We start from the raw sequence: 54,375 nt of genomic DNA on the forward strand, positions 1-54,375 counted from the left end.
CAGTACTGCTCGAAGGACTTCGAGGCCGTCTGCCGCCGGCTCGGCGTCACCCGCTCCCGGGCAGCGGTGGGCACCAGCGCCGACAACGCCGCGGCCGAGGCCTTCAACGCCACGCTCAAGCGAGAGACCCTGCAAGGCGCCCACCACTGGCCTGACACCCGCACCGCCCGCCTGGCGGTGTTCCGATGGATCACCCGCTACAACACCCGCCGCAGGCATTCGCGCCTCGGCCACACCTCACCGATCGACTACGAGAAAACCACAGGTAGCCTGACCGCTGCCGCCTGAAACCCGTGTCCACATTCCGGGGGGAAGGCCCGTGGACGGCATCTCCCACTACTGGGCCGACCGCCGCACCACCCTCCTGCGGCTGGCCAGGTTGGTCGGCAAGGGTGAGTTCGCCGAGCTGGGCGACGGCGCCGCCGCGCCGGCCGGTACCGGTGCCTACGCCCTGGATCAGTCCTGGCACATCGGCTGGCTGTTCGCCGCGGCGCTGATCGCCTGCTTGGGGGTGGGCTGAGATGGGCGAGCGGATCGAGTTCCGGCCGGACGGCCCGCACAGCGACGACTACACCACCGACCTGGCCCGCGCGTTCGCCGAAGCGGTGCGCGTGCTCAACCACGCCACCATGCGGGCGGGACTGCACTACCCGTCCACCGTCTACGACATGACCGGCAACCTGGCCACCGGAACCGCCGGACTGGGCCAACTGGTGTCCCAGATCGGCGCGTTCCTCAAGCGGGAGGCCACCGCCGGCAACCTGGCCGACACGTCGGGAACCGACCCGCGGCTGACGGTGCGGGACGCCGCACTGGCCATCCAGGACGCCGAGTGCGCCGCTGCGGCACTGGCTGACGCGCTGCGAGACATCCAGTCCGCCGTGTCCGGCCTGTACGTGCCCGACCCTGACGAGCCGGAAAAGACGAGCGGCGAGACCGGTAAGGACGGTGCGTGGTGATGCGCCGCCGGACCATGGCCATGTTCTTCGACCCCGCCGGCACCCGCTACGGCGTCCCTACCTGGCCGTGGCGGATGGCCCCGCCGCACCTGTTGACCCGTCGTCAGCTCGCCGCCTGCGGGCTGCGTCCGGGTGGCCAGCCGATCGCCGGTCAGGTGCTGTGGCGGTCGCGCCGGTACAACGCCCCCGGCGGGGTTCGCGCCGCCTACCTGTATGACGTGCGGCTGGCGCTGCCCAAGCGGATCGCCAGTCCCGCCCAGCGCGCCGCGCTGGCCAAGGCCCTCACCGTCCGCCGGACGTGCCCCGAGTGCGGCACTGACGCCGGTTACGTCCTGTCCCGCCATCTGGGCGTCTGCCTGGAGTGCGCCGACGCATGGGAGATCGCGTCATGACCCCCTTCAACTCGACCCCGCCCCCGTCCTTCGGTGCCCTGCCCGGTGCCGACCACGACGCGCAGGCCCGCAAGCTGTCGGGCAACGAGTTCACCGCCGTGTGCGTGGTGGCCGCGTTGGTCGGCGCGCTGGGATTGCTGGGGTTCATCAACAGCTTCGCCGCGGTGATGCGCGCGGCCGAACCGTCCTTCGGTCGGCTGGCGTGGACGGTGCCGGTCGGCATTGACCTGGGCATTGCGATCTTCGCCGCGCTGGACATCGTGCTTGCCCGGCTGGACATGCGGGTTCGGTGGCTGCGGTTCATCGTCTGGGCGCTGACCGCCGCGACGGTCTACCTCAACGTGGCCGGCGAGGACACGGTGTTCGGTCAGGTGGCGCACGCCCTGTTGCCCTGCCTGTGGGTGGCCGCTGTCGAGATCGCCGCACATGTGGTCAAGGTCCGCGCCGGCATCGCCGCCGGCACCCGGATGGACCGCATCCGGGCATCGCGGTGGCTGCTGGCACCGGTCCGGACGGCCGCGCTGTGGCGCCGCATGGTGCTGTGGGAGGTCCGTTCCTACCCGACCGCCCTGGACCGCGAACGTGCCCGGCTGCTGGTCCTGACCGACCTGCAAGACAACTACGGCGCGGTGGCGTGGCGGTGGAAAGCACCCCGCCGGGTGCGCGCCCTGTACCGACTCGGCGAGCTCGCCCCTGCTCCCAGCGACGCCCCGACCGCCGGTGAGCCGACCGCGCTGGCCGACACCGACCGGCCAGCGATCGAGGCCGGAACGCCGGAACTGGCGGACACACCAGCCGACACAGCGCCCGACAACGGAGCGGACACCGCCCCGAACACGATGACCGACACCGCGCCGGACAGCACCCCGGACAACGGCGACCGCACGGTGTCCGCCATCAAGCGGTCTCGACCGTCCGCCCGTAGGACCGGCGGTAAGTCCGCCAAGCGCAGTGACCGGCTGGCGGACAAGGCGCGTGCACTGCTGACCGCCAACCCGGACATGACCGGCGCCGAGTTGGGCCGCCGTCTCAAGGTCTCCGAACGCACCGGCGCCCGTCTGCGCGCCCGTGTCCTGACCACCACCAACCCCACCCACGAGCCCGCCGCGGCTGCCGCTGGAGGTGACGCCTGATGACCACCAATGAGCCCATGGGCGAAGTCATCAACCTGCCCGTTCGCCCCGACCCCGCCCCGACCACCGCCGCGCCGACCGATGCGGACGGTGGCGCCCGCCCGCCGTTCCCGACCGCCCCGGCGACCAGCGACCCGGACGGCCCCGGCCGCGACGTCGGCGAAGTGCTGGAGGGCAAGGTTCTGGTCGACCAGCCCGACACCGACCGGCCGGACATCCGGAAGCGGATGCTGGCCGACACCGGGCAGCGCCGGCCGATCATCGCCCCATGGCTGCGCGACCGCAACGAGGCCCGCGCGACGGTGCGGTGGGCGGTCGGCTACGCCGGCCACGTGACCGGCTACCACGCCGCCCGCTTCCCGCTGTACGGGCTGCGGCTGGCGCTGCGCTCGCCGCGTGGACTGTGGCGCGTGGTGGTGGGCACGTGGCGATGGACGTGCGACGCCGAAGCGATGCCGCTGCGGATGCATGCCGCCGACCGCAAGGACGCTGACACCTACTTGAAGCTGCTGCGTGAGCGTGACGACCGCGTGAGGTGGCGCCGCATCATGGCCGGCGCCGGACTGGCCGGCACTGGGCTGGCCGCCATGTCGGTGTCCGCCGCGGGCGGGATCACGCAGGCGACCGTGTTCGCCGCGGTGGTGGCGGTACTGGGCTGGATCGGCACCCCGTCCGACAAGCGCATCCTCGACACCGCGGTTGTCTCGACCAAGGCGCCCAAGCTCACATCCGAGATCGTTGTTCGGGCGCTGGCGTCGCTCGGTATCGCCGAGATCAACAAGGCGGTCGGCAAGGGTGGTGGCGGGATCACCTTCCCCGCGCCGATCACCCGCGACGGCCCCGGCTGGCGCGCCGACGTTGACCTTCCGTACGGCGTCACGGTCACCGACATCATGGAACGCCGTGACCGGCTGGCGTCCGGCCTGCGCCGCCCGCTGGGCTGCGTGTGGCCCGAACCGGCGCACGATCAGCACGCCGGCCGGCTCGTGCTGTGGGTGGGCGATCAGGACATGAATCAGGTCAAGCCGCCCGTGTGGCCGCTGGCCAAGACCGGTACCGCCGACCTGTTCAAGGCGATCCCGTTCGGCACCGATCAGCGTGGCCGCCCGGTGACGCTCACCCTGATGTACGCGAACATGCTGATCGGCGCCATGCCCGGCGCCGGCAAGACGTTCGCCCTCAAGGTGCCGCTGTTGGCCGCCGCCCTCGACCCGACCGCGCAGCTTCGGGTGTTCGAGCTCAAGGGCACTGGTGATCTGGACTTCTCCGAAAAGGTCGCCCACCACTACGGGTCCGGCCCGGACGACACCACCATCGGCGAGTGCCTCGCCTCGCTGCGGGAGGTCTACAAGGAGCTTGAGAAGCGCGCCAAGACGCTCGCCGGCCTGCCCAAGGACCTGCGCCCGGAGAACAAGGTCACTCCGCAACTGGCCGCCCGCAAGTCCCTGGGACTCCACCCGCTGGTGTTCGTGGTGGACGAGTGCCAAGAGCTGTTCTCGCACCCCGAGTACGGCGCCGAAGCCGGCACGCTGGCCACCGCCATCATCAAGCGTGGCCGCGCCCTGGGCGTGATCCTGCTCCTGGCCACCCAGCGCCCCGACAAGGACAGCCTGCCGACCGGCGTATCGGCGAACGTGGGCATCCGGTTCTGCCTGCGGGTCATGGGCCAGCTCGAAAACGACATGATCCTGGGCACATCGATGTACAAGAACGGCATCCGCGCCACCACGTTCACCAAGCAGGACAAGGGCATCGGCTACCTGGTGGGCGAGGCCGACGAACCGCAGATCACCCGCGGCTACTACCTCGACGGCCCCACCGCCGACCGCATCGCCGACCGCGCCCGCGCCGCCCGCAAGGCCGCCAGCACCCTGACCGGCTACGCCGCCGGCGAGGACACCACCCCCACCGATGACGGCACGTCCCTGCTCGCCGACATCGCCGCCGTCCTGCGCCCCGGCGAGGACAAGGTGTGGTCGGAAACCATCGTGACCCGGCTCGCCGAACTGCGGCCCGGTCTCTACACCGGGTGGACGCCGGCCCAACTCGCCGACGCACTCAAGCCGTACGGAATCACGACCGCCCAGGTTTGGGGACAGGACGAAAACGGCAAGGGCGCCAACCGCCGCGGCATCGCCTGCGAGCACATCACGGCCGCCCTTGAGGCCACCCGTACCGACGCCAAATAACCCCGCCGGGTGCCGCTAGGTCTAGCACCCGCCCCCGCTAGACCTAGCGGCCCCGCTAGCGCCCCAACCCCACACCTACCAGCGATCAAGCACCTAGCGCCCCCACCTGCACGCACGCCCAAACCGGCCCGGAGGGCACCCATGACACCCCTGCTCACCGCCGCTAGCGACACCACCACCAACCCCGCCGCTCTGCTGGCGCTGGCCGCGCTCGCCGGCATCGCCTACGTGATCCACTGCGTGATCTGGCCGTTTGGGTCATGCCGTAAGTGCGACGGCGCCGGCCGGTTCCGCTCGCCCTCCGGCCGCGCGTGGCGCTACTGCAACCGCTGCGGCGGCAACGGCGCCCGCATCCGCACCGGCCGCCGCATCTGGACCTACCTCAAGCACACCCACGACCGCGACCGCCGCACCCGCTGACAACCCAGAGGAAGCAGGGAGCGGCCCGGCGCACAGCCACCAAGCACGCCGCCGGACCGCTCTTGCTCCAACCGATCAGGCCCGTAGGCCATGAAGGGAGCAGTCCCCACGATGGCACATCACCCGCTATCCGTCCCGCCACAGTCCGGCACCGGCCCGCGTATCGGGTCGCTGTGTTCGGGCTACGGCGGGTTGGACCTGGCCGCCGCCGCGGTGCTGGGCGGGCACCCGGTATGGGTGGCCGACCCCGACCCCGGCGCAGCCGCCACCCTGGCCCACCACTGGCCGGACGTGGCGAACCTGGGCGACATCACCGCGACCGACTTCACGACCGTGCCCGCCGTGGAGGTGCTGTGCGCGGGCTTCCCCTGCCAGGACATCAGCAACGCCGGCCCGCGTGCCGGGATCGAAGGGAGCCGTTCGAGTGTCTGGCGAGACGTCGCGCGAGCCGTTCGCGATCTTCGACCCGGCTACGTCGTGCTGGAGAACGTCGCAGCTCTCCTTGCTCGGGGAATGGGAACCGTACTCGCAGACCTGGCCGCGCTCGGGTACGACGCGGCGTGGACGTGCCTACGCGCGTCCGACGTCGGCGCCCCGCACCGCCGCGAACGGGTCTTCATCCTCGCCCGGCCCGCTGTTGCCGACGCTCCGCACGACCGACACCAACGGCCCCGGCGCGCACGGGACGGGCGGCCCGGACCTGCGCACGGTGGTGGCGTTGCTGCCCACCCCGGCGTCCCGGGACCACAAGGGACCGGCCGCCCGGCGCAGCGGCATTCCGCAACTGCCGAACGTGGTGTTGGCGTTGCTGCCCACCCCCAGGGCGAGCGACGGGACCAAGGGCGGCCCGAACCAACGGGGGTCGTTGGGGGACTTGATGCTGCCGTCTGCGGTGGCGCGTCTGTCGAGTGGGGACGGTACGCGCCCGCCATCGCCCGATGGGAACGAGTGTGCGGACGGCCAACTCCTGATCCCACTGAACCCGCCCCCCGTGGCGGACGGCGCCTGAGCCCCCTATTCGCCGAATGGCTGATGGGCCTGCCCGCCGGATGGGTCACCGCCGTGCCTGGCCTGACCCGCAACCAACAGTTGCGGCTGCTCGGCAACGGCGTGGTACCCGCCCAAGGTGTTGCTGCGCTGACCGTGCTGTTGACGGAGGCGAACGACCTGACGGGAGTGGCGGCATGACCAACGCCCCTGGTCTGATGACGGCTGCGCTCACGCACGCTGAGCGGGGTTGGTGCGTCTTCCCGTTGCGGCCCGGCGACAAGCGGCCAGCGCTGCGTGCCGACTGGGAGCGCCGCGCGACCGCTGCCGACAAGGCGCGTATCCGGCGGTGCTGGGAACACGCCGCTTACAACGTCGGGATTGCGTGCGGCCCGTCCGGGCTGATCGTGGTTGACCTGGACGTGCCGAAGGCGGGGGAGCGCCCGCCGGCCGAGTGGGCGCGTGAGCCCGGCATCTGGGACGGCGCCGACGTGTTCGCGACGTTGTGCGAGCGGCACGGCCAGCCGTTCCCGTTCGACACGTACACGGTGCTGACCGGCCGCGGTGGGATGCATCTGTACTTCACGGAACCGGCCGGCCTGGAGCTTCGCAACAGCGCCGGCCGGTTGGGCTGGCTGATCGACACCCGCGCCCGCGGTGGCTACGTGGTGGCCGCGGGGAGCATCGTGGCCGGCCGTGTCTACACGGTCGTGAACGATGCCGACCCCGCCCCACTGCCGGGATGGCTGGCCGCCCTACTCACCGCGTCGAGCCGACCGGCCTACGGCGCGGTGAGGATGCCGGAGATACCGCAGGACCACGCCGCGGGCTACGCCGGTTCGGCGCTGCGTGGCGAGGTTCAGCGCGTTCTCGACGCGACGCCGGGCAACCGCAATCACACCCTGAACCAAGCGGCGTTCGCGCTGGGCCAGCTCGCCGCCGCGGGGATGCTGCCTGAACCGCTGGTGTTCGACTGCCTGTTCGCGGCTGGCCAGCACATCGGACTGTCGGCGCGCGAGTGCGAGGCGACTATCCGAAGTGGGCTCATGTCGGGCGCTCGCCGGCCGCGGATGGGGGCGGCATGACCAGCGCTGACCAGATCCTTGCCGCGGCGGGCGCCGATCAGCAGTTGGCCGCCCTGCACGCCCAGCCCTGGGACGACCCCGTACCACTGGGCGCGCGCCGGCGCACCCTGCCGACGTTCCCAACCGATGCGTTGCCCGGATGGGTCGGCGCCATGGTGGCCGCGGTCGCCGAGGAAACCCAGACCCCGCCCGATCTGGCCGCGTGCGTGGCGCTGGCTGCGCTCTCGACGGCCGCGGGCGGTCGGGCGCTGGTCAACGTGCGGGGTTCATGGACGGAGCCGGTGAACATCTTCACCGTGGTGGCGATGCCGCCCGGCTCACGCAAGTCGCCGGTGTTCCGGGCGATGACGCAACCGTTGCTCGCCGCCGAGAAAGACCTGATCGAACGCGTCAAGCCGCACATCATCGAGGCCGAGTTGACGCTTCGGGTGGCGCGCGCCGCCGCCGAGAAAACCGCCGCGGTCGCCTCCAACAGCAGCAAGCCTGGTGGCGACCCTGACAAGCTCGCCGAAGCGACCGACGCCGCCATGGTCGCCGAGTCCATCACGGTGCCGACCCAACCAAAACTCGTGGTGGACGACGTGACGCCGGAAACGGCAACGTCGCTGTTGGCCGCCCAAGGTGGCCGGCTGGCGGTGCTATCGGCCGAGGGCGAGATCTTCAACATCATGGCCGGCCGCTACTCCAGCACGCCCAACCTGGGCGTGTTCCTCAAAGGCCACGCCGGCGACATGCTCAGGGTGGACCGGCAAGGCCGGCCAGCCGAACACATCGACCGGCCGGCGCTCACGCTCGGGATCGCCGTTCAACCCGAAGTACTCGCCGAGCTCGCCCGGACGCCTGGATTCCGCGGCAAGGGCTTGCTCGCACGCATCCTGTACGCGATCCCGGACAGCAACATCGGATACCGGGAGGCCGAACCCGACCCGGTTCCCGACCGGATCACCGAGACCTACACGGCCAACCTTGCCCGGCTGGTCAGCGTGATGCACGACTGGGACGACCCCGCCCGGCTGCTACTTGCTCCCGACGCGCGCCCTGTGTTCCTGGCGCACCGACAGCGCACCGAGGAACGCCTACGGCCCAACATCGGCGACCTTGCCCACATTGCCGACTGGGGCAGCAAGTACGACGGCGCCGTTGCCCGCATCGCCGGACTGCTCCACCTTGCCCAGCACATCGAAGACGGGTACCGGCACCCGATCAGCGCCGACACCATCAACGCCGCCATCACCATCGGCGAGTACTACGCCCAACACGCGCTCGCCGTGTTCGACGCCATGGGCGCCGATCCCGACCTAGAGGCCGCCCGGACCATTCACGCATGGATGGAAAAGCACCGGCCCGAACAGTTCACCGTCCGCCAACTCTTCAACGGCATCCGCAGCGCCACCTACCGCAAGGTGGCCGACCTTCGCCCCGGCCTCGAACTACTGGAGGAACACGGCTGGATACGACGCCAACCCGCACCCGAACGCAAAGGCCCCGGCCGCCCCCCGTCTCCCACCTACACCGTTCACCCCTACCTGTTGGCCGGCGCACAGCCACCAAGCACGCCGCCGGCCGGCCAGTGACAACCGATCGACCCCGACGGACCCCAAGAGGAGCTGCATGAAGCAGAGCAACCGCCAGAACGAAAAGCTCACCGTCGCCGAGGTGTGCGCCGAACTGAAGATTGCCCGGTCCACCTTCTACGACTGGCGCGCCAAGGGGCTCGCGCCGAAGTGCACCAGGATTCCGAACGGTGACCTTCGCATCCTCCGCGCCGACCTGGACGAGTGGTGGAACTCCTTGCAGGAGACCGCCGCCTGATGAATAACATCACGTACGACGTTCGTATCTACAAGACCGAGGTTTACCGCGGCAAGAACGTCACGACCTACACCGTCCGATGGAAGACCGGCCCCAAGCCATGGAAGCAGCCCTTCCGCAACAAGGCGCAGGCCGACAGCTTCCAAGCCGAGTTGCGTGCCGCCGCACGCAAGGGTGAGGCGTTCGACATCACGACCGGCCGGCCCGTCGCATGGGGACGCGCGGGCAAGGACGTGTCGTGGTACGCCTTCTGCGTGTCCTACGTGGACATGAAGTGGAAAGGCGCATCGGCGAAGCACCGCGCCAACACGGCGTGGGCGCTGGTCACGGTCATGCCCGCGATGCTGGCCACCGAGCGTGGGAAGCCCGTGGACAAGCGCGTCCGGTCGGCGCTGCGGAGGTGGGCGTTCAACACCAAGAACCGCGGTGAGTGCCCCGAGGACGCCGCCGCGGTGCTCAAGTGGGTGGAGCGCAGCACCAAGCCGGTTTCGGCGCTCGCCGATCCGAAGGTGATGCGTGCCGTCCTGGACACCGCCGCGACCCGGCTGGACGGCAAGCCGGCCGCCCCGTCCACCGTCCAGCGCAACCGCGCGATCTTGCACCACGCCTGCGAGTACGCCGTAGAACTGGGCCTGCTCGACAGCAACCCGGTCAAGACCACCAAGTGGAAGGCGCCCAAGGGATCATCGGAGGTTGACCGTCGATCGGTGGTCAACCATCGTCAGGCCCGGCGCCTGCTGGAGGCCGTAGGCGCCCAGGAACCGAGTGGGCCGCGGTTGGTGGCGTTCTTCGCGGTGATCTACTACGCCGGACTACGCCCCGAGGAAGCCGTCAACCTGCGTCGCGACAACGTGATCTTGCCGCTGCTGGTCCTGAACGAAGAGACCGGCCAGGTGGAGAAACCCGCCGACGGATGGGGCGAACTGCGCTTCTGCACCGCCGCCCCGGAGGTCGGCGCCGAGTGGACCGACGACGGCGCCCGCCGCGAACATCGCCGACTCAAGGGCCGCGGGCAAGGGGAGTGGCGCCGCGTGCCGGTCCCGCCCCCGCTGACCCGCATCTTGCGCCGACACCTGACCGACATCGGCACCGGCCCCGGTGGGCGCCTGTTCTGGGGCGTGCGTGGTGGAGAGCTGCCGACCATCACCTACCGGCGCGCGTGGGACAAGGCCCGTAGAACGACGCTGAGCGAAGCCGAGTACGCTTCCCCGCTCGCCCGCCGCGTGTACGACCTACGGCACGCCTGCGTGTCCACCTGGCTCAACGGTGGCGTCCCGGCCCCCCAGGTCGCCGAGTGGGCCGGCCACAGCGTCGAAGTACTGCTTCGCGTTTACGCCAAGTGCATCGACGGCCAAGACGAGACAGCCAAACGCCGTATCGAGGCTGCGCTTCGCGGCTGAACCCGCGTTAGAAACGCAAACAGACTGGGGGCGCTTCCCAACAGTGGGCAGCGCCCCCAAGCGCGGTGAAGGACTGCGTTCGGTCCTGATCTTTCCCCTTGGTGACGCTTGTTCTAGGCGCTCAGGACTCCTCGGTATCACATGGTCACACGGGGACGGTGGCATTGGGTGATATGACTAGTCGGCTGGGCCAGGTGCCCAGATTGTTAGTTCCATTCCTCGTCATTCACCCGGTGCCACCACCCGGGCTGGGCCCGTCGAGCTCCCCAAACGTGGGATGAGTGCTCTAGTTCTGACCAAAAACTCTCGACTATGTGATCAAGTGTTGACCAGATTTGATCGATGGTATCGTCTATATCTTCCCTGTTGCGAGAAATGTATTCTTGTGCATCATCTAGGGCGCTATCGGTGTGGGTGGCGAGTCGCCGATGAAGGGACTGTCGGGATATCTCGTAAAAGGCAGACAGGGTGTCCCATGACATTGATGCATAACGCATCAATGCACAGTTCAGGGCTTCCAGATGGCGGACGTTGGCGACTGCGTTGCGGGTAGCTGTGGGGTCACTGGCAAGTGGGTGACACGGGTCGGCGATAGCCAGCAGGGTTGATGCTAGGCGTAGCGCCGTGGCGGATCGTGCCAGAACCAAGCTCTGTACACGTTCATCGAGGTCCGACATAGCACCCGATCCTCTCAAGAGTGTCAGCAGGAAGTTGACACTTTTGGAGGGTTCGTCCGAGAGCCTTGATGACGTAGGGGAGCGGCCTCCTTGGCAGAGGAGACCGCTCCGTCGCTCATCGGTCCTGAGGAGACAGATGAAACCCACCAAGGGTAACGCCAGGCAGGCAGATGATCAGAACTCGCATGTGATCGTCTTCACTCTCAGCGTCGAGATCGAGGGCGAGCGATCATGTGTGATGTCCAACGAGTCGGGGCCTGACGAGGGCGCCGGCGCTACCCATTGGCGGAAGTGGAGCAGGGCCGGAGGGGTCATCGTCGGTATCGCGACCGTCACAGGAACAGCTCTCGGCGTCGCTCAGTGGCTTGGCTGGCCCTAGGGAGCTTCGGCACGTATCCGGCACGGCTGGCCGCCGCGCCCCGGTGGCGGCCGGACACAGCCGGACGGGCCAACGAGAACGCCCGACCGCATGTGTGCTGGTCGGGCGCTGGTTGATGCTGATGATCAGGGGTGGGCAGGGGCGGGGTCGAACCGCCGACCTTCCGCTTTTCAGAAGTACCAACCCCGCACCTGGGCCGCGTCTGCCGTGGGTACTGGGCTGCCGGGGTGTGCCGAAGGTTGGTGGCGGCTGTCGACGTTGCCGTCAGTGTTGCCGTCATCCGCACCTGTGTAGTCAGAGGACAAGCCGACCCGGAGCGCAGGGCCGGCCACGGCCCGAGCACCGGAAGCGGCGCGTCAGCATCTTGTCCTCAGCCTGCGACTGCGCGACGCGCTGCGCAGAGTTCCTGCCAGGACGACCTACTCATCTCTGTCCGTCTGGGCCTGGTCACCGGTTCGGGTGTGCGTTCGCGTGAGCGGTCGTGCTGGCCCCTTCCTGGCCCCCTGGCCGGCGCCTCTGGCAGACGCCTCGGCAAGGAAGGCTCTCCGAAGCGGAGAGAACAGCCCACGGCATCTGACGGGGTGATGAACATGCCTGATCGGCGCAGTAGCGGGCAGCAGGGGCACGCGTGGGATGCCCCCGGTGAGACGGACACCCGTCGTGCGCAGGTCTGGGCGCTGGCGCAGACGCTCAGTGCCCACGGCTATGAGGCTGAGATGGCCGAGTCCGAGCCGCTGTTGGTCGTGGCGGTGGCGTCCGGCTCGCCGGTCCAGGTCCGTTGCGCGTACCGGGACGACTGCGGCGGCGAGCCGTGGTTCTGCTTCGTCGGCGGTACGCCCATCGCCCCGGCCGACGACAACCACCTGCAAGACGCCGTGGTCGCGGTCAAGGGCGCGCTGGCCGGACGGGACTGAAATCCGATGGTGACCCCTCACCTGGAACGGCTGGCCGAGGAACTGGCCGATGACGGCTGGCGGAGCCTGCCGTACTACGAACACGACCCGGCGTACCTGCGAGTGTGGCATCCGGACCTGGACTGCTTCGGGCTGTCGGTCGGCGTGCTGCCCTTCCTGGCGACGGCGGCCGGTGAGGCCGTGTGGTGGTACGTGCTGCTGCCACATGTCCGGCTGGCACCCTGCGATGACGTGCCGGGGGCGGTCGGGCAGATCGCGTTGCTGCTGGGGCCGTGGGCGATGGCGGCACGCTCCCAAGAGGCGGCCCGGTGATGGCCGCCCCCGGTAAGGATGCGCTGGGCCGCTTCGTCCCGACAGTGCCCGCCGACCACCTGCGGTCGGTGTGGCTGCTGGCACGCCGGGAGTTCGGCGAGGAGTTCCCCGGCGTGGTGGTGTGGTTCGGGCTGACCTCACGCTAGTGGCGGGCGATGGTCTCGGCGGCCGGCGGCTGGCGCCTGCTGGAATCCGCCCAGCCCGACGACCTGCGCATGCAGATCCGCGGGGCGCTGGGGTTCTGGCCGGTGTCCGCCTCACAGCGCCACAGCAGTATGAGCCAGCGGATTTACGCCCCCCGCCGATAGCGCTGTGCTCAGCGGTCCGGCGTGTCGTCGTGTACCAGCAAGTATCCTCTGTGCATCATAATAGAATGACTTGGCTTCCCCTTGTCTCAACGCTGACCGGAGGGCTGCTAGCGCTTATCGGTAGTTGGCTTGGGCAACTATGGAGTGAGCGCCGCGCGGTCGAGCGCGAGAAACGTGAGCGCGAGCATGAGCGCGAAGTGTGGGCCCGCGGACTCCGCTACGAGGCCCACATTGGATTTCTCAAAGAATTCGACGTCAAGTTTAAAAACATCTTCGAGCACTATAGCAGCGGCGCCAACTCTGAGCCGCCTGAGGACTACCTAACTCCCGTATGGGACAGACTCGAGTTGATGCGATTGGTGTCGGAGAATAGTACCGTGAATATGGCAGAGGAGGCACTCAAAGGGCTACAAGAATATACTTACGAAAGAGGGGGATGGGAGCAGGTTGAATGGTCTCGCGATCGCTATTTGGGCACTATCCGCGAGGAGCTTCGACTCCCTCCAATAAGACTGATGGGCGACTAGTAGGCACATCAAAGGCTGACGCTCACAGCATTACCACGTCCAGAAGGCAAGGGGACCCGGAGCGCAGGGCCGGCCACGGCCCGAGCACCGGAAGCCCCGCGGCAGCGATCGTCCCCAGCCACAGACGGAACTCAACCACCCACGACGATCGTTTCGAACCTCGGTCAACCACGCTCGATCGACCAGCCGTCTCCTGCGTCAAGAGGCAGACAGCTTAGCGATCCTCTCCGTAGCGAGCTCGTCAGCAAGCTGGGCAATCTCATCAATGTCTTGGCGCTGAGGGTCGGTGGTGTAAGTTGCGAGCACGTACCCACGGATGACGGAGCGAATATCCCCAGCACCGACGCTCACCCCCGAGGCCATGAGTTCACTAAGCCTGGTTTCACCCTCATTGGCGGCGGCATAAGGGTCAGTGAAGACGGCGCCACCTGTTACGGTGGCACGCTTCCTACACACGACCACTGCGTCCAGGTTCGATGGCTCCACTCCACCCTTCGTGACACTGGTGGTCATTTCGCCTTTAACGGGCTGGACCGCAGTGACTACGAATCCGGCCTTTGCCAGCGCTCTCGCTAGTGCTACCCATCCAGTAAGGCGCGCTTGATGGAACGTAAAGGCCAGCAGTCCGTTGGACTTAAGCACGCGGTGACACTCTTGCCATACTCGAGTGATAGCAGCCTCAAAGGCATCCGGCGATGCGCTTTGCACTTCATTGCTGCTTCTAGTGGTGATCAACTCTCCTGGCTTATCCTCTGCCAGTGATGTCTTTGAGCACTCCGGAAACGGCTCTAGTTCACGCAGCCAGACGTAGAAGAAGTCTGCCAACTCGGAGTAGTGAACATTATCCATGTACGGAGGGTCTGTGATCACTAGGTCAACGGACTCGTCGGGAAGGTCCGTGTTCGAGGAATCTCCCGTTCGAAGATATATTTGCCGTGACGAAAATCCATCCGACGGACATGCATTGGTGATCGTAGCCTCTACCGGCAGCGAGAGGCCATGAACTCGCTCCACTTTATTGCCGCGGAGGATTTGATCGGCGGGCTCGCTTTTGTATTCATGAGCTCGGATGAGGCGGCTCTTGAACAGGGTCGAAAAGGACCCCGATGAAGCTGGAGTGCCCCACGGATGAGCTTCTAGCGGTGTCCGCTCCGGTTTGAGGACATGATGGCTAAACATATGTCGGACCGCTCCCGTTCCTTCTCCCTTGAAGGAACAGAACATGTTGTTGAACTCAAGAGTCCCCGAAAATAGTGCGATCAGCGCCTCACGCTCAGCAGGCCCTGCCTCAAGTTCCCGCAGTGCTGTTGCGAGCAGTCCTAGAGAGTAGAGTTGCCGGTCGTTGAAGAAATGCCGCCATTCAGTGAATCCCCAGCGTAGAGCCTGCCGCGTGTTCTCGCCATCATCTAGCCGTCCAGAGGGAAGAACCAGAGTGGAAGCATTTTCCTTAAGTAGCGCTGTGCACTCGCCATACAGTGCAATATCGTAATCAGTGATGGGCTCGTATCGCTTCTTTCCATCCTTGCCCAGCACTAGCTTTGCATACATCTCATAGCGCGGGGGGTGGTCATTCAGAGCATCCAAAACCTTAGTGAGCGTCCCGCAGTTGATGCATTTTACCGTGGCGCGGGACACGGCGCCATCAGATGTTACCTGATGGCCGTTGCGGCAAGTGGCAGATGTGAAGTCGTAGCGTCCTGCAATGATGTCCAGACAGATCGGGCAGACTATCTGTGCATCGGGGACGCGCTTCGGATAGGCGTTCTTCGAGAAGATGTGTGTCGAGAACAGCCTTACATCTTTCCCGCAGAGTGGATTAGGGCAAAGGGCCAAGGCGACCCAGAAATAATACAGGACAGTTTCACCTGTTTCTGCCCTGTGTACTCGGTCGATCTCCGGCCGGCAGGATTCCTCGATGAGCTTGTATGCACGCTGGAGCTCGGCAATATCCCATTGTTGTACTGCCTGCCGCTGAACGAGTGTAGCGACCGGATTGATATCGTAGCCGATTACTCGTGCGCCCAGCTTGGCTGCCTCAACGACAGTCGTGCCCGAGCCTGCGAAAGGATCGAATACAGTAAGCCCATCGAACCTGCAAGCAGACTCGTACAGCGCCATTGCATCCTCGTCCTCGCCACAGACTGCCGATACGAGGATCCCCCGGAAGACGCTACCGAGCCGCTTTGCCCACCACTTGTGAGTACTCGTCGCAGGGCGATGTACCTCTTTCCGCCAAGACTCATGTTCGCCGATCCGACTCAAGGGTCCAGCCGGAAATGAGTGTTCTAGCACGGACGACAGAGGAACGCTCGTGCGAACAAGCTCGATGTCAGGCATGCTTGGAAGCGGCTCCAAGTCAAACAGCGTCATTGGTATCCTCTATCAAAAGCTGCTTCTTGGCTTGCTCCACGTTTTTCATGGTCACGGGACCACGCCCTTGCCCCTTCAAGCGATAGGCGGCGAAGTGGTGTTCCTTGCCAGCGGAAGGGTTAGGGGCAAGTTGGGGCGTTAGCACGTTACTTTGCAGGTCGAAGTTATACCCGATGACGATCTTTTCTGTCTCGACCCTCACCAACTCTCCCACCCTCTCCAGCCGGCCGTCAATCTCTGTCTCCGCCGGAACAATCAGAGTGGCCTGACCGCTTGTCCCTTCAGCCAGCGCGAAGGGGGTCGGCGCTACGTACATCTTTCGGTCCCGGACCAGTAGATCCCCGTATGATCCGAAACCTCGGAAGCTGTCATTTTTATGGACGTAAGTGTGATCTGCGTTGAGGAAGTCGCCATGGCACACTACCAGATCGATGACTGGATACCTTTCCTCACTCGTATCTGAGGGGTATCTCCCGAAGACATAGTAGATTGTTCTTCCGTTGTGGAATCCGGTGGGAACTCGGCTGTTGCTGTCGTAGCTCGCTTCCCTACCAGGCAAGCCCAATCCCTTGACTTCGTAGCCTTCGGCATAATTCACGAGAGTGAAGTCTGGATAGCTATTTCGGCCAGCGGAGTCATGCAGAATCCCCGCATCAACCAATCGGTCTCGCACCCAGTTCTGAAAGTGAAACTCCTTATCCGATCGGCTGACGCGTTGGATAAGAATGTCGTGTTTCCTGGCTTCGCAGCAAGCAACGAAGAAGTCTGCACACGTAGAGGAGGGGGGAGTGTCCACTGTGTACTTCCTGGCGTCACGGGGCTGGGATCGGTTCACCATAGGCTAGTGGGCTCGACGAGCGCATCGGTGGAACGCCGCGCAGCTACGCTGGGGTAGCGACAGATGACTCTGGTGTTCACCGTCGTCGGTTATTGAGGTAGCCAGGCGGGCGGCGCGGCGGGACCGGCCCGGAGAGGCCGCATGCCCGCCGCGGCGATCCGGCTGGCGGCGGTCCGCGCAGCGGGGCGCCCTTGAAGACGTAGAGAAAGTCCTCATCGGGCGGGGTGTCGGACTATGTAACCGCTGGTCAGAGCGTCTTCGCGGCGGGCGGGCCGGGAAGACTGGTCGGGCTGCCTGCTGGTGGGCTCGTCAAGGTGGGTCGGTGTGGCGGTAGGGCAGGCCGGCGAACACTAGGGCTGCTTCGATCTCGCTGATGCGGCGTGGGCCCAGGCCGGTGATCTCGTTGAGCTTGTCGTCCTGGGCGAGCTTGAGCACGTCGCCTACTGTCCGCGGTGGGTCAAAGGGGGCTTCGTAGGCCAGGGCGAGTCGGTTGTAGGCCATGGCGGATAGGACTGCTTTGAGGCAGTGGATGGGGCAGGCTGCGGTGATGCGGTGTGTCCGGTGGGCCATCGCTGCTCTCTGGGGCGGGGCGTCGGCTGGGGCTGGATACGCTGGATGTAGTCGGCAAGTTGCTCGGGAGCTTCCTGTTCACTTGCGGACCCATGACACGCCTTCGGTCGGCTCTGCCGCGTGCAGGGTCGTTGTGACGGTGCGGCTGTGTGCTGGGTGTGGTCGGAACACTGTTGCCCTTGGCCTCTCTTCGGGACGGTGGGATGGCGTCGTTTACCGTCTGGGGCGGGTGGAACGGGACGTGGCGGGGCCTGGTGCATGAGGGTCCGGCCTTGGGGTGGCCGGTTGGGTGGTCTTGGGTGGGGTGTGTCCGGCGGGTCGTTGCTGGTCTCTCGGGTTGGGGGCTGGCTGGGGCTGGATGTGCTGGATGTAGTCGGCAAGCTGCTCGGGGGTGTTGGCGACGAGCGTGGTCGCGTTGCCGCGTAGGGCGAACCATCGTTGGGTGAGCGGGTTGAACAGGAACGCCCAGTGAGGGAACTGCTCACGTAGTGCTCGGAGGGCGGGTGCGGGGTCGACCTCGTTCATGGGGCCGGTGGGGGTAGCTCGGCCCATACGGTGCGGCCGGTCTGGTCGCCCTTGACGCCCCATGCGGTGGTCAGGGCCTCGACGAGGGTGAGTCCTCGTCCGCCTTCGCGGCCGCGGGTGGGGAGGCCGAACACTTCGGGGCCGCCCTGGTCCTCGATCTCCACCAGGGCGCCGGCGTCGGGGCGGCGCTCGACCGTGAGCGTGAACGTTCCGCCCGGCCGGCCGCTGCGGGTGTGCTCGACGGCGTTCGTTACCAGCTCGCTGACGATCAGTGTGGCGTCAGGGTGGTCGGGGAGATGGGTGGCGGTGAAGCGACGGGCCGCGCGTACCTGGTCCCTCAGCCCGGAGAAGGTGTGTTGCCACTTTCGCCCGTCTTTTTGAGTGATTTGGGTTGCGCTCATCGGGGGTTCCCCTCGCGATCTTGCAGGTCAGAGCACCTGCACCCAGTGACTGATACTTAAAGTACGGGTATGGTAGTTCGAGTACAAGTCACTTCGGGTACTTGTGCCGCACAATAAGTACTGATCTCGTAGAGGAAGCAACGGAGGAGGTCGCACCATGTTCGGTCTGGTGGTCCGGTTCACCTGCAAAGACGAGGCGAGCGCCGAGGAGTTCGATCGGCTGGTGGGTGAGACGGTGGAGAAGATCCGGGAGCTTGAGCCCGGGACGTTCGTGTACGCGACGCATCGGGTCGAGGGGCAGCCGCTTCAGCGGATCTTCTATGAGCTGTACCGGGACCGGGAGGCCTTCGACGCGCACGAGGCGCAGGAGCACACCAAGCGGTTCCTCGGCGCCCGTGACGAACTCCTGGCCTCGGTCGAGGTGGACTGGCTGGAGCTCCAGGCCGGTAAGGGCACGGCGGGGTGAGCACTGAGTACCAAAGGGCGCTGGGCCGGCGGATCGCTCAAGAGCGCAAGCGGCGTGGGCTGTCGCAATCTGAACTCGCGCGGCTGATCGATCGGTCGGTGGCGTGGGTCTCCCAGGTCGAACGCGGGGTGCGCAAGATCGACCGGATGTCGGTCTTGGAGAAGGTCGCCGAAGCGCTGGAACTGCCGTTGTCGGAACTGGCCGCCGAGGCCCCGGTGGTCGCTGCCACTACGGAGGAGATCCCGGGGTCCGCCGGCCTGCGCCTGGTGCTGTCGGGCGCTCACTCGCTGCGGGCCATGCTGCACTCGGCTCCCGTCCCGCCCACGGACGAGATTCGGCCGCGGGTTGATCGGGCGTGGGAGCTGGCGCACGAGAGCCGGTATGTGGAGTTGGCCGACCTGCTCCGCGGGCTGGTGCCAGCGCTGGAAACGGCGGTGCGGTCGGCGGAGGAGGAACGTCGGGCCGAGCTGTTCGAGTTGCTGGCCTCGACGTACCAGGCGTGCTCGGCGGCGCTGGCCAAGCTGGGTGAGCCTGAGGCGGCCTGGATCGCTGCGGACCGGGCGATCGTGGCGGCGGAACGGGCCGGTGATCCGCTGATGATGGCGGCGGGTGCGTTCCGGCTCGGCTTCGTGTTCCTCGGCGCGCGGCACTTCGACCAGGCGGAGGAGACTGCCCGGACGGCTTCTGAGGCGCTGTGGTTCCTGGCCGACGAGGGCAAGCCCGATGCGATGTCGCTGTGGGGTGGGCTGACCCTGCAACGGGCGGTGGCCGCGTCCCGGCTCAACCAGGCCGATGCCGCCTATGAGCACTTGGCTCGGGCTCGTGAGGTCGCCGAACGGCTCGGGGACGGCCACAACTACTACAACACCGAGTTCGGGCCGGCCAACGTGGCACTCCATGAGGTGGCGGTGGCCGTCGAGCTGGGGGACGCCGGTCATGCGCTGCGCGTCGGGGCGGCGGTGGACACCTCCACCCTGTCGGCCGAACGGCGGGCCCGGCTCGGCATCGACCTCGCTCGCGCGCACGCCCAGCGCCGACAGGTCAACGAGGCGGTCTCGACCCTGCTGGAGGCCGAGACGATCACGCCGGAGCAGATACGGAATCACCGGATCGTCCGGCAACTGGTGTCCGATTTGCTGGCCATGCAGGACCCGCCCTCTCCTGAGCTGCGGGAACTCGCCGACCGGGTGGGCGCGTAGAAAAAGTACGTGGACCGATACTAAAAGTACTAGTAGAGACTCTGAGTACCGGGTACTGTCTGTGCTGAGGCTGAAAGACCCCTAGGAGGTGACAGCCCAGCACAGACGCTCATCGCGTTCAGGAGTGGGAGAAGACCGCTCTTGGAGGCGGAGACAGGCCACAAATGAAAGTGGCCTGAGCGGGAGAACCCGCCCAGGCCGGATGCGGTTAGCACCCTAGTTGGCGCTTCGATGCTACCCGCTTCGGACTGCACGGCGCGTGTTCTCCCTCGTCCCCGAAAGCCTGCTCAGCAGGCCGACGAGAGGTGTACTCAGCATGCGCAACATCCCTGTTGACACGTCCGCCCTCACCTTCGTGTGCGTGTCGCCGCCGCGTCCCAAGCTGATCAACCAGGACACCGGTGAGGTCAAGGTGGACCGCAACGGCCAGACGGTCTACACCGTGGGCCTGTCGGCGGCTGATGAGTCCGGCCGCGTCGAGCTGGTGAACGTGGCGGTCTCCGGGGACCCGGGGGTGGTGATCGGCCAGGTGGTCACGCCGGTCGGGCTGGTGGGGTTCCCGTGGGAACAGCACATCAACGGCCGGATGCGGTGGGGCATCGCCTACCGCGCCGAGCAGATCATCCCCGCCGTCCAGACCGCCCCCGCCTCGGTCGGGTCGGTGGGCTCGGCGGTGCCGGTGTCGGCGGACGTGGCCTGAACGGCGGTCCGGCGATGAACGATCTCGTCCTGGTGCTCGCAGTCCTGGCCGCCCTGGTGATGGCCGGGCTGTGGGCCTGGCGCCGGTATCACCCGTCCTCGTTCTGGTACGGCGTCGGCTATCCGTCCCGGATGCTGCTGGTGTATCTGACCTGGGCGCATGTCGCCTCTGGCTGCGGCCTGTCGCGTAAGCGGCGGCGCTGGCGCCTGACCCTGGACGCCGTCCCGGTGGCAGGGCCGGCGGCTCGCTCGGTCACCGTCGCCACCTACAAACGGCGGATGCGGCGGGTCGACGTCGAGCGGGCGCCCCGCCTGGGCTGGCTGCGCCCCACCCGGCTCGGCTGGCGCGTGCGGGTCCGGCTGCATGACGGCCAGGTTCCGGCGGACTACGAACGCGCGGCCGAGGGCATCGCGCACGCCTGGCGCGTCCACTCGGTCCGGGTGGTCGACGTCCGCCCCGGCAAGGTCACGCTGTGGGCCACCATGCGCGACCCCCTCACCGAGGTCACCGCCACCCCCGAAACCGGGGAACTGCTGCAAGTGCGGCCGGGCAAGCTGGAGAACGGCGCGGACTGGGTGATCGACTTGCGCACCGTGCCGCACTGGCTCAACGCCGGAGCCACCCAGTCCGGCAAATCCAACCTCGCCAACGCCATCCTCAAGGGCCTGGCCCCGCAGCCGGTCGCGCTGGTGGGCTTCGACCTCAAGGGCGGGGTGGAGTTCACCCCGTACGCGCCGCGGCTGTCGGCGCTGGCCACCACCCGGGCCGAGTGCGTGGGCCTGCTCGGTGACCTGGTCGGCGAGGTGGAAGCGCGGATGGCCACCTGCCGGGCGCACGGGGCGCGGAACGTATGGACCCTGCCCGACCACCTGCGTCCTGTCCCGATCGTGGTCCTGGTGGACGAGGTGGCCGAACTGTTCCTCATGGCCGACAAGAGCGAGAAAGAGGAGGTGGCCAAGACCGGTACCGCGCTGCTGCGGGTGGCCCAGCTCGGCCGCGCGTTCGCCGTCCACCTGATCGTGTGCGGGCAGCGCATCGGCTCCGACCTCGGCCCCGGCGTCACCGCCCTGCGCTCCCAGCTGTCCGGCCGGGTCTGCCATCGGGTCAACGACCCCGAAACCGCCACCATGACCCTGGGCGACCTCGACCCGGCCGCCCTGGATGCCGCCCGCGCGATTTCGGCCGAGACTCCGGGGGTGTGCGTGGTGGCCGGCCAGGACGGCACCTGGCACCGCGCCCGCTCCGTCTACGTCCCCGAACACGAGGCCGAACAGGCCGCGCGTGACTTCGCGCATCTGGCCCCGGCCTGGGCCGACCTGATCGGCGGACCCCCCACGATCCGCCCGGCCGCGGCATAACCCGGCGCTCTTTCTCTCCCTCTCCTCTTTCCATGGCTGGCGTGAGCCCTGATCGCGCCGCGTCCCTACCTGGCCCATGCCCAAAAACCCGATCCGATGGAGTTGCCCGTGACCCCCCGCGTAATCGTCCTGCGGCCCCGCCGCCTGACCCGCCCGCCGGTCCGTCCCCGTCCCGTCCCGGCACGTCCCCGCCCCGTCCCGATCCGTCCGTTCCCGTCCCGCCGGGTCGGCTCGTCCGTCCTGGTGGGGCCGGTGGTGGAGTGGGACGGCGTCCGCGGCCTGCACATCGCCACCTGCGACCGGTGCGCCGACACCATGACCGCCGTCTCGGCCGGACGCGCCTACCGCTGGGTCGAGGACCACGAGTGCGATCCCGAGTTGGCCGCGCTGCTGGCGAACCTGACCGGCGGGACGGCGGCATGACCCGCCGCCTCCTGCCCGTGCTGGCCGACTCCGGGCCAGTGGTCGTCCTGGCCGCCATCGCGGCGGCCGGATCGTTCACCCACATCCGCGACACCGCCCGCGAACACGGCCAGCACGGCTGGATGGCCTGGGCCATCGCGGTCTGCATCGACCTGACCTGCGTCATGGCCGCCCGGGAACGACAGCGCGACAAACGCACCGCCCGCACCGCCCGGCCGCTGTCGTGGCCAACGTGCGTGCTGATCGGCGGCATCCTGCTCTCGCTGGCCGCCAACCTCGCCCAAGCCCAGCCGACCGTATGGGGCTGGGTCACCGCCGGCACCCCGGCCACCGCCTTCCTGGTCGCCGTCTCCATGCTCGAACGCCGCGCCACCCACCGTCCCGCCGCCCGTCCTGACGCCTTGGCCCCTGATGGGCTGGCCGTCCCGCCGTCCTTCGGCCGCCCCGCCGACTCGTCCCCGTCCTCATCCTCGCCGCCGGTCCCGCCGGTCCCGGCGGTCCGGGACGGTGCCCGTCCCGAACTGGCCGCTCCCGACCCTGCCCCGGTCGAGGGCGGGCAGACCGAGATCCCGCTCCCCGCCGCCGCCCCGGCGGCCCCGTCCCGGCAGGACGACTCCGGCCGTCCCGCCCCGGCCGACTCGGCTCGCCCGGCTGGTTCTGCTAGTTCGGCGGGGCCGCTGGTGGAGTTCGCCCGGCGAGTAGCCGACGAACACCACACCAAGCATGGCCGCCCCATCACCCGCGACGCGCTGCGCGCACGGCTGGGCGTGTCCAACCAGCTCGCCTCCGAGCTGCTGCGCCAGCTCCGCGACCAGTCCGCCGCCTAACCCTGGGAGGTATCCGCATGCCCGCCAACCCGAACCCGGTCGTTCCCGGTGATCTGTTCGCCCGGCATCAGACCATCACCGGCCTGCGCGCCCTGGCCGACTTCCTGGAGGCCAACCCCGCCGTGCCGGTGGACGAGTACGGCGAGGAGTACAGCGTCTACACCCGCGGCCACTGCGACACCGGTCAGCGGGCCGAGGTCGACCGGGTGGCCGCCCTGCTCGGCGTGACCGCCGCCGAAAGCGGCACCCGCTATCTGGCCTCCCGCACCTTCGGACGCATCACCTACCGCATCGTGCACATCCCCGCCCGATCCCTGGCCGAGAACGACGCCCGCAACAGCTACTGGAACAACATCACCCCCGACCCGGCCGACCACGACCCCGCCGCTGGACGGGTGGCCTGATGCCCACCCCCGACCCGGCCGCCCCTTCGGCCGACCGGCCGCCGGTCTCGCCGGTGGCGGTGCGGCGGTGGGTGTGCTGCCACTGCGGCGGCACCGGCCTCACCGGCGACGGCGCTACCTGCCCGCACTGCCACGGCCATGGCCACGACTAACCCCGGCCCCTCGACTCCTCGATCGGAGATGCCTGCCGTGTTCGTTCGCCGCTGCGGCTTTCTCGCCTTCTGGCTCGTCCTGGCCCTCTACGTCCTGCGCCACCCCCTCGGGGCCGCTCAGACCGTGGCCGCGATCGGCTCCGGGCTGGCGTCGCTGGCCGATGCGCTGGCCGCGTTCGCCTCCGTCCTCTAACCCACCCCGTAGGTAGCCGCCCCCGGCGTGGCCGCACAGCCGCCAAGCACACGCCGCCACGTCGGGGGCCATCCCCCAACCGCCTCAACGGACAGGAGACCTGCCCATCGTGCCCCACGCCGCCCTCACGCCGGTGGCCGTCCGCGACATGGCCGCCAAGATGAACCGCCCGGACTTCCGGCAGTGGGCCGCCCGCACCCGCGCCCTGGGCGGCTGCGTCCAGCCGGTGCACCTGCGGGGTCGTGTCGAGCATCTGGACCCGCTGACCGGCGAGGTGCTGCACCGCTACACCACCTCCCGCGAGCCGGGCGGGACTTTGCGGGTGGCGTGCAAGACCCGGCGGGCGTCCCGCTGCCCGGCCTGCGCCGAGACCTACCGCGCCGACACCTACCACCTGGTCCGGGCGGGCCTGGTCGGCGGCAAAGGCGTCCCGGACTCGGTCACCGCCCATCCGGCCGCGTTCGTCACCCTCACCGCACCCTCCTTCGGGCCGGTGCACACCCGGCGCGAAAAGCCCGGCAGCGTCCAGCCCTGCCACCCCCGCCGCAACGCCGGAACCTGCCCGCACGGCCGGCGGCTGTCGTGCACCGCCCGGCACGGCGCCGAGGATCCGCGGCTGGGGGAGCCGCTGTGCCCGGACTGCTACGACCACACCGGCTCCGTGCTCTTCAACGCCTGCGCGCCGGAGTTGTGGCGCCGGTTCACCCTGGCCCTGCGCCGCAGGATCGCCAAAGCGGCCGGGCTCACTGTCACAGCGCTGGGCGACGTGCTCACCGTGTCGTTCGCCAAGGTCGCCGAATACCAACGGCGCGGCGTCGTGCACTTCCACGCCGTGATCCGCCTCGACGGACCCGGCGGCCCAGCCATCACCCCGCCCGGCTGGGCCACCTATGCCCTCCTCGCCGAAGCGGTGGGGCAGGCCGTCCGCGCGGTCACCGTCACCACCCCCGAAGCCGACGGCGTCCCGGCGCGGTCGTTGGCCTGGGGGGATCAGCTCGACGTCCGCCCCATCACCACCACGGGCGAGCTGACGGACAAGGCGGTGGCCGGCTACATCGCCAAATACGCCACCAAAGCCGCCGAATGCGTCGGCACCCTCGACCGGCGCATCCGAGCAACCGACGACCCGAACGACCTGCCCGTCAGCAACCACGCCCGGCGACTGATCGGCGAATGCCTGCGCCTGGGCGCCCTGGAAGAGATGGCCGAACTCCGCCTTGCTGAGTGGGCCCACATGCTCGGCTTCCGCGGCCACTTCTCCACCAAATCCCGCCACTACTCCACCACCCTCGGCCAACTGCGCGCCGACCGCATCACCCACAACCAGCGCAAACACGAGATCACCACCGGGCGCCTGCCCCTCACCGACGAGGACCAGGTCCTCGTCATCGCCCACTGGCGCTACGTCGGCCAGGGCCTCACCCCCGGCGAGGTGCTGCTCACCGCTGCCCTGACCGGCTCACCCCTGCCACCACTCGACTCGTCCACGACCCATGGAGGTGCCGTTTGAACGAGAACGAACGGGTCCTGACCCTCGACGAGGCTGCGGCGCTGCTCCGGCTGAGCCGCTGGTCTCTGTACAACCTGATCCGCTCCAACCGGCTCCGCACGATCAAGGTGGGCCGTCGTCGGATCGTTCCCGCTGCCGCGATCGATGAATTCCTGGGCGAGTCCTTGGAGGTGGCTGCCTGATGACCGTGACCCTTCTACCCGTCCCGGACGAGCCGGAAGAGCCGGAGGAGTCGGCGGGCCGTAAGTCTCGTAAGTCCCGTTCCCGTAAGCGGGCCAATGGTGAGGGCACGATCTATCAGCGCAAGGACGGCCGGTACGAGGGTGCCGCGTTCGTGCCGACCACGGCGGGGACCTTCAAGCGTGTCCGGCTCTACGGGCGGACGCATGACGAGGTGCGGCGCAAGCTGACCAAGCTTTTGGAGCAGGCCGACCAGGGCATCCCCGTTGCGGCGGAGAGTTGGACGGTCGGGCAGTACCTGACGTACTGGCTGGACAACGTGGTGCGGCCCGAGCGTAAGCCCAGGACCGCCCAGGGATACGAGAGCGTGATCCGGCTCTATCTGATCCCTGAGTTGGGCAATAAGCGGCTCGGCAAGCTGGCCGCCCGGGACGTGCGGGCCTTCATCTCCCGTGTCCGGGCGCTGTGTCTGTGCTGCAAGCACGGGGTGGACGCTGCCCGTGAGGTGCCGCGCTGCTGCGCTCTCAAGGGCGGGGAGTGCTGCCAGTCCCGGCTGTCGGTGCGCATGGTCCAGTCGATTCACGCCGTGCTGCGGAACGCTCTGGAAACCGCGGTGCGTGAGGAGGTCATCCCGCGCAACGTCGCCAAGCTGGTCCAGGTCAGCGCACCGAAATACAAGGTCAATCGCGGGCTCACCGTCGACCAGGCCCGCGCGGTCCTCCAGGCGGCCAAAGACGAACGGCTCTACGCCCTGTACGTCCTGGCGCTGTGCCTGGGCCTGCGGCGCGGTGAACTGCTCGGCCTGCGCTGGCAGGACATCGCCCTCATGCCCTGCCGCGCCTGCGACGGGGAAGGCGGGGAGGCCGACGGCGCGGAATGCGAGGTCTGCGCCGGCAACGGAATCGAAAGCGCCACCCTGGAAGTGGTCCAGACGCTGCAACGGGTCGGGGGAGCGCTGCGCTTCGTCCGGCCGAAAACCGACGACTCCGAACGGACCATCCCCCTGCCCGCCCTGTGCATCACCGCCCTGTGTGAGCACAAGATCCGCCAGCACGCCGAACGGGCGGACGCCTGGCCGGACTGGCAGGATCACGGCCTGGTCTTCCCGTCCCGGCTCGGCACCCCCATGGAGCCGGACAACCTCCGCCGAAGCTGGGGCCGCATCCGCGAGACCGCCGGGCTGGAGGGCGTCCGCTTCCACGACATGCGGCACACCTGCGTGTCCCTGCTGCTCCACCTGGGCGTCGCGCCGGACGTCGTCCGGGAGATCGTCGGACACAGCGACATCGAGGTCACCATGACCATCTACGCCCACACATCCCTCGATGAAAAGCGGGCGGCGCTGCGGAAGCTGGGGGATGCCCTCGGCTGAGGCCGTTGCCGTCAGCGTTGCCGTCAAAAACGCCCCGAGCCTGTTGGCTTCGGGGCGTTTCGGCTGTTCGGAGAGGTGGGCAGGGGCGGGGTCGAACCGCCGACCTTCCGCTTTTCAGGCGGACGCTCGTACCGACTGAGCTACCTGCCCAAGGCGCTGGTGCGCCCTGGCGGTCCTGACGGGATTTGAACCCGCGACCTCCACCTTGACAGGGTGGCGAGCACTCCTAACTGCTCCACAGGACCTTGCTTTACCGAGCCTATCGTCTCGGTGGGTGTCCCCCGACCGGGCTTGCCGGTGCCGGGCAACGACCGAGAGCATACGCGATGCCCGGGACATGCGCCAACTCGATATCCGGGGAGGAAGGTGGGAGGAGGAGGCCCGGGGGGAGAGGGGTGCCGGGGCGCTTCAGCCGGGGGGCTTGGGCGGGGTGGTCTGGGGGAGGCGCAGGACCAGGCGGGCGCCGCGGGGGCTGTCCTCGGCGACCAGGGTGCCGCCGTGGGCGTGGGCGGTCTGGCGGGCGATGGGAAGGCCGAGGCCGGTGCCGCCGGAGGCGCGGTTGCGGGCGGTGTCCAGCCGGGCGAAGCGCTGGAAGACGGTCTCGCGGTGTTCGGGCGGGATGCCGGCGCCGTCGTCGCGGACCTCCAGGACGGCGGTGCCGTTCTCGGAGCGGACGATGATGTCCACCTTGGAGGCGGCGTACCGTTCGGCGTTGTCGAGCAGGTTGACCAGGAGGCGGGCGAGCCGCAGCGGGTCGCCGCGGACGATCACGTCGGAGTCCAGGTGGGTGTGGATCGGCACTCGTCCGGGCCGGCGGTCGATCTCGGCGGAGACCAGCGTGCCCAGGTTCACATAGTCCATGGCCCGGTGGGCGCCGGTGTCCAGGGCGGTCAGTTCCAGCAGGTCGGTCACGATGGCCTGGAGCCGGTCCAGGCTGGCCAGCACCTGGGTGGCCATCTCGTGCCAGTCGGTCTCCTCCGGATACCGCAGGGCCTCCTCGACCTGGGCCCGGGCGGCGGTGATGGGGCTGCGCAGGTCGTGGGAGGCGTCGGAGGTGAAGCGGCGCATCTGGACGAGCGCGGCGTCCAGTCGTTGCAGGGTGGCGTTGACGGTGTCGGCGAGTTGTCTGATCTCGTCGTGGCTCTCGGGGACGGGAACGCGGCGACCGGTGTCGGAGGCGGTGATCTCGGCCAGTTCGGCGCGGATGGCCTCCACCGGGACGAGGGTCTTGTGGACGGTGTGGGAGGCGCCGACGGCGGTGAGCAGGACGAGCAGCAAGGAGATGGAGGCCAGGAACACCACGGTCCCGCTGCTGACGTACCAGGGGATCGTCCGGTTGGCCGTGTACACGGTCCAGTCGCCCTCGGACTGGTAGACGCGGAGGACGACCACGTTCATGCAGTCTCGCAGTCCTCGTGGTGGGCAGAGCTTCCGGCTGGCGAGGTCGGCGCTCTCGGGGGGTTGGAAGTCCGCCATCGGGGGTTTGTGGGCGAGGTTCGCAGTGCCCGACACCACCCGGCCCCGGCTGTCGAGCACCTGGATGGAAATGCCGTCCTGCTCGGGCAGGAGCGGGGGCAGGCTGCGGCGCTCTATGAGGCGCATCACGCTTAGGGCGACTTGAGTGTCGCGGGTTTTCCGGTAGTCGGCGGCCCGGTTGCGTACCCCGAAGACGACCAGCGCGCTCACCAGGAGGCATACCAACGCCATGACGCCGCCGGCCAGCAGCGCCAGCCGCGTCCGGAGAGACCATGTGGTCTTGATCTCGTGCACCTCCAGCAGATGGCCTGAAATCCACCCCTACCGGCTGGTCGGTCCGGCCGAACGCCTTCGACGCCCATAGCCGGGCAAACTGTTCGTGCTGATATGGGGGTATGTGTGTGGAAAAGCCCGGCCGATGGGATGGATCCCGGGCCGGGCTCTTCCAGTCGGGTGGAGGTCAGCGGGTCTGGCGAAGGGCGGTGTACTGGAGCGCCGCGAACCCGGCGACCACCAGGGCCTGCAGCACCGCCCACACCCCACCGGCCACGTTCAGCTCCGGCCGGCCGGTGGCGACCGCCACGATGCTGAGGACCGTCCACAGCAGGTTGGCCTCCACGACCGCCATGGCGGCGCCGCGGCCGATCCGGTCGGGCATGGACACCGCCCACACCGCGACCGCGTAGACCAGCAGGAGGGCCCCGATGGCCCGGCCGGGGCCGGTCGGCAGGCCCAGCAGGCTCTCCAGCGGCCCGGCCAGCGCCAGGTAGGCCAGCCCGTTGACGCCGGTGATCACGGCGTCGATCCGCAGCGCCGCCCGCAGCAGCCTCCGGCCGTCGGTGAACAGGCCGCCATCGGTGACAGAGCGAAGGGAGGTCATGGCGGTTTCCCCTTTCGGAGCCTCGTCGTTGTCGACGCCTCCGACGCTAGGGACGCCGAGTAGCCACCGCGATTACCTGACGGGTAACCCCCGACCGGAGAACGGTCAGGCGCCCGCCAGCCGCAGGGCCTCCTCGCGGTCCAGTGCCCTGCCGCGGTCGTGGGCGGCCCGGTAGGCGTCCTCGCCGATCAGCTCGCGGGCTCCGGCGGCGACCCGGGCGGCGTCAGTGCCGGCGGCCGCCGGGATGCCGCGCAGCCCGGCGGCCACGCCCAGCAGCAGGGCGGCCCGTTCGCCGTCGCCCTCCAGGAGGGCCGTGCCGGCCAGGCCGTCCACGGCGTCGGCGACGTACATGACGTTCTGGCGGCGCATCGCCAGCGCGAGCCCCTGCCGGTGCAGGGCGCGGGCCCGCTCGGCGTCGCCCTCGGCCTCGGCGGTCCAGCCCAGCCCGACCAGCGCCTGCGCCCGTGTCCAGCCGGTGGCGAACCAGTTGTCGGACGCGGAGTTCAGGGACGCCTCGTAGTACCGCCGAGCCTGCGCCAGGTCGCCGCGCAGCCGGGCGATCTCACCGAGGCCGTGGTACATGCCGTCGGCCTTCTCCCCGGCTCCGGCCCGGCGGGCGACCTCGGCCGCCAGCCTGTAGTCGGCCTCGGCGCGTGCATAGTCGCCGTCCCGGACGAACGTGGTCGCGCGCAGGGCCAGCAGGTCGGCCCGCTCCTCGTACGCGCTGAGCTGATCGACCAGCTCCAGGGCCCGGTCGATCAGCGCGTGGAAGCGTTCCCGGTCGCCGCGCCAGTCGGCGACCTGGGCCAGCGGGTCCAGCGAGTTGGCCATGCCCCAGCGATCCCCGAGCGCGCGGAACCCCTCGTAGGCCGCCTCGAACTCCGGCTCGGCCACGACCAGCTCGCCCTTGAACAGGAGCTGGAAGCCGTCGCCCAGGTGGCTGATCACCTGCGACCAGGCGTCCGTCCCGAGCTGCACCCGGTGCTGCTCGACGCTGGTGCGCTCCGGCCCGGCCAGCAGCGCCCAGTAGACGATCCCGCCGGGCCAGCGCAGCGGCCGGTCGATGCCCTTCATGATCGCCTCGGCGTGGTCCAGGCGGCCGCTCAGCTCCGGGTCGAGCGTATTGCCGGAGGCGGCGTTGGCCAGGCACAGCACCCACTCCTCGCCCAGGTCGTCCGGCGGCTCGTCGCCCACCGCGACCAGTAGTTCACCGGCCAGCGGGGCGCCCTCCACCCGGCCGCGCAGCCACCAGTACCACGACAGCGCGGCCACCAGCCGCAGCGCCAGCGTGGTGTCGTGGCGGACGGCCCAGCGCAGCGCGGCGTGCAGGTTGCCGTGCTCGGCAGCCAGCCTGTCCAGCCAGTCCAGTTGCTCGGCCCGGCGCAGGTACGGGTCGGCGGTACGGGCCAGGTCGAAGAAGTGTTCGGCGTGCGCCCGCTGCAGCCGGTCGCGTTCGCCCGCCTCGGCCAGCCGTTCGGCGCAGAAGGCCCGGATGGTCTCCAGCATCTGGTAGCGGCCGTCCGGCCCACTGTGGACGAAGGACTTGTCGACCAGCCCGGCCAGCAGCTCGTCGATCTCGTCGGGGGACATCTGGCACACCCGCGCCGCCGCCTCCAGGGTGACACCGCCGCTGAACACGGTCAGCCGCCGCGCCAGCGTCTGCTCCCCGGCATCCAGCAGGTCCCAGCTCCACTCCACCACCGCGCGCAGCGTCCGATGGCGGGGCGCGGCCGTACGGTCGCCGCGCGACAGCAGCCGGAACCGGTCGTCCAGCCGGGCGGCGACCTCGGCGGGCGGCAGCGAGCGCAGCCGGGCGGCGGCCAGCTCGATGGCCAGTGGCAGCCCGTCCAGGTCACGGCAGATCCGCAGAACGAGATCGACGTTGTCGGCGTCGACGGTGAAGCCGGGGCTGACGGCGGCGGCCCGTTCGGCGAACAGGCGTACCGCCGGGTACTCCAGCGCCTGTTCGGCACGGACCCCCTCCGGCGGCAGCGGCAGCGGCGGCAGCGGCCACAGCGACTCGCCGGTGATGCCCAGGGCCTCCCGGCTGGTCGCCAGGACCCGCAGCTCGGGGCAGGCGCTCAGCAGCCGGTGAACGAGGCGGGCGGCTTCGTCGACGACGTGCTCGCAGTTGTCCAGGATGAGCAGCACCCGCCGGCCGGTCAGCGCGGTGACCAGGCGTTCGACCGGGTCGACGGAGGCGTCGCCGGGCGCGGGCCGCAGCCCGCTCTCGCGCAGGCCCAGCGCGCCGAGCAGCGCGCCGGCCACTTCGGTCCCGTCGCCGAGCGGGGCCAGGTCCACGAAGCGGACCTCGCCCGGCTCCAGCGCGCCCGCCTCGACCGCCAGCCGGGTCTTGCCCGCGCCACCGGGACCGATCAGGGTGAGCAGGCGCTGCCCACTCAGCAGCTCACCGACCCGCCGCAGCTCCTCCTCCCGCCCGACGAACGTGGTGAGCCGGGCGGGCAGCCGAGACGGCGCCACCCCGGGAACCTGCTCGGCACCGGGCGCCGCACCCGCCCGAACGTGCACCGGACCGGACGGCGGATACCCGGAACCGGCCGCCGCACCAGGACCGGGCACCGCCCGCACCGGACCGGACGAGGCCCCGGCCGCCGAGTGCGGGTGACCGGGCTGCCCATCCGTGGGATTGAACGGCGCGTACGTAGGGCCGGTCGGCGCGTGCGTGGGATCGGGTGGTGGTTGCCCGGGGCCGGACGGTGCATGTGCGGGGCTGGTGGGCGCATGCGTGGGATCGAACGGTGCGTGCGCGGGGCTGGTCGGTACGCGCGCGGGGTCGGGTGGTGTGTGCGTGAGGCCGGGCGGTGCGTGTGTGGGGTCGGATGGTGCATGTGCGGGGCTGGTGGGCGCGTGCGTGGGATCGGACGGTGTGTGCGCGGGGTCGGTGGACGCGTGCGTGGGATTGAACGGCGCGTGTGTGGGACTGGTAGGCGCGTGTGTGGGGTCGGATGGTGCATGTGCGGGGCCGGTGGGCGCATGCGTGGGGTCGGACGGTGTGTGCACGGGTCCGGACGGTGTGTGGCTGGGGTCGGTAGACGCGTGCGTGGAATCGAATGGCGGGTGGGTGAGGCTGGGCGGTGTGTGCGTGGGGTCGGGCGGTGTATGGGGGAAGTGAGGGGGACGGTGGGGGGTGGGGGGTGGTAGGAGAGACTGGTTTGCTTGGAGGATGGCGAGGTGGACGGTGGTCAGTTCGGGGGATGGGTCGGTTCCCAGTTCCTCGGCGAGGAGTCGTCGCGCGTTCTCGTAGACCGTCAGTGCCTCGGCCTGCCGGCCGCTGCCGTACAGCGCCCGCATGAGCTGGGCCCGTGCTCGTTCCCGCAGCGGGTGCCGCTCCACTAGTTTCTGCAGCTCCGCTACCAGGTCGCGGTGCCGCCCCAGTGCCAGCTCCGCCTCGGCCAGGTCTTCGGTGGCCGCGGCCCGCATCTCCTCCAGCCGGGCCGCCTGGGCGGCGGCGAACGGTGCGTCCGCCACGTCGGCCAGGGCCGGGCCGCGCCACAGGCCGAGCCCCTCGCGCAGCAGCGCGGCGGCGCGGGCGTGCTCACCGGCGGCCAGCGCCCGCCGCCCCTGCCCGGCGAGCCGCTGGAAGCGGTGGGCGTCCACGGCCTCGGGATCGACCGCCAGCCGGTACCCGGCCGGGTGGAACTCCACCGGATCGCCCTGGCCCGGCAGCCCGCGCAGCCCGCGCCGCAGCCGCGACACCTGGGACTGCAGGGCGTTGGCCGCACCGGTGGGCGGGTTCTCCCCGTACAGCCCGTCGATCAGCCGTTCCGTGGTGATCACCTGGCCGGGGTCGAGCAGCAGCAGGGCGAGCAGCGAACGTACCCGAGGGCCGCCCACGCCGAGCGGCGTGCCGTCGGCCGACCTCACCTCCGTCGTGCCGAGGATGCGGAACCACATGGTGGTGATTGTCGTCCATTTCAGTTAGGTGCGGGTATGTGATCCTGTCACCCCTGGGACAGCCCGCCGGTATGCCATGATGCGGGCACCTTTGACTCAACGAGGAGTGGTATGACCGCCGAATCGATCGAGGACGGCCTCATCAACGCGTTCCGGCGGATCGACGTGGACGGCGACGGCAAGCTTGACCTGATGGGTTTCACGCTGATCCTGGACGAGTTGGGCCTGTCGTGGTCGCGGGCCGAGACCCAGACCAGATTCGAGATCGCCGACAGCAACCGCGACGGGCTGATCTCCCTGGGAGAGCTGCGTGCGATGCTGGTCCCCTACAACCTGGCCGGCCCTGCCGGCGCCCCCGCCTGACGGCGTTCCCAGACGGGCGGCGGGGAGCCCGCCGCCCGAGGCGTGCAGAGTCGCCGCCCGGCCGATGCCTTCGGAAGCCTCCGGCCGACCCGAGGCCTTCAGGGCTCTCCGGCAGGCTTGAGGTCTTCGAGAGTCTCCGGTCAGTCCGGGGCCTTTAGGGCTCTCCGGCCAGTCCAGGTCTCCAGGAGCCTTCGATCGGTCGATGTCTCCAGGAGTGGCCGTTCGGGAGGCGGGTACGCGGCGGGGCATGGACGCCTCGATCAGGCTGCGGGTGGACGGTCAGTGGCGGACGCTGGACGTCGACACGCGCACCACGCTGCTGGACGCCCTGCGGGAACGGCTGGGGGTGACCTCGCCGAAGAAGGGCTGCGACCACGGCCAGTGCGGCTCGTGCACGGTGCTGCTCGACGGGCGGCGGGCCGTCACCTGCCTGGCGCTGGCCGTCGCCCATGACGGGGCGGAGATCGTCACCGCGGAGGGACTCGCCGACGGCGAGGACCTGCACCCGGTGCAGCGGGCCTTCCTGGAGCAGGACGGCCTGCAGTGCGGCTACTGCACGCCGGGGCAGGTCTGCTCGGCGGTGGGGATGCTGGAGGAGGTCAAGGCCGGCTGGCCCAGCCAGGTGACCGAGGATCTGGCCGGCCCGCCGGAGTTGGACGACGAGGAGATCCGCGAGCGCATGAGCGGCAATCTGTGCCGCTGTGGCGCCTACCCCAACATCGTGGCCGCGATCCGGCAGGGGGCGCGGTGAGACCGCTGGAGTACCGACGCGCCGAGGACCCGCGCCGGGCGGTGACGGCGGTCGCCGGGCGCCCCGGGGCGATGTTCCTGGGGGCGGGCACCAACTTGGTGGATCACCTCAAGCTCGGCGTCGCCCGGCCCGACCTGCTGGTGGACGTCTCGCACCTGCCCTACGACAAGATCGAGCCCCGTCCCGGCGGAGGGCTGCGGATCGGCGCGGCGGTACGCAACAGCGACCTGGCCGCCCATCCGCTCGTCCGGCAGCACTATCCGGTGCTGGCCCAGGCGCTGCTGTCGGGCGCCTCACCCCAACTGCGGAACCTGGCGACCACCGCCGGCAACCTGCTGCAACGCACCCGCTGCCCGTACTTCCAGGACGTCACCACCCCGTGCAACAAGCGCGAGCCGGGCACCGGCTGCTCGGCGCTGGAGGGCTACAACCGCGAGCACGCCGTCCTCGGGGCGTCCGAGCACTGCGTGGCGGTGCACCCGTCCGACATGGCCGTGGCGCTGACCGTGCTGGACGCCGAGGTGCGGGTCCTCGGCTCGGGTGGTGAGCGGACCATCCCCATCACCGAGCTGTACCGGCTGCCGGGGGATCGGCCGGACCGCGACACCGTCCTCAAGCACGGCGACCTGATCACCGCCGTGGACCTGCCCGGCCTGCCGATGGCGGCGCACTCGGCCTACCGCAAGGTCCGTGAGCGCGCCTCGTACGCGTTCGCGCTGGTCTCCGTGGCGGCGGCGGTGCAGGTGCGAGATGGGGCGATCACCGATGCGCGGGTGGCGTTCGGTGGGCTGGCACACAAGCCGTGGCGCGCGTACCGGGCGGAGGAGGCCCTGCGCGGCGTGCGGGTCAGCGCCGCCCCCGGCGACACGCTGGCGGAGGCCACCACCGCCGCGCCCATCGCGGCCGGCGGCGCGGCCTCCACGGGGGAGAACGCGGGCGGCACCTCCACCGTGGAGGACCTACGGGCGGCGGCCGACGCGGAGCTCGCCGACGCCCGCCCGCTGGCGCACAACGCCTTCAAGATCCCCATGGCCCGGAACACGTTCGTCGCGGTGCTGCGCGGCCTGCTGCGCGAGGAGGGCGCGACACGATGACCGAGACCATCCGGGCCCGCGCCATGGGCCGGCCGCTGGAACGGCTGGACGGCCGCGACAAGGTCGTCGGCCAGGCGCCCTACGCCTACGAGCAGCAGGTCACCGACCCGCTCTACCTGCATCCGGTGCAGGCCGTGATCGCCCGTGGCCGCATCAACGCCATCGACACCGCCGACGCCGAATCCCTCCCCGGCGTCGTCACCGTGCTCACCCACCTCAACGCGCCCCGCCTCACCGGCGACGGTGACGGCGACGACAGGGAGTTGTGGGTGCTGCAGTCGGACGAGGTCCACTTCCGGGGCCAGTTCATCGGCGTGGTCGTGGCGGAGACCTCCGAGATCGCCCGGCACGCCGCCGACCTGGTCCGCGTCGAGTACGAGCGGTGGCCGCACGACGTCGAGCTGAGCGCCGACCGCGACGATCTCTACGCGCCGGACAAGGTGAACGCCGGTCACGACACCGACACCGACGTCGGGGATGTGGCGGCGGCGCTGGCGGACGCGCCGGTGGTCGTTGATCACACCTACCGCACCCCGATGGAGTACAACAACCCGATGGAGCCGCACGCCACCGTCGCGGTGTGGGATGCGGGTGGGCTGACCATGTACGACTCCACCCAGGGCGTCCATGTGGTGCGGCAGCGGCTGGCCCCGCTGTTCGGGCTCGACCCCGGTCACGTGCGGGTGGTCGCCCCGCACGTCGGCGGCGGGTTCGGCAGCAAGGGCGCCCCGCACGCGCACAACGTCCTGGCCGGGCTGGCGGCGCAGGTGACCGGCGGCCGTCCGGTCAAGCTCGCGGTGACCCGGCAGCAGATGTTCTCGGTGGTGGGCCACCGCACCCCGACCATCCAGCGGATCGGCCTGGGCGCCGAGACCGACGGCAGGCTGACCGCGCTGGTCCACGAGGTGGTGGAGCACACCTCCCGGATCGTGGAGTACGCCGAGCAGACCGCCGTGGTGTCCCGGATGATGTACGCCGCCCCGAACCGCCGGACCCGGCACCGGCTGGCCGCGCTGGACGTTCCGGTGCCCTTCTGGATGCGGGCCCCCGGCGAGGCGCCCGGGGCGTTCGCCCTGGAGGTCGCGATGGACGAGCTGGCTGTGGCCTGCGGCCTGGACCCGGTCGAGCTGCGGATCCGCAACGAGCCCGACGTCGATCCCGAAAGCGGCAGGCCGTTCTCCGGGCGGCGCATGTCGGAGTGCCTGCGCGAGGGCGCCCGCCGGTTCGGCTGGGAGTCGCGCGACCCCACCCCGGCGGCCCGGCTGCGCGACGGCTGGCTGGAGGGCACCGGGGTGGCCGCCTCGGTGTATCCGCGCATCATGCAGACCGGCAACCGCGCCTGGGTCCGGTACGGGCCGGACGGCCGGTACGAGGTGGGCATCGGCGCCGTCGACATCGGCACCGGCACGTGGACGGCCCTCACCCAGATCGCCGCCGACGCCCTGGAGGTCCCGGTCGAGGAGGTCCGGCTGCGGATCGGTGACACCGACCTGCCCGAGGCCGCCGTCGCCGGCGGCTCCGGCGGCCTGTCGGCGTGGGGGTCGGCGGTCGTCGGGGCGGCCCGCGCTTTCCGCGAGAAGTTCGGCCGTCACCCGTCCGCGGGGGACGAGGCCACCGGGACCGCGCCGGAGAGCCCGGCCGCCGAGGACTTCTCGATGTACTCCTTCGGCGCCCAGTTCGCCCACGTCCGGGTGCACGCCGACACGGGGGAGATCAGGGTGCCGAGGATGCTCGGCGTGTTCACGGTCGGTCGGGTGGTCAACCCGCGCACCGCCCGTTCGCAGTTCGTCGGCGCCATGACCATGGGGCTGTCGATGGCGCTGCACGAGGAGGCGGTGCTGGATCCGCGCTTCGGCCATGTCGTCAACCACGACCTGGCCACGTACCACATCGCCACGCACGCCGACGTCCAGGACGTTGACGCGATCTGGCTGGACGAGGAGGACCCCCGCTCCAACCCGATGGGGATCCGGGGCATCGGCGAGATCGGCATCGTCGGGGCGGCCGCCGCCGTCGCCAACGCCGTCCACCACGCCACCGGTGTCCGTGTCCGCGACCTGCCGATCACCCCGGACAAGCTGTTCCACTGACCATCGCACCGGCCTGCCCCGCCGGGTGAACGGCGGCATTCCGTTGTATGCCTATTGATTTGGTAGGAAAACTAGGGCAAGCTGCCGGTGTGCATCCCCTCCAGGCCCTCCCCCCGGCTCGCCGCCTCGTCGTGCGCCTGCACGTCGACCTGCGGCGGCAGGCGAGCGCCCTGTGTCCGCGTTGAGGCACTCCACCCGACGTCCGTCGACCGGCTCATCGGAAGGGTTCGTCCGATCATGTCCGCACCGTCCCTCGACCTGGCCCGCCCGGCCGGCCGCGTTCGGAACGTTCCGATCCGGCTGCCCCGGGGCGCGCTCGTCCGCCTCGCCAGTCCGCTGGCGCTGCTGGTGCTCTGGCAGTTGGCCGGCACCACCGGCCTGCTGCCCGAACGGCTGCTGGCCGCCCCCTCGACCATCGCCGCCACCGCCCTGGACCTGGTCCAGGACGGCACGCTGACCGGCGCGATCGGCGTTTCGCTGCGGCGGGCCGTGCTGGGCTTCCTGCTTGGCGCGGCGGCCGGGGTGGGGCTGGCGCTGGTGGCCGGACTCAGCCGGCTCGGCGAGCACGCCGTCGACCCGCCGATGCAGATGCTGCGCGCGCTCCCGCTGTTCGGCCTGATCCCGCTGTTCATCCTGTGGTTCGGCATCGGGGAGACGCCCAAGGTGGCCCTGGTCGCCTTTGGTGTGGCGTTCCCCCTCTACCTGAACACCTACGCCGGCATCCGAGGAGTGGACGCCAAGCTGGCCGAGCTCGGCCGGGTGCTGCGGCTGGGGCGGACCGCGCTGATCCGGCACATCGTGCTGCCCGGCGCGTTGCCGCAGACGCTGGTGGGGCTGCGGCAGAGCCTAGGCGTGGCCTGGCTGGCGCTGATCGTCGCCGAGCAGATCAACGCCGACCGGGGCCTGGGCTTCATGATCAACGACGCCCGGGAGTTCCTGCGCACCGACGTCGTCGTGGTGGGGCTGCTGACCTACGCGCTGCTCGGCCTGCTCACCGACGCCTTCGTCCGGCTGCTGGAGAGGAGGGCGCTGGCATGGCGACACGAGTTCCGGGCGTAGCCGCGGACACCGGCGCGGATGTACCGGTGACCTCTGCATCCGGATCGGAGGCATCGGCGACCCCTGTATCCGGATCGGAGGCATCGGCGACCCCCACATCCGGCGCGAACGCACCGGTGGCCCCGGCATCCGGATCAGGCACACCGGTGACCCCCGTATCCGGATCGGAGGCCGGCGCGTCCGCCTCCGTCACATCCTTGCCCGAGCCGGTCGTCCGGGTTTCCGGACTGGTCAAGCGGTTCGGCGACCGCGCCGTCCTGGACGGGCTGGACCTGGAGATCCGGCGCGGGGAGTTCGTCGCGCTGCTGGGCCGCAGCGGCTCGGGCAAGTCCACTTTGCTGCGCGCGCTTGCCGGGCTGGAGCCGGTTTCCGGCGGCGAGTTGGACGTACGCGGAACGGTGTCGGTCGCGTTCCAAGAGCCCCGCCTGGTGCCCTGGAAACGGGTGGCGGCCAACGTTGCGCTCGGCCTGGACGACCCGGACCCGATCGTGGCGGCCGCCGCGGCGCTCACCGAGGTGGGGCTGCTCGGGCACCGCGACGCCTGGCCGCTGACCCTGTCCGGCGGCGAGGCCCAGCGCGTCTCGCTCGCCCGCGCGCTGGTCCGCAAGCCCGGCCTGCTGCTGCTGGACGAGCCGTTCAGCGCCCTGGACGCGCTCACCCGCATCACCGTCCACCGGCTGGTGCTGGACCTGTGGGCGCGGCACCGCCCCGGTGTCCTGCTGGTCACCCACGACGTCGACGAGGCGCTGCTGCTGGCCGACCGGGTGCTGGTGCTGGAGGACGGGCGGATCGCCCACCAGAGCACGGTCGGTCTGGACCGGCCCCGGCACCGCGACCATCCCGAGCTGATCGAGCTGCGCACCGTCCTGCTGGACCGGCTCGGCGTGACCGTTGAGGGGACTTCATGAATCGGCGCATCGCCGCCCTGCTGGCTGCCCTGACCCTGATCGTGGCGACGGCCTCGGGCTGCGGCGACTCCGGCGAGGACGCCGACGCCGCGACCGGCCCGGTGGACCTGACCAAGGTGACGCTGCGGGTCGGCGACCAGAAGGGCGTCAGCATCCAGTCCCTGCTGAAGGCGGCCGGGCAGCTCGACGGCACCCCCTACAAGGTGAGCTGGTCGCTGTTCACCTCCGGGCCGCCGATCCTGGAGGCCATCAACGCCGGGGCGGTGGACTTCGGCTCGGTCGGCAACACGCCGCCGGTGTTCGCCGCCGCCGCCCGTTCCAAGATCGTCATCATTGGGGGCACCGAGGTCGCCCTGGACGGCCAGGCCATCGTGGTGCCCCGCGGCTCGGCCCTCAAGACGCCCGCCGACCTGCGCGGCAAGAAGGTCGCCGTGGCCAAGGGCAGCTCCGCGCACTACCACCTGCTGTCGGTGCTGAAGAAGAACGGGCTGGCCTTCACCGACATCCAGCCGCAGTACCTGCAGCCCGCCGACGCGCTGGCGGCCGTGTCCGGCGGCCGGGTGGACGCCTGGGCGATCTGGGAGCCGTACACCTCCCAGGCCGAGGCCCAGACCGGGGTGCGCATCCTCGCCGACGGCAAGGGTTACGTGAACGGCTACAACTTCCAGATCACCTCCCGGTCGGCGCTGAAGGACCGCAACAAGGTCGCCGCCCTGAAGGACTTCCTGGCCCGCTTCCACAAGGCGCTGCTGTGGGCCAACGAGCATCCGCAAGAGTGGGCGAAGCAGTGGGCCGCCGACACCGGGCTGCCCGTCGAGGTCGCCGAACGCGCCCACCGGCGCCGACTCGCCACGATCATCCGCCTCGACGACACGGTGGTCGCCGAGGAGCAGCGGGTGGCCGACGCGTTCTCGGAGGTCCGGCTGGTGCCCGGCAAGGTGGAGATCGCGGACTTCTTCGACCGGCGCTTCAACGACATCGTCTCGACCCGATGAAGGACCCGTACCCATGACGCTGAAGTTCCACTGGTTCCTGCCCACCTTCGGGGACGGCCGTTCCCTGGTCGGCGGCGGGCACAACGTCCCCCGGGGGATCACCGCGCCGGCCGGCCGACCGGGCCGGGCCGACCGGCACCGCGCGCCCGACATCGACTACCTGGCCCAGATCGCCCGGTCGGCCGAGCAACTCGGCTTCGACGCCGTCCTCACCCCGACCGGCACCTGGTGCGAGGACGCCTGGCTGACCACCGCCGCGCTGATCCGCGAGACCAGCCGGCTGCGCTTCCTGGTGGCCTTCCGGCCCGGACTGGTCTCGCCCACCCTGGCCGCCCAGATGGCCGCCACCTTCCAGCGGATCTCCGGCGGGCGCCTGCTGCTGAACGTGGTCACCGGCGGCGAGCAGGCCGAGCAGGCCCGCTTCGGCGACCACCTGAGCCACGCCGAGCGCTATGCCCGTACCGACGAGTTCCTGTCGGTCGTCCGGGGCGCCTGGGGTGAGGAGCCGTTCGACTTCACCGGCGATCACTATCAGGTGGCGGGGGCCACGGTCGCCGGCGACGTCGATCCCGTCCCCGAGCTGTACTTCGGCGGCTCGTCGGAGGCCGCCGGCCCGGTCGCCGCCCGGCACGTGGACGTCTACCTCACCTGGGGCGAGCCTCCCGTGCAGGTCGCCGAGAAGATCGCCTGGATCCGCAAGCTGGCCGCCGAGGAGGGCCGCATCCTGCGCTTCGGCATCCGCCTGCACACCATCAGCCGCGACACCTCCGAGGAGGCGTGGCGGGAGGCCGACCGCCTGCTGAAGGACATCGACCCCGCCGCCGTCGCGACCGCCCAGCAGACCCTGGCGCGCAGCGACTCGGTGGGCCAGCAGCGGATGCTCTCCCTGCACGAGGGCTTCCGCGAGGGCGGCGGCTCCACCCGCGACCTGGAGGTCTACCCCAACCTGTGGGCGGGCGTCGGCCTGGTCCGCGGCGGCGCCGGCACCGCCCTGGTGGGCAGCCACACCGAGGTCGCCGACCGCATCGAGGAGTACGCCGACCTGGGCATCACCGAGTTCATCATGTCCGGCTACCCGCACCTGGAGGAGGCGTACTGGTTCGGCGAGGGCGTCCTACCCGAACTCCAGCGCCGAGGCTCCTTCGCCCCCGGCCTCTGGGGCACGGCCTGACCGTCCCCAGCACGAGCGCCGCCCCCGCCTGCCGGGGGCGGCGCTCTGCGTTACGCCGCCTCGACGGCGGAGACTCGGTGTCTGCGTACATGGGCGTCACGGATCTCGGCTTGCTGCGCGGGCTCCGGCCCGGAGCCCCGAAAGCCCTCCAGCGCCGCGTCCGACTCCCACTGCTCGTACACGTTGATCCGCCCTGGCTCGATCGGGTCGGCCGACAGCACGAAGTCCAGACACCCGGGCGTACTCCGCGCCTGCTCGATGACCGGGCGACACCCCGCCAGATACTCGTCCCGCGCCTGCGGATCGACATGGATCCTGCCGGACACGATGATCATCCCTCACCCTCCCGAAAACCGTCACCGAATGGTCCACGGATACAGACCGCACGACGCCCCGAAACCCATCGCTTTGTCACGGTCCGCTGGGGACGGTCACCGTCGCCGGGCGGGGTGGTCCTGCTCCTGCGCTCGGTGGACTTGCGGGACTTGCGGGACTTGCGGTGCTTGGCGACGGCCGGGCCTGCCTCGGCAGGACGGCCGATCCGTGTCACCGGATCCAGCGCGGTGGCTGCATACCTCCGCCGTACCTCCGCCGTACCTCCGCCGATCTTGACGTTATCGTCGCCTGAACGCGGTTCAGAGCGCAATAACGTCAAGATCGGCGAGATCTGCGAGGTCTGCCGGGGTGAGTGGACACGGTGGGCGGCCCAGGCCCGTACCGCCGCGCCTCTCCGGGTACAGCGCCTCACATCCGAACGTGCCGAAGCACCGATCCCGCTCCCCATACGACTGAGCGCCGCTCCAAGTCACGGAGCGGCGCTCGATCAGGTCACGGTCACCGGGTCGATATGCGTGCGGCGGCCGGGCCGGTGGGGAGCCTGGCCGCGTGGTCGAACACCTGGCCCTCAGGCCGAGTCTTTGACGGCGTGGACGAGCGCGGCCCACTGGGAGCGGGTCAGCAGCAGTTTGGGTCCGTCGGGGTTCTTGCTGTCCCGTACGGCCACCGTGTGCTCACACCCGCCGACCTCGACGCAGTCGCCGCCGTTGTTGCTATGGGTGCTCTTGCGCCAGGCCACGTTCGTGAGGTCGGAATCGCTCACGGGCAGCTGTCCTTGATGGTGTGGACGAGTGCCGTCCACTGGGTGAGGGGGAGAACGATCCTGGGGCCATCGGGGTTTTTGGAGTCGCGGATGGCGATTCCGGTGCTGAGGTCGGCGATCTCGACGCAGTTGCCGCCGTTACCGCTGTGGCTGCTCTTGCGCCAGACTGCACGGGACAGGGCCTCCTGGGTCATGGCCCGCACCTCCTCGTATCACTCGTGCTACGACAGGTCCTCGGCCACCCGGGCGATCATCGCTCGCGACTCGTCAGGGTCGAGCGCCTTGGCGATCAGGTGGTTGAACATCAGCGTATAGCGCTCGATTTCCGGTGTCTCCTCCAGGTAGAGGCCGCCCGTCTGGTTCTCCAAATAGATGATGTCGGGGTCACTGGCCTCCGGAAAACTCAGGATCGTGAATGATCCCTCCATGGCAGGGTGCGCTCCCGCCCTGAACGGCAGAACTTGGACGCTCACATGTGGCAGTCGGGCCAGCTCCGCGACATGACGTAGCTGGTCGCGCATCACCTCAGGGCCGCCGACGACGCGGCGGATCACTGCTTCGTTCACCACCGCCCAGAACGTGAGCGGGTTGTCTCCGGTCAGCCTTTCCTGACGCGCCGTTCGCACTGCGATCTTGCGTTCGATCTCCTCCTCGCTATCGGCTGCGGGCGCGGTACGCAAGAACTCGCGGTAGTAGTCCGGGGTCTGGAGCAGTCCGGGCATCAGCTCCGCCTCGTACGCCCGGATGGAGGACGCCTCGGCCTCCAGGCCGACGAAGAACTGGAACCAGCTGGGGATGGCGCTGCCGTAGGAGTGCCACCAACCCCTCTGTCGGGCCTCCCGGGCGAGGGTCAGCAGCACCTCGCGCTGATCGGCGTCCACGTCGTAGATATCGAGCAGCACCCGTAGCTCGGTCGGGCGGACGCGCCGGTCGCCCTTCTCCCATCGGCTGATCGCCGAGCTGCTGAAGTCGCCGTCCGCCTGAGCGACGACCTGTTCGATCGTCAGGCCGCGCTCTTCGCGCAGGCGGCGCAGCTCGTACCGGAGCCGACGGCCGCGCACGGTCGGACTTGGACGTACCGGCATAAAGCCACCTCTTTTTTGGGGAATTGACAAGAGGGACTTGCCAATCCTACGCAGTGCAATGCACCGTTGACGGTGTGCAGCATGTCAGGGTGGTGCGCCCCGTGCGGGCGGAAGGCGGGTTTTCACCACCTCGGTATGCCGGTCAGGTGCAGGCAGGCGGACGTACGCACAGGCGATCGCGGTGAGCATGACCAGGGGTGCGGTCGTCGTACGGGGATGGAGGAAGGTCGATGGCTGATGTCCCGCGAGAGGGCCGGGAGGGTCCTGGGGAGCCGCCAGTACGGCCGGGCGCTCATGACGCGGAGGTGGCGGGGACGCTGATCGAGGTCGTGCCGAACGGGGCGTGGGCGGTGCGGGTGCTGTTGTGCGCCACGTTCCCGGCGGTCGAGGAGCAGGTGCGCGGGGCGCGGCGGGCGGTGCGGCGGGTGCTGGGCGCGCATCCGGAGTTCGACGCGGGGGACGCGGAGCTGCTGGTCAGTGAGCTGGCGGGCAACGCGGTGCGGCACAGCGGGTCGCGGGTGTTCACGGTGGAGCTGGCGTGTACCTGGAGCGGGGCGCTGCGGATCGTGCTGGTGGATGAGGGGCGGGGGAGCACGACGCCGCATCTGCGGGCCGGTGGGCCGTCCGATCTGGGTGGGCGGGGGCTGCGGCTGGTGAACGAGCTGGCCGGGCGGTGGGGGGTGGTCCGCGAGCGGGGCGGTCGGCTGGCGGTGTGGTGCGAGCTCGGTGGCGGTCCTCAGCCGTACGCCCGTCCCGGTCTCCGTGGTGGGCGTCGCCTGGCCCGGAGGGTACGAGACGGTGATCCCGGGTTCCCCAAGGTCGGGTACGGCCTGGTGGCGGGTCGGTGGTGACGGGGGGTGGCCGCGCGATCGGATGAGCCGGGACGCGGCGGACCACCACCCGGTACGTACCACCCCTCGTTCGGTACGCATCAACCCTCGTCAGGTACGCGACACCCCTCGTTCGGCGCGGTCTACCTCACCGATCGGGAGCGGGAGGCGATCAGGCTGGCCGCCGAGGTTCGGGAGCTGATGCGGGCCTGGATGGTGCGTCGGGGCGTGGCGGCGACCCTGGGTGTTTCCCCCTACGTGGACCGCGCGGGTCGGCCGAATGTCCTCATCCGTGTGGACGTCCACCTCATCCTCGTCATGCTCCTCAGCCTCCCGGACGGGTGGACGCCGCCGCCTCCGGCCGGGCGGCCCGGTGGTCACTCCCGCAGCGGCCGGTGATGGCCAACGCGGCTTCGGCCCGGTCACGCCGTCGTGACCGGGCCGAAGCTTTGTGAGCACCGCGGCGGCCACCCCCGCCGCGGTGGATCAGGGGTGCGGGATGAAACGTCCGAAGCGGCCGTGGTGGTAGACCAGGGGGGTGCCGCCGTGGCCGTCCCGGGTGCCGATGACCAGGCCCACCACCAGGTGGTGGTCCCCGATCTCGACGGTGCCGTGCGGAACGGCCAGCAGTTGGGCGGTGACCTCCTCCAGGAGGGGGACGCCGCCGGGGCCGGGATACCAGGCCGTGGGGACCGCGAAGCGGTCGATGTCCTTGCGGGCGAAGCGGTCCGCCACCTCGGCCTGGTGGCCGGCCAGCAGGTTGACCGCGAACAGGTCGGCCTGCGCCAGGTCGGGCCAGGTGGTGGAGGACCTGTCGACGTAGAACGACACCAGCGGCGGATCGAGGCTGACCGACGAGAACGAGGTCGCGGTGAGGCCGACCGGCCGGCCGTCGGCGCTGCGGGCGGTGACCACCACGACTCCGGCGGCGTGCCGGGCCAGCGTCCGGCGGAAGCGCTTGGCGTTCACCGGCCGGTGGGTGAGGGTCTCGGTCATGACGCCGCCTCCAGGACGATCTGGGGCACGATCCGGTCGGCCCACTCGGCGAGCACCTCGTCCAGGTCGGGAAGCTCCGACTCCAGCAGGGCCAGGCCGGGGGTGGGCACGCGGGCGCCGAGTTCCACCAGCAGCGGCCGCAGGTGGACCTCGACCGCCAGGGAGTGCCGGGGGTGGCCCAGCACCAGTACGGGCAGCGCGACCGTCGAGGCCAGCGCCCCCGAGGGCAGCAGGTCCAGGAACGACTTGAGCAGGCCCGTGTAGGTGCCCTTGTAGGTCGGGCTCGCCACCACCAGCACGTCCGCGCCGGCGGCCAGCTTCAGTGCGTGGTCGAGGTCGCCGGAGGGCTCGGGAGCGTAGATCTGGGCGGCGAGCCCGGACAGGTCGATGACCTCGTCCGGCCCGGTCCGCCCGATCCGGCGGGCGACGACGCGGGCGGCCTCGACGGCGGCGTGGCGGGTACGGGACCCCGCGCGGGGGTTGCCGACCAGGGTGACGACGCCGCTCATCGCAGCCTCACCGGGCGGTGCATATGAACGGAACGGGGGGTGCGCAGGCAGTTGTTCACGGGAGGTCTCCGGAAGGGTCAGTGGTAGGTGGGGTCGGGAGCGGCGGGCCAGGGAGCGCCGGTCGTCGGCAGCCCGGCGGAGCGCCAGGCGCGGTAGCCGCCCACGACGTCGGTCGCGCGCAGCAGGCCCAGGTCGTGCAGTGCGGCGGCGGCCAGACTGGAGGTGTAGCCCTCCGAGCACAGCACGATGACGCGCACGTCGTAGCCGGTGGCCTCGGGCAGCCGGGCCTGTCCGGCGGGGTCGAAACGCCACTCCAGGACGTTGCGTTCGATGATCAGCGAGCCGGGCACCTCGCCCTCGGCGGCACGGTGCGCCTGCGGGCGGATGTCCACCAGCAGCCCGTCGCCCACGCTGAACTCCTTGTACGCCTCGGCGGGCTCCAGCCGGACGAGCCGCCGCCGGGCGTCGGCCAGGATGTCGTCGATGGAGCGGGCGCCGGGCGGGCGGCCGGTCACCACTGGTCGGACCGCTCGGCGGCGAGCTGGACGAGCTCGCCGGAGCCGGTGAGGTCGTAGCGGTTCATCACGGTCAGCGGCGGCGAGTAGACGTGCACGCTGACCGCCGGGGCGTCGGATGCGTTGATCACCTCGTGGATGTACCCGGTGCCGAACTCGCGAGACTGGCCCGTCGCCAGCGTGCGCCGAGCGGTCAGGTCGTACTCGTCCAGGCTGCCGAGGGCGACGGCGAACGCGCCGCGCGAGTCGCCGTGGTCGTGCAGCCCGGTGGACTGCCCCGGCATCCAGCTGATCAGCCAGATCTCCACGTCGTCGTCGCGGTGCAGGCGCTCGTACCAGCGTTCCTCGGTGCGCAGCCGCACCCGCTCGATCCAGTCCTGCGGGGCGGCGGCCAGCGACCGGGCGATCTCGGCCGGCCGGGTCCCGGCGGGCGCCGGGGAGGTGCTCAGGGTCATGGGTCACTCATCCGTGTGCGGTGTGTCGGTCGTCGTGCTCGCCGGAGGTGGCGGACGGACACAGCGCGCTCGCCTGCCGGCGCAGATCGACGTGGCGGCGCAGCCAAGGGCGGCGGCGCGGCCGTCGAGGGACCCCGGAACGCATGCCCTCACGATCGCAGAGGTTTCCTAGTGAGTCAACAGGAATAGTCGAGTAGACGGGGGCGAGCTGCTGTAATTACTTAGGGTGAGCGGATGCTGACGGGGTATGACCCGCAATCATTTGATCGTTCATGGTCGGGGGCGGGGCAGCATGCGGGGGGCTTCCTGCGGGACGGTACGAATCGGGCCCGATGGGCGGCGCGGGCGGCGCGGCTCCGGGGCCGGCGCGGCGTCGCGATCGACGCCGGTTTCCCGGCACGGCCGAAGGCCCGGCCACGGGCTCGCGTCCAGGACGGGGGCGGCCACGGCGGTCCTGCTGCTGGGCGGCCTGGCGGCGGGCTGCGGCCCCGGGGACGGCGGGCGGCCCGTCATCCACCTCTACAACGCCCCCCAGCGGAGCATCGGCGCGCTCGTCGAACGCTGCAACCGGCTGGCCCACGGCCGGTACCGGATCGTCGTCGGCATCCTGCCCCGGGACGCCGCCGGCCGGCGGGCGCAGATCGTCCGGCGGCTGGCGGCCGGCGACCCCGGGCCGGACGTGATCGGCATGGACGTCACGTGGACCGCCGAGCTGGCCGAGGCCGGATGGATCCGCCCCTGGACCGGCGTGCACGCGCGGCGGGCCCGGCAGGGCACGCTGGCCCGGCCGCTGGAGACCGCGACCTGGCGGGGCAGGCTGTACGGGGCGCCCTACCACACCAACGTCCAGTTGCTGTGGTACCGCTCGGACCTGATCCCCAGGCCGCCGGCCACCTGGAGGGGGCTGATCCGGGAGTCCAGACGGCTGGCCGCCGCGGGCAAACCGCACTTCGGCGAGGTGACCGGGGCGCCGTACGAGGGCATTGTGGTGTGGTTCAACAGCCTGGTCGCCTCGGCGGGCGGGAGCGTGCTCACCTCGGCCGGCGACGCCGTCTCGCTCGGCGAGCCGGGACTGCGGGCCCTGCGGGTCATGCGCGACTACGACCGTTCGCCGGCCGCCGACCCGTCCCTGCCGAGCATGCGCGACGACGACGCCCGGCTGGCGATGGAGGGCGGCGGCGTCGCCTACCAGGTCAACTGGCCGTTCGTCTATCCGTCCATGGCCGCCAACAGGCCCCACATGCTGCGGCACCTCAGATGGGCCCCCTACCCGGGCATCACCGGCCCCGGCAGGGCCCCGCTGGGCGGCGCCAACTTCGGGATCAGCGCGCACTCCCGGCATCCCGGGCAGGCGTTCCGGGCGGCGCTGTGCCTGCGGGACGCCGAGAGCCAGCAGATCGCCGCCGTCCGGGACGGGCTGCCGCCGACGATCCGCGCCGTCTACGACAAGCCCGAGATGGCCAGGGCCTACCCGATGCGGCAGGAGATCCTGCGGGCGCTGGACACCGCCGCGCCGCGCCCGCGGACCCCGTCCTACCAGCACGTCTCGACGGCCATCTCCACCGTGCTGTCACCCCCCGAGGCCATCGACCCGCCACGGACGCTGGCCAGGCTGCGCGACCTGATCTCCAAGGCCCTCGAAGGCCGGAGAGCGATGCCCTGACGCGGCTCTTCCACAGGCCAAGGGCTCACAGGCGGCGGGGTGCGGCCATGAAGCCCTGGCGGCGGTCGCGGTGCGGCACCCGCCGGCGGCGGAAGTCGCGGGCGTGCTCCAGCAGTTCCGCCGCTCCCAGCACGACCACGTTCGCGGGATCGTCGCCCGCCACCCGGGCGGGCAGCCCGGTTCGGGCCTGCACCAGAGCGGTCAGGCCGGCGAGCCGGGCGCCGCCGCCGGTCAGAGTGACCCCGTCGCGGGCCAGGTCGCAGACCATGTCCGGCGGGCAGGCGGCCAGCGTCGTCCGGATCGCCTCCATGAGGGTGTCCAGCGGGCCGGAGACGGCGGCGGTGACGTCGGCGGGGGACAACATGACCGGTCGGGGCAGCCCGTTGTCGGAGTCGCGGCCGTGCACCAGGAAGGGCGCGGAGGCGAACCCCCGCTGCGGGCCGGCGCCGAACCGCGCCTTCAGCGTCGCCGCGACGTCGGCGCCCAGCAGGACCCCCTTCTCCTCCCGTACGTGCCTGGCGATCGCCTCGTCCAGGTCCTGCCCGCCCACCCGCACGGTACGGGCGGCGGCGATCGAGCCCAGCGACATCACGGCGATGTCGGTCACCACGGCCCCCAGGTCGACGACCATCACGGCGCGCGGCTCGTCCAGCGGCAGCCCCGCGCCGATCGCCGCGGCGAGCGGGACGGGCACCATCGCCAGCCACCGCGCGCCGACGCTCGTGGCGGCCGCGCTCAGCGCGCGCAACTGCACGTCGGTGATCTGGCTCGGCACGGCCAGCGCCAGCCGCGGATTGGCCAGGTAGCGGCGGCGATGGGCGATACGCAGCAGATGCCGCAGCAACCACTGCACCGCCTGCGGGTCGGCCGGCACGCCGCCCTCGAACGGCCAGGAGAACAGCACGTCGCCGGGCGTCTGGGCGCGTATCGCCAGCGCCTTCTCCCCCGCGGCCAGGAATCCTCCGGTCTGCGCACTGGTCGCCAGCAGCGACGGCACGGCGAGCACCCCGCGCCCGCGCACATGGACGCGTGCGGTGCGGCTGCCCAGGTCGACGGTGGTGTCACGGCAGGGGAAATCGCGAAGCGACATGCTCGGGCTTCCCTTCCGGGCGTGGAACGCAGGACGCGCCGCCGGCCGTTGCGGGCGTATTCCCGCAGTCCTGGGAAACGGGATCGGCGCCGGACCGGGGCACCGTGGCCGTTATGTACCCGCAACCCCGCCGATAATCGTCAAGCCGCAGGAAAGAAGAACTCTTCGGTCAACATCCCCCAAGGCCTACTCGGCGGGATAAAACGGTCTCGGCCCGGCCGGGGAACGGCGTGGCCTCAGTGCTCCCCGCAGATCCGGGCGATCGTCTCCCGCAGCGCCGCCACCTGCGGGGTGTCGCCCGCGTACGCCCGTACCAGCGCGGCGAGCTCCAGCAGCCCGCCGGGATACTGCGCGCAGGTCCGCACGATCGACATTCCGTCCATATGGGGCTGGGGCCGCCGGGCCACCCGGATCCTGATCTCCCGCCGCAGCGACTCCACCACCCCGTCACGGCCCTCCGCCGTCACCATCAACGGGATGTCCAGCAGCCGGTCGACCACGTCCAGCAGTTCCTTCATGGTGAGGTCGGCGGACGGGCCATGGCCGACGCCCGGCACCGTGATCCGCACCTCGGCGCGCGGCTCCTGCGCCGCCGGTGGATCGGCCGGCACCAGTTGCGACCCGTCGCCGCCGTGGCCCTCCCCGGGGATGCGCAGCCAGGCCGTGGCCCGGGTCTCCTTGTTCGCCACGGGGAGGGGCCGGAACTCGTCCGGGTCGATCAGGCCGCGGGCGTCGCGGATCACCTCGTCGTACAGGGCCTGCGAGGCCAGCACCCCCAGCACCGAGCCGGAGCGCTTCAGCGCCGCCTTGAAGCCCGGCGCGTCCAGCAGCCGGAACACGTGGTTGGCGTCGGCGCCCACGATGCCCTTGCCGTCGGACTTGGCCCGCCCCAGGTGCAGGGCCGTCCGCAACCGGATCCTGGCGACGTCGGAGGCCAGGTCGTTGTAGTCCAGCAACCTGCCGCGCAGCAGGTCGATCAGCGGATGCACCAGCCGCGAGGAGTCCAGCTCCGGTGGCAGCACCACCATCACGCCGTCGCCGCGGTCCTCGTGGTAGCACCGGCCCGGCGGCAGGTCCGCCCGCTCGAAGCAGTCCTCCAGCATCGCGTACAGGGCCAGCCGCATGTGCTCGCGGGCCAGGTCAGAACGGGAGTGGGCGGTGAAGCTGACGATGTCGCAGACGAAGAAGGTGCACTGCCCCGAGGGGTTCCACCCGTCCCGCCCACCGAACGAACCGCTTGCCATGACCGCCGGGCTCCCCTCGGCACCATCGAACATCGACAACTTTGCCTTGCATTACACGTCACGGACAAGGCCGGGAATGTGCTGTCCGGCGCAGAGTCGCCACCCGGCTGCGGCTTACGGTGCCGCCCCCCGCGCCCCGGCCCGTGGCGGGGGAGCCCGCGGCGGATGGAGGGCTCGTTGCCACGGCTGCCACATATTTGTCGCCCCATCGGCCGCCGAAAACAGTGGAATGGGATGTCGTGTCGGCTTTGCCGGTGGGGTTTTCGGGGAGATCGCGAAATTCTCCCGTGAGTGTCCGTGCCTTTCGGACGGGCTGGACAGCGGCTCGGAACAGGTGTGAAACTCGTCCCGTTCCCCGCTGTGAGACCTGGTGAAACCGGGTGCGGAGCGGGAATCGGCGGGCGGTGGGGCAGAAAAGGCGCCGGTTCGACAGAAAGGCACACGATGAAGCCGTACGCGACTGCGGACTTTACAGCCGTCCGCACCGGGGGCTCCCGGGAGCAGCCGTGACCGTATCGGATGCGCTGAACCGGCCGCCGGGCGTGCCGACCCGGCACCGGATGGCGGCGCGGGTCGCGGTGGGGCTGGCGTTCGGGCTGGCCCTGCTGCCGTCCGGCCGCCTGCACGCCGTCCTCACCAGGATCAGCAGGGGTGCCGCCCCCGCCGGTTACGAGCAGGCGAAGGCCGCGCGGGACGCGGTATTAGCGGTGAGCCTGGCCTGCCTGGGCTCGCGCGGCTGCCTGCCGCGGTCGCTGGCCACCGCCCTGCTGTGCCGGATGTGGGGAGTGTGGCCGACCTGGTGCGTGGGCGCCCGGACCAGACCCCCGTTCGGCGCGCACGCCTGGGTCGAGGCGGAGGGCCGCATGGTCGGCGAGGACGCGTCCGAGGGCTACCTGAACACGCTGATCTCCGTTCCGCCGACCGAACCGGGCCGACGTGCGGGTACGTCCCAGACATGATCGAGATTCGCCGTGTGTACGACGCGCCGCCGGAGCGGGGCGCGGTATTCCTGGTCGATCGGATGTGGCCGCGCGGTAAGCGCAAGGAGGACCTGTCCCTCGACGGCTGGCTGCGCGAGGTGGCCCCCTCCACCGAGCTGCGCCGGTGGTTCGGGCATCGTCCCGAACGCTTCGCGGAGTTCGCCGAACGCTACCGCCGTGAGCTCGACGCCGCGCCCGACGCCGTACGCCCGCTGCTGGAGGCGGCCCGCCAGGGCCCGCTGACCCTGCTCTACTCGGCCAAGGACACCGAGCACAACCAGGCCGTCGTCCTGCGCGACTACCTGCGGGACCGGCTGGGGGACGAAGACGACCCGAACGGGTGATCTCCGTCGTAATCCTCGGATGTCCCGACATGCGCTGCTAACGTCGTGCCGCCGGGGGACGGGGAGGCACGGGGTGAGGGCGATCAGGTGGCGGGACCGATTCCGCTACTGGTTCGACAACACCATGTCCAAGGGCACCCCGGCGCTGATCGGCTGGCTCGGGCTGGCCTCCGCCGTGCTGATCGTCACGGTGGCGTCGCTGGCCCTGCTGCTGGCCCCCGGCGACACCGACGAGAACGGCCACTGGGCCGGGGTGCTGTGGCGCAGCCTGCTGCGAACGCTGGACGCCGGCACCATGGGCGACGACCAGGGCAGCGCGCCGTTCCTGGCCCTGATGCTGACCGCCACGGTCGGCGGGCTGCTGATCGTCAGCGCCCTGATCGGCGTGCTCACCACCGGCCTGGAGGCCAAGCTGGAGGAGCTGCGCAAGGGCCGCTCGCGCATCGTGGAACGTGACCACACGGTGATCCTGGGCTGGTCGGACCAGGTGTTCACGGTCATCGCCGAGCTGATGGAGGCCAACCAGAGCCGCCGCCGCTCGTGCGTGGCGATCCTGGCCGACTGCGACAAGGTCGAGATGGAGGACGCCCTCCGCGCCCGGGTCGGCGACACCGGCCGCACCCGGGTGGTGTGCCGGCACGGCAACCCGCTCAAGGTGGCCGACCTGGAACTGGTCAGCCCGGCCACGGCCCGTTCGATCGTGGTGCTGGCGCCGCCGGTGGACGACCCCGACACTCATGTGATCAAGGTGCTGCTGTCGCTGGGCACCCGGGGCTGGTCCGAGCCCCGGCCGCACGTGGTCGCCGCCGTGCAGGACTCGGCCAACCTGCCCGCCGCCCGGCTGGCCGGCGGCCCGGCCGCGCACGTGATCGACGCCGACGACATCGCGATCCGGCTGATCGTGCAGTCGCACCGCCAGTCCGGCCTGTCCCAGGTGTGCACCGACCTGCTGGACTTCAAGGGCCACGAGTTCTACATGCGGGCCGAGCCGGGCCTGGTGGGCACCACTTACGGGGACGCGCTGCTGGCCTACGAGCTGGGCATCCCGGTCGGGCTGCGGCGGGACGGCGCCGCGCTCCTCAACCCGCCGATGGACACCGTGATCTCCGCCGACGACGAGATGATCGTGCTGGCCGAGGACGACCTGCTGATCAGGCTCGGCTCCGACCGTCCCGCCGTGGTGGAGGAGGCGATCGAGGTCGTGCACCCCCGCATCCCCGAGCCCGGCCGCACGCTGCTGCTGGGCTGGAACCACCGCGCTCCCAAGATCATCAGGCTGCTGGACGAGTTCGTGGAGGCCGGCTCTGAGCTGACCATCGCCGGGCTGTGCGAGGACCCCCGCGACGGGCTCGGGACCCTGCGCAACCTGACGGTCGGCTTCGTGTACGGCGACGACACCGCGCGGGGCTTCCTGGAGTCCCTGGACGTCGGGTCCTACCAGCACGTGGTGGTGCTGTCCGACGAGGCGTTCGACCCGCACCTGGCCGACGCCCGCACCCTGGTGACCCTGCTGCACCTGCGCGACATGGAGGACCGGCTCGGCGACCCGTACTCCATCGTCAGCGAGATCAACGACGACGCCAACCGGGAGGTCGCCCAGGTCACCAAGGCCGACGACTTCGTGGTCAGCGCCAAGCTGATCAGCCTGATGCTCACCCAGCTCAGCGAGAACCGGTACCTGTACGACGTCTTCTTCGACCTGCTGGACCCGGCCGGCTCGGAGATCTACCTCAAGCCCGCCGCCGACTACCTGACCCCCGGGGTGACGGCCAACTTCGCCACGGTGATCGAGGCGGGGCGGCGGCGCGGCGAGACCCCCATCGGCTACCGGCTGATGGAGCGCTTCCACCAGCCGCCCGGCTACGGCGTCGTCCTCAACCC

The 54,375-nt window shown here is 70.2% G+C and carries 60 protein-coding genes, 2 tRNA genes and 1 pseudogene (1 of these 63 only partly in view); 42 read left to right on the plus strand and 21 right to left on the minus strand.

Annotated features, from left to right (window positions below; translation table 11 throughout):
• The 8 genes and pseudogenes from C4U03_RS35125 to C4U03_RS42255 all read left to right on the plus strand — a co-directional run.
• Positions 1 to 288: integrase core domain-containing protein (locus tag C4U03_RS35125; protein ID WP_146087631.1), on the plus strand; the 288-nt coding region annotated here is incomplete at its 5' end.
• Positions 289 to 319: 31 nt separating this feature from the next.
• Entirely contained in the window at positions 320 to 520 is a 201-nt protein-coding gene (locus C4U03_RS35130; protein WP_235018332.1) for a hypothetical protein, read from the plus strand.
• Between the two features lies 1 nt (position 521).
• The gene (locus tag C4U03_RS35135; protein WP_103944134.1) at positions 522 to 959 is read left to right on the plus strand and encodes a hypothetical protein; all 438 of its coding nucleotides are present in this window, start codon (positions 522 to 524) and stop codon (positions 957 to 959) included.
• Complete coding sequence (locus C4U03_RS35140) at positions 959 to 1,351, plus strand: RRQRL motif-containing zinc-binding protein (RefSeq protein ID WP_103944193.1); 393 nt, start codon at positions 959 to 961, stop codon at positions 1,349 to 1,351. The genes C4U03_RS35135 and C4U03_RS35140 overlap by 1 nt, the downstream gene beginning before the upstream one ends.
• Positions 1,348 to 2,484, plus strand: coding sequence for a DUF2637 domain-containing protein (locus C4U03_RS35145; RefSeq protein ID WP_160147201.1), 1,137 nt, complete (start codon positions 1,348 to 1,350; stop codon positions 2,482 to 2,484). The genes C4U03_RS35140 and C4U03_RS35145 overlap by 4 nt, the downstream gene beginning before the upstream one ends.
• Positions 2,484 to 4,673, plus strand: a complete 2,190-nt coding sequence (locus tag C4U03_RS35150; protein ID WP_103944136.1) for a P-loop NTPase family protein — start codon at positions 2,484 to 2,486, stop codon at positions 4,671 to 4,673. The genes C4U03_RS35145 and C4U03_RS35150 overlap by 1 nt, the downstream gene beginning before the upstream one ends.
• 141 nt (positions 4,674 to 4,814) lie before the next feature.
• Positions 4,815 to 5,093 carry a hypothetical protein gene (locus C4U03_RS35155; protein ID WP_103944137.1) on the plus strand — a complete coding sequence of 93 codons (279 nt, stop codon included), beginning with the start codon at positions 4,815 to 4,817 and terminating at the stop codon, positions 5,091 to 5,093.
• A 111-nt stretch (positions 5,094 to 5,204) separates the two neighbouring features.
• Positions 5,205 to 5,663 (plus strand): annotated as a pseudogene (locus tag C4U03_RS42255) (DNA cytosine methyltransferase); the annotation flags it as partial.
• Here C4U03_RS42255 and C4U03_RS42260 read toward each other — a convergent pair.
• Positions 5,664 to 5,933 carry a hypothetical protein gene (locus C4U03_RS42260; protein ID WP_235018338.1) on the minus strand — a complete coding sequence of 90 codons (270 nt, stop codon included), beginning with the start codon at positions 5,931 to 5,933 and terminating at the stop codon, positions 5,664 to 5,666.
• 192 nt (positions 5,934 to 6,125) lie between these two features.
• Here C4U03_RS42260 and C4U03_RS42265 point away from each other — a divergent pair, with 192 nt between their 5' ends.
• The 9 genes from C4U03_RS42265 (at position 6,126) to C4U03_RS40795 (ending at position 12,805) form a co-directional block, all read left to right on the plus strand.
• Positions 6,126 to 6,281, plus strand: coding sequence for a hypothetical protein (locus C4U03_RS42265; protein WP_235018339.1), 156 nt, complete (start codon positions 6,126 to 6,128; stop codon positions 6,279 to 6,281).
• Positions 6,278 to 7,165, plus strand: coding sequence for a bifunctional DNA primase/polymerase (locus C4U03_RS35165; protein ID WP_103944139.1), 888 nt, complete (start codon positions 6,278 to 6,280; stop codon positions 7,163 to 7,165). The genes C4U03_RS42265 and C4U03_RS35165 overlap by 4 nt, the downstream gene beginning before the upstream one ends.
• Positions 7,162 to 8,739, plus strand: coding sequence for a YfjI family protein (locus C4U03_RS35170; RefSeq protein ID WP_103944140.1), 1,578 nt, complete (start codon positions 7,162 to 7,164; stop codon positions 8,737 to 8,739). The genes C4U03_RS35165 and C4U03_RS35170 overlap by 4 nt, the downstream gene beginning before the upstream one ends.
• Positions 8,740 to 8,776: 37 nt before the next feature.
• Positions 8,777 to 8,977, plus strand: coding sequence for a helix-turn-helix transcriptional regulator (locus C4U03_RS35175; protein ID WP_103944141.1), 201 nt, complete (start codon positions 8,777 to 8,779; stop codon positions 8,975 to 8,977).
• Positions 8,977 to 10,377: a tyrosine-type recombinase/integrase gene (locus C4U03_RS41455; RefSeq protein ID WP_200827684.1), complete on the plus strand. Its 1,401-nt coding sequence runs from the start codon at positions 8,977 to 8,979 to the stop codon at positions 10,375 to 10,377. Before C4U03_RS35175 ends, C4U03_RS41455 begins: the two co-directional genes overlap by 1 nt.
• A gap of 813 nt (positions 10,378 to 11,190) precedes the next feature.
• Entirely contained in the window at positions 11,191 to 11,433 is a 243-nt protein-coding gene (locus tag C4U03_RS40140) for a hypothetical protein (RefSeq protein ID WP_146087632.1), read from the plus strand.
• Between the two features lie 590 nt (positions 11,434 to 12,023).
• Positions 12,024 to 12,347 (plus strand): hypothetical protein, encoded by a 324-nt coding sequence (locus C4U03_RS35185; protein ID WP_103944195.1) that lies wholly within the window; start codon positions 12,024 to 12,026, stop codon positions 12,345 to 12,347.
• A gap of 6 nt (positions 12,348 to 12,353) precedes the next feature.
• Positions 12,354 to 12,659: a hypothetical protein gene (locus tag C4U03_RS35190; RefSeq protein ID WP_103944142.1), complete on the plus strand. Its 306-nt coding sequence runs from the start codon at positions 12,354 to 12,356 to the stop codon at positions 12,657 to 12,659.
• Positions 12,659 to 12,805, plus strand: a complete 147-nt coding sequence (locus C4U03_RS40795) for a hypothetical protein (protein ID WP_160147202.1) — start codon at positions 12,659 to 12,661, stop codon at positions 12,803 to 12,805. The genes C4U03_RS35190 and C4U03_RS40795 overlap by 1 nt, the downstream gene beginning before the upstream one ends.
• Before the next feature lie 887 nt (positions 12,806 to 13,692).
• Here C4U03_RS40795 and C4U03_RS35195 read toward each other — a convergent pair.
• From C4U03_RS35195 to C4U03_RS35205, 5 genes are all read right to left on the minus strand, one after another.
• On the minus strand, positions 13,693 to 15,612 hold the full coding sequence (locus C4U03_RS35195; RefSeq protein WP_160147203.1) for a DNA methyltransferase: 1,920 nt from the start codon (positions 15,610 to 15,612) through the stop codon (positions 13,693 to 13,695).
• A gap of 238 nt (positions 15,613 to 15,850) precedes the next feature.
• A complete protein-coding gene (locus C4U03_RS41460) occupies positions 15,851 to 16,462 on the minus strand; it encodes a hypothetical protein (protein WP_200827685.1) in 612 nt (203 codons plus the stop codon).
• A 549-nt stretch (positions 16,463 to 17,011) separates the two neighbouring features.
• A complete protein-coding gene (locus C4U03_RS42715) occupies positions 17,012 to 17,137 on the minus strand; it encodes a hypothetical protein (RefSeq protein WP_268817572.1) in 126 nt (41 codons plus the stop codon).
• 348 nt (positions 17,138 to 17,485) lie between these two features.
• Entirely contained in the window at positions 17,486 to 17,797 is a 312-nt protein-coding gene (locus C4U03_RS40150; protein WP_146087634.1) for a hypothetical protein, read from the minus strand.
• Positions 17,794 to 18,198 (minus strand): ATP-binding protein, encoded by a 405-nt coding sequence (locus C4U03_RS35205; RefSeq protein ID WP_103944144.1) that lies wholly within the window; start codon positions 18,196 to 18,198, stop codon positions 17,794 to 17,796. The genes C4U03_RS40150 and C4U03_RS35205 overlap by 4 nt, the downstream gene beginning before the upstream one ends.
• A 157-nt stretch (positions 18,199 to 18,355) precedes the next feature.
• Here C4U03_RS35205 and C4U03_RS35210 point away from each other — a divergent pair, with 157 nt between their 5' ends.
• The 12 genes from C4U03_RS35210 to C4U03_RS35255 all read left to right on the plus strand — a co-directional run bounded on the left by C4U03_RS35210 (position 18,356) and on the right by C4U03_RS35255 (position 26,982).
• Positions 18,356 to 18,664, plus strand: a complete 309-nt coding sequence (locus C4U03_RS35210) for a putative quinol monooxygenase (protein WP_103944145.1) — start codon at positions 18,356 to 18,358, stop codon at positions 18,662 to 18,664.
• Positions 18,661 to 19,863, plus strand: a complete 1,203-nt coding sequence (locus tag C4U03_RS35215; RefSeq protein WP_103944146.1) for a helix-turn-helix domain-containing protein — start codon at positions 18,661 to 18,663, stop codon at positions 19,861 to 19,863. The genes C4U03_RS35210 and C4U03_RS35215 overlap by 4 nt, the downstream gene beginning before the upstream one ends.
• A gap of 316 nt (positions 19,864 to 20,179) precedes the next feature.
• Positions 20,180 to 20,563 (plus strand): SCO3933 family regulatory protein, encoded by a 384-nt coding sequence (locus C4U03_RS35220; RefSeq protein WP_103944147.1) that lies wholly within the window; start codon positions 20,180 to 20,182, stop codon positions 20,561 to 20,563.
• Between the two features lie 14 nt (positions 20,564 to 20,577).
• Positions 20,578 to 21,921, plus strand: a complete 1,344-nt coding sequence (locus C4U03_RS35225; RefSeq protein ID WP_103944148.1) for an FtsK/SpoIIIE domain-containing protein — start codon at positions 20,578 to 20,580, stop codon at positions 21,919 to 21,921.
• 108 nt (positions 21,922 to 22,029) lie between these two features.
• Positions 22,030 to 22,344 (plus strand): hypothetical protein, encoded by a 315-nt coding sequence (locus C4U03_RS35230; protein WP_103944149.1) that lies wholly within the window; start codon positions 22,030 to 22,032, stop codon positions 22,342 to 22,344.
• Positions 22,341 to 23,171: a DUF2637 domain-containing protein gene (locus tag C4U03_RS35235; RefSeq protein ID WP_103944150.1), complete on the plus strand. Its 831-nt coding sequence runs from the start codon at positions 22,341 to 22,343 to the stop codon at positions 23,169 to 23,171. Before C4U03_RS35230 ends, C4U03_RS35235 begins: the two co-directional genes overlap by 4 nt.
• 17 nt (positions 23,172 to 23,188) lie before the next feature.
• Positions 23,189 to 23,575, plus strand: coding sequence for a hypothetical protein (locus C4U03_RS35240; protein WP_103944151.1), 387 nt, complete (start codon positions 23,189 to 23,191; stop codon positions 23,573 to 23,575).
• Positions 23,575 to 23,727 (plus strand): hypothetical protein, encoded by a 153-nt coding sequence (locus C4U03_RS40800; RefSeq protein WP_160147204.1) that lies wholly within the window; start codon positions 23,575 to 23,577, stop codon positions 23,725 to 23,727. The genes C4U03_RS35240 and C4U03_RS40800 overlap by 1 nt, the downstream gene beginning before the upstream one ends.
• Before the next feature lie 37 nt (positions 23,728 to 23,764).
• Positions 23,765 to 23,920, plus strand: coding sequence for a hypothetical protein (locus tag C4U03_RS41465; RefSeq protein WP_200827686.1), 156 nt, complete (start codon positions 23,765 to 23,767; stop codon positions 23,918 to 23,920).
• Positions 23,921 to 24,068: 148 nt separating this feature from the next.
• Positions 24,069 to 25,430 (plus strand): replication initiator, encoded by a 1,362-nt coding sequence (locus C4U03_RS35245; RefSeq protein ID WP_103944196.1) that lies wholly within the window; start codon positions 24,069 to 24,071, stop codon positions 25,428 to 25,430.
• Positions 25,427 to 25,612: a helix-turn-helix domain-containing protein gene (locus tag C4U03_RS35250; RefSeq protein WP_103944152.1), complete on the plus strand. Its 186-nt coding sequence runs from the start codon at positions 25,427 to 25,429 to the stop codon at positions 25,610 to 25,612. The genes C4U03_RS35245 and C4U03_RS35250 overlap by 4 nt, the downstream gene beginning before the upstream one ends.
• A complete protein-coding gene (locus tag C4U03_RS35255; protein WP_103944153.1) occupies positions 25,612 to 26,982 on the plus strand; it encodes a tyrosine-type recombinase/integrase in 1,371 nt (456 codons plus the stop codon). Before C4U03_RS35250 ends, C4U03_RS35255 begins: the two co-directional genes overlap by 1 nt.
• Positions 26,983 to 27,058: 76 nt before the next feature.
• Here C4U03_RS35255 and C4U03_RS35260 read toward each other — a convergent pair.
• The 5 genes from C4U03_RS35260 to C4U03_RS40155 form a co-directional block, all read right to left on the minus strand.
• A tRNA-Phe gene (locus tag C4U03_RS35260) sits at positions 27,059 to 27,132 on the minus strand.
• 17 nt (positions 27,133 to 27,149) lie between these two features.
• Positions 27,150 to 27,227: transfer RNA gene (locus C4U03_RS35265), tRNA-Asp, on the minus strand.
• A 163-nt stretch (positions 27,228 to 27,390) separates the two neighbouring features.
• Positions 27,391 to 28,752 carry a sensor histidine kinase gene (locus C4U03_RS35270; protein ID WP_235018333.1) on the minus strand — a complete coding sequence of 454 codons (1,362 nt, stop codon included), beginning with the start codon at positions 28,750 to 28,752 and terminating at the stop codon, positions 27,391 to 27,393.
• 166 nt (positions 28,753 to 28,918) lie between these two features.
• Positions 28,919 to 29,338 (minus strand): hypothetical protein, encoded by a 420-nt coding sequence (locus C4U03_RS35275; protein WP_103944154.1) that lies wholly within the window; start codon positions 29,336 to 29,338, stop codon positions 28,919 to 28,921.
• Positions 29,339 to 29,443: 105 nt separating this feature from the next.
• A complete protein-coding gene (locus tag C4U03_RS40155) occupies positions 29,444 to 33,253 on the minus strand; it encodes an AfsR/SARP family transcriptional regulator (RefSeq protein WP_146087635.1) in 3,810 nt (1,269 codons plus the stop codon).
• Between the two features lie 111 nt (positions 33,254 to 33,364).
• On the opposite strand from C4U03_RS40155, the gene C4U03_RS35285 reads away from it, so the two are divergent.
• From C4U03_RS35285 to C4U03_RS35320, 8 genes are all read left to right on the plus strand, one after another.
• The gene (locus C4U03_RS35285) at positions 33,365 to 33,616 is read left to right on the plus strand and encodes an EF-hand domain-containing protein (protein WP_103944155.1); all 252 of its coding nucleotides are present in this window, start codon (positions 33,365 to 33,367) and stop codon (positions 33,614 to 33,616) included.
• Between the two features lie 247 nt (positions 33,617 to 33,863).
• Positions 33,864 to 34,367, plus strand: coding sequence for a 2Fe-2S iron-sulfur cluster-binding protein (locus C4U03_RS35290; protein ID WP_103944156.1), 504 nt, complete (start codon positions 33,864 to 33,866; stop codon positions 34,365 to 34,367).
• Positions 34,364 to 35,461 carry an FAD binding domain-containing protein gene (locus tag C4U03_RS35295; RefSeq protein WP_103944157.1) on the plus strand — a complete coding sequence of 366 codons (1,098 nt, stop codon included), beginning with the start codon at positions 34,364 to 34,366 and terminating at the stop codon, positions 35,459 to 35,461. Before C4U03_RS35290 ends, C4U03_RS35295 begins: the two co-directional genes overlap by 4 nt.
• Positions 35,458 to 37,551, plus strand: a complete 2,094-nt coding sequence (locus tag C4U03_RS35300) for a xanthine dehydrogenase family protein molybdopterin-binding subunit (RefSeq protein ID WP_103944158.1) — start codon at positions 35,458 to 35,460, stop codon at positions 37,549 to 37,551. Before C4U03_RS35295 ends, C4U03_RS35300 begins: the two co-directional genes overlap by 4 nt.
• Before the next feature lie 237 nt (positions 37,552 to 37,788).
• Positions 37,789 to 38,610, plus strand: a complete 822-nt coding sequence (locus C4U03_RS35305) for an ABC transporter permease (protein ID WP_103944159.1) — start codon at positions 37,789 to 37,791, stop codon at positions 38,608 to 38,610.
• A 197-nt stretch (positions 38,611 to 38,807) separates the two neighbouring features.
• Positions 38,808 to 39,518, plus strand: a complete 711-nt coding sequence (locus C4U03_RS35310; RefSeq protein WP_103944198.1) for an ABC transporter ATP-binding protein — start codon at positions 38,808 to 38,810, stop codon at positions 39,516 to 39,518.
• Positions 39,515 to 40,513 (plus strand): ABC transporter substrate-binding protein, encoded by a 999-nt coding sequence (locus C4U03_RS35315; RefSeq protein ID WP_103944160.1) that lies wholly within the window; start codon positions 39,515 to 39,517, stop codon positions 40,511 to 40,513. The genes C4U03_RS35310 and C4U03_RS35315 overlap by 4 nt, the downstream gene beginning before the upstream one ends.
• Positions 40,514 to 40,526: 13 nt before the next feature.
• Positions 40,527 to 41,684 carry an LLM class flavin-dependent oxidoreductase gene (locus tag C4U03_RS35320; RefSeq protein ID WP_103944161.1) on the plus strand — a complete coding sequence of 386 codons (1,158 nt, stop codon included), beginning with the start codon at positions 40,527 to 40,529 and terminating at the stop codon, positions 41,682 to 41,684.
• A 50-nt stretch (positions 41,685 to 41,734) separates the two neighbouring features.
• On the opposite strand, the gene C4U03_RS35325 is transcribed toward C4U03_RS35320, so the two are convergent.
• The 4 genes from C4U03_RS35325 to C4U03_RS35340 form a co-directional block, all read right to left on the minus strand.
• Positions 41,735 to 42,019, minus strand: a complete 285-nt coding sequence (locus tag C4U03_RS35325; protein ID WP_103944162.1) for a putative quinol monooxygenase — start codon at positions 42,017 to 42,019, stop codon at positions 41,735 to 41,737.
• A gap of 569 nt (positions 42,020 to 42,588) precedes the next feature.
• Positions 42,589 to 42,783: a DUF397 domain-containing protein gene (locus tag C4U03_RS35330; protein ID WP_103944163.1), complete on the minus strand. Its 195-nt coding sequence runs from the start codon at positions 42,781 to 42,783 to the stop codon at positions 42,589 to 42,591.
• A complete protein-coding gene (locus tag C4U03_RS35335; protein ID WP_103944164.1) occupies positions 42,780 to 42,977 on the minus strand; it encodes a DUF397 domain-containing protein in 198 nt (65 codons plus the stop codon). Before C4U03_RS35335 ends, C4U03_RS35330 begins: the two co-directional genes overlap by 4 nt.
• A gap of 27 nt (positions 42,978 to 43,004) precedes the next feature.
• Entirely contained in the window at positions 43,005 to 43,868 is an 864-nt protein-coding gene (locus tag C4U03_RS35340; protein WP_103944165.1) for a helix-turn-helix domain-containing protein, read from the minus strand.
• A gap of 230 nt (positions 43,869 to 44,098) precedes the next feature.
• Between C4U03_RS35340 and C4U03_RS35345 the strand changes: the two genes are divergently transcribed.
• Entirely contained in the window at positions 44,099 to 44,719 is a 621-nt protein-coding gene (locus C4U03_RS35345; RefSeq protein ID WP_103944166.1) for an ATP-binding protein, read from the plus strand.
• Positions 44,720 to 45,184: 465 nt separating this feature from the next.
• Here the strand turns inward: C4U03_RS35345 and C4U03_RS35355 are convergent, their stop codons facing one another.
• The 4 genes from C4U03_RS35355 to C4U03_RS35370 all read right to left on the minus strand — a co-directional run bounded on the left by C4U03_RS35355 (position 45,185) and on the right by C4U03_RS35370 (position 47,173).
• The gene (locus tag C4U03_RS35355) at positions 45,185 to 45,694 is read right to left on the minus strand and encodes a flavin reductase family protein (protein WP_103944168.1); all 510 of its coding nucleotides are present in this window, start codon (positions 45,692 to 45,694) and stop codon (positions 45,185 to 45,187) included.
• A complete protein-coding gene (locus tag C4U03_RS35360; protein WP_103944169.1) occupies positions 45,691 to 46,203 on the minus strand; it encodes an NADPH-dependent FMN reductase in 513 nt (170 codons plus the stop codon). The genes C4U03_RS35355 and C4U03_RS35360 overlap by 4 nt, the downstream gene beginning before the upstream one ends.
• A 77-nt stretch (positions 46,204 to 46,280) precedes the next feature.
• The gene (locus C4U03_RS35365; protein WP_235018334.1) at positions 46,281 to 46,718 is read right to left on the minus strand and encodes a rhodanese-like domain-containing protein; all 438 of its coding nucleotides are present in this window, start codon (positions 46,716 to 46,718) and stop codon (positions 46,281 to 46,283) included.
• Positions 46,715 to 47,173 carry a cysteine dioxygenase gene (locus tag C4U03_RS35370; RefSeq protein WP_103944171.1) on the minus strand — a complete coding sequence of 153 codons (459 nt, stop codon included), beginning with the start codon at positions 47,171 to 47,173 and terminating at the stop codon, positions 46,715 to 46,717. Before C4U03_RS35370 ends, C4U03_RS35365 begins: the two co-directional genes overlap by 4 nt.
• Before the next feature lie 292 nt (positions 47,174 to 47,465).
• On the opposite strand from C4U03_RS35370, the gene C4U03_RS35375 reads away from it, so the two are divergent.
• The gene (locus tag C4U03_RS35375; RefSeq protein WP_103944172.1) at positions 47,466 to 48,836 is read left to right on the plus strand and encodes an ABC transporter substrate-binding protein; all 1,371 of its coding nucleotides are present in this window, start codon (positions 47,466 to 47,468) and stop codon (positions 48,834 to 48,836) included.
• A gap of 25 nt (positions 48,837 to 48,861) precedes the next feature.
• On the opposite strand, the gene C4U03_RS35380 is transcribed toward C4U03_RS35375, so the two are convergent.
• Together C4U03_RS35380 and C4U03_RS35385 are read right to left on the minus strand one after the other, a co-directional pair.
• Positions 48,862 to 49,926: a rod shape-determining protein gene (locus tag C4U03_RS35380; RefSeq protein ID WP_103944173.1), complete on the minus strand. Its 1,065-nt coding sequence runs from the start codon at positions 49,924 to 49,926 to the stop codon at positions 48,862 to 48,864.
• Positions 49,927 to 50,162: 236 nt separating this feature from the next.
• Entirely contained in the window at positions 50,163 to 51,170 is a 1,008-nt protein-coding gene (locus C4U03_RS35385) for an effector-associated domain 2-containing protein (protein ID WP_103944174.1), read from the minus strand.
• 506 nt (positions 51,171 to 51,676) lie between these two features.
• Between C4U03_RS35385 and C4U03_RS35390 the strand changes: the two genes are divergently transcribed.
• The 3 genes from C4U03_RS35390 to C4U03_RS35400 form a co-directional block, all read left to right on the plus strand.
• On the plus strand, positions 51,677 to 52,129 hold the full coding sequence (locus tag C4U03_RS35390) for a lasso peptide biosynthesis B2 protein (protein ID WP_103944175.1): 453 nt from the start codon (positions 51,677 to 51,679) through the stop codon (positions 52,127 to 52,129).
• The gene (locus tag C4U03_RS35395) at positions 52,126 to 52,494 is read left to right on the plus strand and encodes a DUF488 domain-containing protein (protein ID WP_103944176.1); all 369 of its coding nucleotides are present in this window, start codon (positions 52,126 to 52,128) and stop codon (positions 52,492 to 52,494) included. The genes C4U03_RS35390 and C4U03_RS35395 overlap by 4 nt, the downstream gene beginning before the upstream one ends.
• A 73-nt stretch (positions 52,495 to 52,567) precedes the next feature.
• Positions 52,568 to 54,375 carry the 5' portion of a CASTOR/POLLUX-related putative ion channel gene (locus tag C4U03_RS35400; RefSeq protein WP_327374290.1) on the plus strand. 64 nt of this gene lie beyond the right edge of the window, so 1,808 of the gene's 1,872 nt are visible here — the first part of the coding sequence; its start codon is at positions 52,568 to 52,570; its stop codon lies beyond the right edge, outside the window.

The sequence above is a fragment of the Thermomonospora echinospora genome, from assembly GCF_900108175.1.
In the GTDB taxonomy this organism is placed as follows: domain Bacteria; phylum Actinomycetota; class Actinomycetes; order Streptosporangiales; family Streptosporangiaceae; genus Thermomonospora; species Thermomonospora echinospora.

What these genes read in the sequence shown, in the direction of transcription:
- C4U03_RS35135 (WP_103944134.1), top strand. Translation starts at nt 522, where the DNA reads ATGGGCGAGCGGATCGAGTTCCGGCCGGACGGCCCGCACAGCGACGAC.
- C4U03_RS35140 (WP_103944193.1), top strand. Translation starts at nt 959, where the DNA reads ATGCGCCGCCGGACCATGGCCATGTTCTTCGACCCCGCCGGCACCCGC.
- C4U03_RS35145 (WP_160147201.1), top strand. Translation starts at nt 1,348, where the DNA reads ATGACCCCCTTCAACTCGACCCCGCCCCCGTCCTTCGGTGCCCTGCCC.
- C4U03_RS35150 (WP_103944136.1), top strand. Translation starts at nt 2,484, where the DNA reads ATGACCACCAATGAGCCCATGGGCGAAGTCATCAACCTGCCCGTTCGC.
- C4U03_RS35155 (WP_103944137.1), top strand. Translation starts at nt 4,815, where the DNA reads ATGACACCCCTGCTCACCGCCGCTAGCGACACCACCACCAACCCCGCC.
- C4U03_RS42265 (WP_235018339.1), top strand. Translation starts at nt 6,126, where the DNA reads ATGGGCCTGCCCGCCGGATGGGTCACCGCCGTGCCTGGCCTGACCCGC.
- C4U03_RS35165 (WP_103944139.1), top strand. Translation starts at nt 6,278, where the DNA reads ATGACCAACGCCCCTGGTCTGATGACGGCTGCGCTCACGCACGCTGAG.
- C4U03_RS35170 (WP_103944140.1), top strand. Translation starts at nt 7,162, where the DNA reads ATGACCAGCGCTGACCAGATCCTTGCCGCGGCGGGCGCCGATCAGCAG.
- C4U03_RS35175 (WP_103944141.1), top strand. Translation starts at nt 8,777, where the DNA reads ATGAAGCAGAGCAACCGCCAGAACGAAAAGCTCACCGTCGCCGAGGTG.
- C4U03_RS41455 (WP_200827684.1), top strand. Translation starts at nt 8,977, where the DNA reads ATGAATAACATCACGTACGACGTTCGTATCTACAAGACCGAGGTTTAC.
- C4U03_RS40140 (WP_146087632.1), top strand. Translation starts at nt 11,191, where the DNA reads ATGAAACCCACCAAGGGTAACGCCAGGCAGGCAGATGATCAGAACTCG.
- C4U03_RS35185 (WP_103944195.1), top strand. Translation starts at nt 12,024, where the DNA reads ATGCCTGATCGGCGCAGTAGCGGGCAGCAGGGGCACGCGTGGGATGCC.
- C4U03_RS35190 (WP_103944142.1), top strand. Translation starts at nt 12,354, where the DNA reads ATGGTGACCCCTCACCTGGAACGGCTGGCCGAGGAACTGGCCGATGAC.
- C4U03_RS40795 (WP_160147202.1), top strand. Translation starts at nt 12,659, where the DNA reads ATGGCCGCCCCCGGTAAGGATGCGCTGGGCCGCTTCGTCCCGACAGTG.
- C4U03_RS35195 (WP_160147203.1), bottom strand. Translation starts at nt 15,612, where the DNA reads ATGGCGCTGTACGAGTCTGCTTGCAGGTTCGATGGGCTTACTGTATTC.
- C4U03_RS40150 (WP_146087634.1), bottom strand. Translation starts at nt 17,797, where the DNA reads ATGAACGAGGTCGACCCCGCACCCGCCCTCCGAGCACTACGTGAGCAG.
- C4U03_RS35205 (WP_103944144.1), bottom strand. Translation starts at nt 18,198, where the DNA reads ATGAGCGCAACCCAAATCACTCAAAAAGACGGGCGAAAGTGGCAACAC.
- C4U03_RS35210 (WP_103944145.1), top strand. Translation starts at nt 18,356, where the DNA reads ATGTTCGGTCTGGTGGTCCGGTTCACCTGCAAAGACGAGGCGAGCGCC.
- C4U03_RS35220 (WP_103944147.1), top strand. Translation starts at nt 20,180, where the DNA reads ATGCGCAACATCCCTGTTGACACGTCCGCCCTCACCTTCGTGTGCGTG.
- C4U03_RS35225 (WP_103944148.1), top strand. Translation starts at nt 20,578, where the DNA reads ATGAACGATCTCGTCCTGGTGCTCGCAGTCCTGGCCGCCCTGGTGATG.
- C4U03_RS35235 (WP_103944150.1), top strand. Translation starts at nt 22,341, where the DNA reads ATGACCCGCCGCCTCCTGCCCGTGCTGGCCGACTCCGGGCCAGTGGTC.
- C4U03_RS35240 (WP_103944151.1), top strand. Translation starts at nt 23,189, where the DNA reads ATGCCCGCCAACCCGAACCCGGTCGTTCCCGGTGATCTGTTCGCCCGG.
- C4U03_RS40800 (WP_160147204.1), top strand. Translation starts at nt 23,575, where the DNA reads ATGCCCACCCCCGACCCGGCCGCCCCTTCGGCCGACCGGCCGCCGGTC.
- C4U03_RS35245 (WP_103944196.1), top strand. Translation starts at nt 24,069, where the DNA reads ATGGCCGCCAAGATGAACCGCCCGGACTTCCGGCAGTGGGCCGCCCGC.
- C4U03_RS35255 (WP_103944153.1), top strand. Translation starts at nt 25,612, where the DNA reads ATGACCGTGACCCTTCTACCCGTCCCGGACGAGCCGGAAGAGCCGGAG.
- C4U03_RS35275 (WP_103944154.1), bottom strand. Translation starts at nt 29,338, where the DNA reads ATGACCTCCCTTCGCTCTGTCACCGATGGCGGCCTGTTCACCGACGGC.
- C4U03_RS40155 (WP_146087635.1), bottom strand. Translation starts at nt 33,253, where the DNA reads ATGTGGTTCCGCATCCTCGGCACGACGGAGGTGAGGTCGGCCGACGGC.
- C4U03_RS35285 (WP_103944155.1), top strand. Translation starts at nt 33,365, where the DNA reads ATGACCGCCGAATCGATCGAGGACGGCCTCATCAACGCGTTCCGGCGG.
- C4U03_RS35290 (WP_103944156.1), top strand. Translation starts at nt 33,864, where the DNA reads ATGGACGCCTCGATCAGGCTGCGGGTGGACGGTCAGTGGCGGACGCTG.
- C4U03_RS35300 (WP_103944158.1), top strand. Translation starts at nt 35,458, where the DNA reads ATGACCGAGACCATCCGGGCCCGCGCCATGGGCCGGCCGCTGGAACGG.
- C4U03_RS35305 (WP_103944159.1), top strand. Translation starts at nt 37,789, where the DNA reads ATGTCCGCACCGTCCCTCGACCTGGCCCGCCCGGCCGGCCGCGTTCGG.
- C4U03_RS35315 (WP_103944160.1), top strand. Translation starts at nt 39,515, where the DNA reads ATGAATCGGCGCATCGCCGCCCTGCTGGCTGCCCTGACCCTGATCGTG.
- C4U03_RS35320 (WP_103944161.1), top strand. Translation starts at nt 40,527, where the DNA reads ATGACGCTGAAGTTCCACTGGTTCCTGCCCACCTTCGGGGACGGCCGT.
- C4U03_RS35325 (WP_103944162.1), bottom strand. Translation starts at nt 42,019, where the DNA reads ATGATCATCGTGTCCGGCAGGATCCATGTCGATCCGCAGGCGCGGGAC.
- C4U03_RS35335 (WP_103944164.1), bottom strand. Translation starts at nt 42,977, where the DNA reads ATGACCCAGGAGGCCCTGTCCCGTGCAGTCTGGCGCAAGAGCAGCCAC.
- C4U03_RS35340 (WP_103944165.1), bottom strand. Translation starts at nt 43,868, where the DNA reads ATGCCGGTACGTCCAAGTCCGACCGTGCGCGGCCGTCGGCTCCGGTAC.
- C4U03_RS35345 (WP_103944166.1), top strand. Translation starts at nt 44,099, where the DNA reads ATGGCTGATGTCCCGCGAGAGGGCCGGGAGGGTCCTGGGGAGCCGCCA.
- C4U03_RS35355 (WP_103944168.1), bottom strand. Translation starts at nt 45,694, where the DNA reads ATGACCGAGACCCTCACCCACCGGCCGGTGAACGCCAAGCGCTTCCGC.
- C4U03_RS35360 (WP_103944169.1), bottom strand. Translation starts at nt 46,203, where the DNA reads ATGAGCGGCGTCGTCACCCTGGTCGGCAACCCCCGCGCGGGGTCCCGT.
- C4U03_RS35370 (WP_103944171.1), bottom strand. Translation starts at nt 47,173, where the DNA reads ATGACCCTGAGCACCTCCCCGGCGCCCGCCGGGACCCGGCCGGCCGAG.
- C4U03_RS35375 (WP_103944172.1), top strand. Translation starts at nt 47,466, where the DNA reads ATGCGGGGGGCTTCCTGCGGGACGGTACGAATCGGGCCCGATGGGCGG.
- C4U03_RS35380 (WP_103944173.1), bottom strand. Translation starts at nt 49,926, where the DNA reads ATGTCGCTTCGCGATTTCCCCTGCCGTGACACCACCGTCGACCTGGGC.
- C4U03_RS35385 (WP_103944174.1), bottom strand. Translation starts at nt 51,170, where the DNA reads ATGGCAAGCGGTTCGTTCGGTGGGCGGGACGGGTGGAACCCCTCGGGG.
- C4U03_RS35395 (WP_103944176.1), top strand. Translation starts at nt 52,126, where the DNA reads ATGATCGAGATTCGCCGTGTGTACGACGCGCCGCCGGAGCGGGGCGCG.